This is a genomic window from Pseudomonas sp. 2822-17, assembly GCF_002742485.1.
GTDB lineage: Bacteria > Pseudomonadota > Gammaproteobacteria > Pseudomonadales > Pseudomonadaceae > Aquipseudomonas > Aquipseudomonas cyclaminis.
In genome coordinates, this window is sequence record NZ_LJRZ01000057.1 from 1 (window position 1) to 55,148 (window position 55,148).

Sequence of the window (55,148 nt, forward strand, 5' to 3'; positions counted from 1 at the left end):
GCCCACCACCCCGCGAACCGCCACCGCCTTATAGCGATCCACGGCCTGCATAAACCGGGTCAGAATCTTCAGCAGAGCCTCAACAAAACCCAGCGCCGCCTTCAGCATCTGCGCGCCGTACTTGACCAGCCGGACACTCAAATACGCCACACCCGCTGCGGGCAGGGCGATGGTCAGCACTGCGCCAATCACCAGGTCAATCAACAACGCCACTACAAAACCTGCGCCCACCTGTGCGATCTGGCCGGGCGGTAAGGCGTCCAGCCACAGCATCGCCGTGCGCACCAACAGAAACAGTGCCGCTTCGTCACTGGCGAGCAACATCGCCTGTTCCATGACCTTGGGCGCATCGGTAGCGATTTGCGCCAATTTGGCGGCTTCTGCTCCCAGCTGTTCAGCATATTTCAGCGGGTCTTCAAGGATCGCCTGAACCAGCTTGATGCTGCCCCACACGTCCATGATTGCGGCCCAACTGCCCGCCAACAGGCCATTGCCAATCGCACTGGCGGTGGACACCTCCCAATGGGGTTTAAAACCGGTCCATTGCGACCTAAGCCACTGCTCAAGGTCCGCCGTCAGCCCTGCGTAGGAGGCAAACAGCGCCTCCACCTGCTGTTCCGAAACACCGCCCTGCACCCGCACCTGATAGCGTCCACCGGCAGTGCAGTAGTGGGAACCTCTGCCGTGCTCATCAAGCATGACTACCGTGGAACTACCGTCATCCAGCCCAACCACCTCGACCGGGATGCCACCGATCGGCACGTCATACGCCGACTCGAACTTGCTCTCGATCTTCAGCTCGCCGCCCAACTGGCAGATGGCAACGCTGCCCATGAAATCCGGGTCGGCCATGCTCGCTGTGGCGTGCGAATCACCCATCCGCACCACCCGATCCATCCCCAGCAACGACGGCATATCCGCCGCATGGCTCACTGAGTCCAGCGCCCGCGAATACCAGGCCCCCATCTGCTGGCGATACACCGCCAGGCTCTGATGAAAGCCATCCAGCTCATGTTCGATAGAGGCAATGTGGGCAGCGTGGGTCATCCGTGACGTCTCGGCAGAGGGCAAGGCGTCGGAGTCTGCTGCAGGAAAAAGCGGCGGGATGAACGGTTTGGAAAATCAGAATGGGCTGACAAATGCTGGAGAAAAACCGCGTAAACCCACCTCAAAGGGCTACACAAAAAAGCGAGCCGACTGATTGCAGCAAGGCCTGGATAAACCACCTCAAATAAAAACTGCTCTCATCCTTGCCCGATTTGCGGACATGGCCGTCATGGTTAATAGAACCTCCATGACCCAGGATTTCCCATGTCGCGCCTCGCTCGTCCCTTGCATCCACTGGCCCTGTCAGCGGCGGTGGCTTTTGCCGCCGTGCCGTTGCTGAATGTCCAATCCGCCTATGCCCAAGCAAGCAGCAGCGCCGTGCGCAGCTTCCAGATCCGGGCCGGTGACTTGAGCCAGGCCCTCAATAGCCTGGCCGAGCAGGCGGGGTTGGTGCTGGCGTTTGATGCAAGCTTGACCCGAGGCAAGGTCAGCAATGGCTTGAGCGGGCAATACGACACCGATGTGGCACTGAGCCAGCTGCTGGTCGGCAGCGGCTTGCAAGCCCTGAAGATTTCCGCCGACCGTTACCGCTTGGAAGCCATCCCGGATAACGGCGGCGCCATGGAGTTGCAGGCCACCACGATCAGCGGCGCCTACCAGGCCGAAAGTCCCACCGGGCCGGTGTCCGGTTATGTGGCCACGCGCAGCATGTCCGGGACCAAGACCGACACCGCGCTGATCGAAACGCCGCAGTCGATCTCCATCGTCACCAAGGACCAGATGCGTGCGCAGAACGCCGAGAGCCTTAACCAGATCCTGCGCTACAGCGCCGCCGTGGTCCCGGAAACCCGTGGCGCTACCGCCTCGCGTCTGGACCAGCTGACCATCCGCGGCTTCGCGCCGGCCACTTATCTTGATGGCCTGCGCATGCCGTCGAGCCGTGACGCCTTGCCGCAAAAAGACGCCTTCGACCTGGAGCGCGTCGAAGTGCTGCGCGGCCCGGCGTCGGTGCTGTACGGCCAGGGCACGCCGAGCGGGGTGATCAACATGGTCACCAAGCGCCCGCTGGACACGCCGTTTCATGAAGTGGGCGTGGAATACGGCACCTTCAACAAGAAGCGCACCACCTTCGATTTGAGCGGGCCGATTGACGATCAGGGCGTGTATTCCTACCGCGTCGCCGGACTGTTCGACGACGCCGACGGCCAGGTCGAACACACCGAGACCCGTCGCCAGTCGCTGTCCAGCGCGTTCACCTGGCGCCCGGACGACGCCACGTCGCTGACCCTGCTTGGGCATTTCCAGAAGGACCCTAAAGGCGCGTCCTACGGCTCGGTGCCGGCCTGGGGCTCGGTGTTGCACAGCCCGACCGGGCGCAGCATCGATGTGGATTTGTATGATGGGGAAAAGAGTTTCGAGGAGAGCGACCGCGAGTACTATTCCATCGGCTACGCCTTCGAACATCACTTCGATGATGTGTGGACCGTGCGCCAGAACGCGCGTTACCTGCGCAGCGAAGGCCAGTACCGCAGCCTCTACAGCAACTACCTGATGACGGATTACCGGACCATCCGCCGTTCGACCATCGCCACCGATGTGGACATGGATGCGTATACCCTCGACAACCAGGTACAAGCCAGATTCGACACCGGCCCGTTGCAGCACACCTTGCTGATGGGGCTCGACTATCAGAACACCAGCACCGATACCCTGTCCGGTTCAGGCATCTACACTGCCGGGCCGACCCTGGATATTTTCAACCCGGTCTACGGCGCCGCCGTTGCGGTACCGGCGTACACCACCGACGGCACGTCGCGCAGCGAACAGACCGGCGTCTACCTGCAAGAACAGATGAAGTGGGACAAGTGGGTGTTGCTGCTGGGCGGTCGCTATGACTGGGCCAGCACTGACAGCACCACGAAGACCCTGCGCACGGCGACCAAGAGCCAGTCCTCGCTGGACAGCAAAGCCTTCACCGGGCGCGTCGGTCTGGTTTATCTGTTCGATAATGGCCTGGCGCCGTATGCCAGTTACTCGGAGTCTTTCAACCCCCAATCAGGCACTGGGTATGGTGGCTCGGTGTTCAAGCCGACCGAAGGCAAGCAGTATGAAATCGGCATCAAGTACCAGCCGCCGGGCAGCAATAGCTTTATCACCGCGGCAATCTTTGACCTGCGCCAGAGCAACGTCCTGACAACCGATCCGGACCCTACGCACCTGTGCGGCACCGGACGCTGCCAGAGCCAGGATGGCGAAGTGCAATCCCGTGGGTTTGAACTGGAAGGCAAGGCCAGCCTCAATGACAACCTGGACATCACTGCGGCCTACGCGTACCTGGACAATCGCATCAGCAAGTCCAACAACACCGTGCGTTATGCGCCCATCAGCGACATCGGCGTAGGCCCGGCGATCAATGCCGAGGGCACCACCACCTACGCGGTTCCGCGCCACACGGCCTCGGCGTGGGCGGATTACACCTTCCATGACGGCAACCTCAAGGGGTTTGGGGCAGGGGCGGGGGCGCGTTATGTCGGTTCCTCGTGGGGCGATACGGCTAACACTCTGAAAGTACCGGGCTACACCTTGTTCGATGCGGCGGTGCACTACGACATCAAGAACATCGTCAACCTCAAGGACAACCTGCGCCTGGCGCTGAACGCCACTAACCTGGCGAATAAAGAGTATGTCGCGTCGTGCTATTCGTACTCGTGGTGCTGGTATGGCTCGCAGCGTACGGTGCAGGCGAGTGCGACTTATCAGTGGTAAACGCCTGAACTTCCTGGGTGAGGGGCTTAATTGTGGCCATAAAGTTTTGTCGATAAGGCAATTTAATGGCCCCTTTGTAACAAAATCCTCGCCAGAATCGCTTTTATTTTCAGGCGGTTAGGTGGGGATGCAAATGCGCAATGTTGGAATCATGCTGATCGCCTGCTCCCTGGCCGGCGGCGCGGCTGCCGTGCAGGCTCGGGAACTGCGCGAGGGTGACAAGTACATGTGCAGTTGGGGCGCCGGCACCGCCGCCAGGGCCCAGGAACTCAAGCTGTCAGGGGTATCGCTGTACGCTGCGCGGCAGAAGATCCAGACGATCAAGTTCAACAAGTCGTGGATGCGCATGATGGCCATGGGCATCACCGAGCAGACCTACGACAGCCGTTCACGCCTCAAGCCCGAGGCGATCCGCCAAAGCTTCTATCAGGACTGTGTTCGCTACAAAGTCGCACGCAAGTGATCATCGCGACAGCGGCGAGCCGGCATCTTCCTGAAAGAACAACTTGGCCGTTTCAATAAACCGTCGATTGGCCTGGGACAGGTACTCACTGGCGCGCCAGCACAGGTTGAAGTGCATGAACTGGGCGGGCTCGAAAGACACGCCGGCGATTGCCGGTTCTTGCTCCTGGACCGAGCGCAGCAGGGTGGAGACGCCCATTCCGCTGCGGGTAGCGGCAATCACCAGCGGCACGAAGTTACTCTCCAGGGCGATATTGAAACGCACGCGGGCATTGCTGCAAAAGGTGTCCAGCAGGTGGCGTTGCAGGAAGGTGTTGTCGAACACCAGCATTGCTTCGTCCTGCAACTGGGGCGCCGAAATCGACGCCGCTCGCGCCAGCCGGTGCTGCTCAGCCATGCACAACACCATTTCATCGCTGCCAAGCAACACCGACTCCCAGCCCGGATCGACGCGCCGCGACTCCAGCAGCGCGACATCAATGTCCCGTGTGGCCAGGCGCTCGCTGATGTCATCGGCGCTGCCTTCCACGACATGCATCGCGATGCCGGGGTAGCGGGCACGGAACTGCATCAGCAACTCGGGAATATGGCGGATGCCATACATGGGCGGCACGCCGACGCGGATCTCGCCGCTGTGCAATTGGGTCAAGTCTTGCAGTTCGCGCCGCGCGCCTTGCAACCCCTGCAGGCAGGCTTCAGCACGCGCCAGAAACAACTGGCCTTCTGCCGTGACACTGATCTGTCGCGTGGCCCGGTTGAACAGGGCCACCCCCAACTCATCCTCCAGCCGACCCACCGCCATGCTCAACGCCGGTTGCGCCACATGCAGGGCCTGAGCAGCTTTGGTGAAGCTGCCTTGACGGGCGATTTCGACGCAATATTCCAAGGCTTTCAAGTTCATACAAGCTCGCATAACAAAGAGTGATGAGTTGCTTAACAAATGGATATTTTCTGTGATGAGGTCGAGTCTATAACCTGTCGGCACTCTTCTCCATGCCGGATTTATCATGTTCCTCACTCTTCGCCCGTATTGGCTTATCACCCTGATCATTGGCGCCTTGGGCGCCAGCCTCGCCAGTTGGGCGGGATGGCCGTTGCCATGGGTCATTGGCTCGCTGCTTGCGGTGCTGATAACCCGTTGCACCGGCGGCCCAGCCCCTGAAATCCCCCACGGCCGCCAAGCCGGGCAATTGATCGTGGCGGTCGCCATCGGTTGCCATTTCACCTTGCCGGTGATGCAGCAAGTGGCGGCCCATCTTGGATTGATCGTCACGGCGGTGTTGCTGACCCTGGTGTTGGCACTGTGTTCGGTGTTGATCCTTAATCGCTGGGGTGTGCCGTTCGGCACGGCGTTCTTCGCACTGATGCCGGCCAATTCCAGCGAGATGGTCCACTTGGGCCGTCAACGCCAGGCGGACACCGGTTTTATCGCGGCTGCCCACAGTGTCCGCTTGTTGCTGATCCTGCTGGCCGTGCCCGCTATTGCGACCTTTGGCCTATCGCCTGGGGTTGCACAGGCCCCTTTGCCGGTGATTTGGCCCTGGCTGGTTTTCATCCTGGCCATGGGCTGGTTGGCGGCGCTGGGTTTCAAACACTGCAACGTGCCTAACCCGTGGACATTCGGGCCGTTCGTGATCTGTGCGGTGGGGGTGGGCTGCAATAACTTGTCGATGAGCATGCCGGGATGGCTGAGCGGCGCGGGCCAGCTATTGATTGGCTGCGCTCTGGGCGCTGCGTTTGACAGAGGTTTTTTCCGTCGTGCGCCGGGCTTTCTACTGAAGGTAGTGGTGTTGATGGCAGGTTCGGTGATTGCCACCGGGTTGGCCGCTTGGGGGCTGGGGACGTGGCTGGGCCTGTCGTGGCTGTCGCTGGCCCTGGGCATGATGCCGGGCAGCGCCCCGGAAATGAGCCTGACTGCCGAGGCGCTGGGGCTGGCGGTCACGTTGGTGACGGCGATGCAAGTGATCCGCATGCTATTGATCCAGGCCGCGTGCCTGCCGTTGTATCGTCTATTGAACCAAGTGCCTGATGAACGAACTTCAAAGCGTGCAGCGTTATGGTAGTCAATAACCCCTTTTTATAAGTGGAAATATACCCGATAGTTGCACCAAAAAGTGGCACTGGAATTTCTCACCACCTTAAAAAACATGTGGTTATTGAAGGACTTACGCAACTTTTAATCCGACGAATGGATTGAAATAGTCTTGTTACACGTTTTTACAGTCGTTACTATAGCCGGGCGTTCACCTCCCACGGTTTATGCATTTTTAAATCCCAAGTTTCCATCAGCTACTTGGGATTTTTTTTGCCTGGAATTTGACCGCCAGCGTCAAACTTCACCCTCTGCAAACTCCGCGCGCATCCGTCCATTGCGTTTGGCTTGATAAAGCAATTTGTCGACATCCTCGACAAAACCCAGCATCGGGCTGTCGGGTGTGACGATACGTGTACCGACGCCCAGGCTCAGGGTCAGCAGGTTCGACACTGCCGAAAAGCCATGCTCGATCTGCTGCTGGCAGATCAGGTGCAGGCAACGCCGCGCCACCTGTTTGGCTGATGCCGCGTCGGTCTCCGGTAGCAGCCATACAAACTCTTCACCGCCTATACGCGCAATGAAATCCCTGGGTCGATTGGCCGCCTGGGACAGCGTGCGTGCGACCTGACGCAGGCATTCATCACCCTTGATATGGCCGTAGTGATCGTTGTACTGCTTGAAGAAATCGATATCCAGGATGAGCAACGATAGTGGCAACTGGCTGCGCAGGGCGCTGGCCCATTCGCGCTCAAGCACGGTGTCGAACATGCGCCGGTTGGCGATGCCGGTGAGACCGTCCTGATAGGAATATTCCTCAAGTTGTTTTTGCAGGCGTATCAAGTGCTCTTCGGTTTTCTTGCGTTCGCTGATATCGAACATAAAGCCGATCAGGGCTTCGACCTCGCCATCCTTGCGCACCACGTGCACCACATCACGAATCCACACATAGTCGCCGTTGACCGTGAGCGCTCGGTAATCCGCCTCGTGGTCCACGCCGGCGCGGGACTGCGACACACAGAAATTCACCACGTATTCCCGGTCATCCGGGTGCATGCGCTCGACCCAGTCGTCCACGCTGACCCAGCTTTGCGGGGTCCAGCCCAGCAATGTCTCGATCTGCGGGCCGATATAGCTGAAGGTCATGGTCTGCCAGTCGATGCGCCAGGGGATGGCTTTGGTCGACTCCAGCAGCGTTCGGTACACGTCACTGTCGGGCTGGCTCGGGGGATCGATGCTCATGGGCGTGCTCGGGGATGGTGGCGAATAGCCAAGAGCCTCTTTTGATTGACACCTTGAGTCAAGCGTAAGCCGGGGCAGCAGACGAGAGGTCGTGACAGGCGCTTTTTGGCGCCAAGATGTCGGCCAGCCACTGGGGGTTACAGGCGACGCAGAAAGGATTTGACGATGTGTCTGGTGGCATCGGTGGTGTCCAACTGGTCCAGTGCGCCATAGGCGTACCACTGGCAATCGGCGATCTCGTTGCACGGCCGCGCCTGCGCAATATTCACCACTGACGCTTCGAACACGTGATGCAGCGTGTCGCGGGCCTTCAGTTCCTGCAGGTACAGCAGGCCATCCACGTTCAACCCGGTTTCTTCTTCCAACTCGCGTTCGGCGGCGCCCACCGGGCGTTCGTCACGCTCGACCTTGCCGCCGGGCAAGGCCCATTTTGATCTGGCCTTGCGCACGAAGAGGATATGCCCGTCGTGTTCGCAAATGACCGTTGCCCTGATTTTCATCGTCTGTGCCCCCGCCCCGGGATGATTGTCATAAAAGTGTAATGCAATTGTCATGCTAACTGTTTATGGCGTGTCGGCGCAGCTATGTGGATACTGCCCGACTGAACAAAACGCACGAGGGAAAGAGATGAGCACCGTACGTTGGGGCATGATCGGTTGTGGCAGTGTCACTGAATTGAAGAGTGGACCCGCTTTCTACAAAGCGCCAGGTTCGGCCCTGGTGGCCGTGATGGGGCGCCGCGAAGCCGCCGTGCGCGATTATGCGACACGCCATGGGATTGCCCGGTTTTATACCGACGCCCAGGCGCTGATCAACGACCCCGAAGTGGACGCGGTGTACATCGCCACTCCGCCCGACAGCCACCTCGAATACAGCCTGATGGTGGCTGCGGCCGGCAAGCACTGTTGCGTCGAAAAACCTATGGCACTGAATGCCGAGCAAAGTGCGTTGATGCAACGCACCTTCGAGCGCGCCGGGCTGCATCTGTTTGTCTCCTACTACCGCCGTTCGCTGCCGCGCTTTGTGCAAGTACGCGACTGGTTGCGCGACGGTCGCATCGGCGAACTGCGCCAGCTCACCTGGACCCTGTGCAAACCTCCTGCTGCCGAGGACGCCAGCGCCGCCAATTGGCGTACCGACCCGCTGGTCGCTGGTGGCGGTTACTTTGCCGACCTGGCCAGCCATGGGTTTGACCTGTTCCAGTACCTGGCCGGCGATATCGTCGAGGTGTCGGGCTTTAGCGCACGTCAGGCCGGGCGCTATGTGGCCGAGGACGCGGTTACCGCCTGCTGGACCTTCAGCTCGGGCGCATTGGGCATGGGGTGCTGGAACTTTGTTGCCGACCGCCGGGAAGACAAAGTCGAGCTGATCGGCAGCAGGGGCCGCATCACGTTTGCGGTCTTCGAAGACCAACCGCTGCATCTCGAAGGTGAGATCAACCAAGTGCTGGACGTGCCGTGCCACACGCATATCCAGTGGCACCACGTGTTGGCCATGAACGCGCATATACGTGATGAAGCCGAGCATCCGTCGCTGGCCATCGAGGCGTTGAAGACCGACCGGATCCTGGACAAGGTGCTACAACGTAACCCCCATCATCCCGGCTAGGCGCGATATACCTGCTTTTTCAAGGAAATAGACGGATGAAATACTGGATAACGTTGTGCCTCGTGTTCGCTACAGGTGCTATGGCGGCCCCACGGAGTCAGGGGACGCCTGGAGAGTTTGATTTTTATGTGTTGTCGCTGTCATGGTCGCCGACGTTTTGCCTGACGCACCCGGACAATGAGCAGTGTTCGGGCAAAGGCTACGGATTTGTGCTGCACGGCCTGTGGCCGCAATACGCCAAGGGCGGGTGGCCGGCGTCCTGTAACCCGCAGTCGTCCTTGTCCCGCGAAGAGCTGGACAAGGGCGCCGCACTGTTCCCCACCCGTTCGCTGCTCAAGCACGAGTGGGCCAAGCACGGCACTTGCAGCGGGCTTGAACCGCTGGCCTACCTGGAGAAAACCGACGCGGCACTGGGCGTTGTTGCCGTTCCAACGCAGCTGCAGCCGTTCAATACACCGCCATCGTTGCCTGCCTCTGAGATCGAGGCGTTGTTTCGCGAGAGCAACCCGCGCATGGGCAATCATGGGGTGGCCGTGATTTGCAAAGGCAAGGTGCTGTCGGAAGTGCGCGTGTGCCTGACCAAGGACCTGGCGTTCGCCGGCTGCCCGCGCAGTGTGAAAACCCAATGCCGCGAGGGCGATATCCGCATTCCTGCGCAGCGCTAGGGCAGCATTGCCAGTCGATAACGCTCGTCAAAGTCTTCGGCCAATTGTGCCAGTGTCACCTTGCCCAGACGCTTCAAGAGCAGCGCCTGGGCCTGTTCGAAAGCGTCGGTAAGGGCAGCATTCACTGCTTGTTCCACCAGGCACTCCGGGTGATCGGTCGAGAGGCCGATCGCGAAGATCGATGGCGTGCCCAGCGCGCTGTGAATATCCAGCAGGGTGATCTCACTCAGGGGTTTACCCAAGCTCCAGCCGCCCTGGTGGCCCTTTTCCGAGCGCACATAGCCTTTCTCCTTGAGCCGGCCAAGGGTGCGCCGCACCACCACCGGGTTGGTGCCGAGCATTTGCGCAATCGTCTGCGACGTGGCGCGTTCCTCGTGGCGCCCCATGTGGATCAACACGTGCAGCATGCGCGAAAGCCGGGTGTCATTTCTCATCGATAAACCTCAGGTTGAGCTGGCGCAAAGTATCGTTCGTAACCCGATAAGTTGCGAGACACTTGACGGCGTATTTTTACGTAACTTATGGTGTGTCGTGAAAGCGCGCGGATAACCGCGTGCGTATCACATGAGGTCACCTTCCATGATGCATGACGTCATTATCATAGGCGGCAGCTATTCCGGCCTGTCTGCGGGCCTGCAACTGGCGCGGGCGCGGCGCAAGGTGCTGGTGATTGATGCGGGGCAACGGCGTAACCGGTTTGCAGCCACCTCCCATGGCTTTCTTGGCCAGGACGGCCAACCGCCGCAGGTCATCGCCGCCGAAGGGCGCAGCCAGTTGATGGAGTACCCTACGGTCACATGGGTGCAGGACAGTGTGGTTCAGGCCAGCGGGCACTTGGACGGATTCAGCGTGCGCACCCCATGCAACGGAGCGTTCAAGGCCAGGCACCTGATCCTGGCTACCGGCGTGGTCGATGAGTTGCCAGCGATCCCGGGCTTGAAAGAACGCTGGGGCAAACGGGTGTTCCATTGCCCGTACTGCCATGGCTACGAGCTTGAGCAGGGCCGCATCGGCGTCCTGGCGACTTCGCCCTTGGCGATGCACCACGCGCTGATGTTGCCCGATTGGGGCGCCACCACCTTGTTCACCAATGGCGTATTCACGCCGGATGCCGAGCAAAAGCTCCAGCTGGATCGGCGCGCAGTCCGTGTGGAAAGCACCGCCGTCAGCGCTATCAGCGGTGAACGTGCAGACCTGGAGTTGGTTGACGGTCGCGTCATTGCGTTGGATGGCGTGTTCACGATGTCTCGCACACAGATCAGTCCGCTGGTGGAACACCTGGGCTGTGAGTTGGCCGACGGCCCCACGGGCCCTTATGTGCACACCAACGAAACCCGCCAAACCTCGGTGCCCGGTGTGTTTGCCTGTGGTGATACGTCCCTTGCCGCCGGTTCGGTAGCGCTGGCGGTGGGCGAGGGCGTACGTGCTGGCGTGGGCGCGCATTTTTCCTTGATCATGTGAAGGCCAGGGACCGTGAGCTGTTTGTGAAGCAGTGCCGTGCGTTGCCAGGGTGATTTTGTTCAATACCGTTTCGGCGCGGCCTTATACCGTGGAACCCTCTTTATGCAACACCATAAAAAGGGAACCGCAATGAGCTTGATTATTTCCATGGCTGCCTTCGCCCTGGCCACTTCCATCACACCGGGACCGGTCAACGTCGTGGCGCTGAGTTCTGGTGCGCGCTTCGGCTTCGTCGCCAGTCAGAAACACGTGTTTGGCGCTGCCGTCGGCTTCACTTTGCTGCTGGTGCTGATCGGTCTGGGCTTGCATGAAGTGCTGCTGCGCTGGCCGGTCCTGACCCAGTTGATCCAATGGGGCGGCGTGGCCTTTTTGCTGTACATGGCCTGGAAACTTGCCGTCGATGATGGTCGCCTGGACGCCGTTGGCACGGCCACTGCACCGTCGATGCTCTACGGCGCGATCATGCAATGGCTCAACCCCAAGGCCTGGTTGGCCTGCGTGGCGGGGATGGGGCTGTTTGTGGCCGATGGCGACGCCGGGCAAGTGTGGCTGTTTGCGAGCCTCTACCTGGTGATCTGCTATCTGTCGGTGGCGTGCTGGGCTTACGCGGGCACCTTTCTGCGCCGCTACCTGAGCAACCCTCAGGGCGTGCGTGTGTTCAACCGCTCAATGGCCGCGTTGCTGGTGGCCAGTGTGGGTTATTTGCTGATGGCTTGAGCCGGTCGCGGTACTGCCCCGGCGTGGCGGCAAAATGCAGTTTGAAGGCACGCTGAAAATGCGCCTGGTCGGCAAAGCCTGCGGCAAGCGCTACATCAGCGATCAGACCGCCCTCACGCAGTTGGCTGCGGGCAAACTGGATACGCTGGTTGACCAAAAACGCATGGGGCGTCAGCCCGTAATACTGCTTGAATGCTCGGATCAGGTACGACGGCGACAACTCGGCCGCCAGGCAGATGTCTTCCAGTTTCAATGCCAGCGTGCAGTGCGCTCGGATGTACTGGGCAGCGCGCTCCAGCTTGTAGTTGACCTCGCGCAAAGGCGTATCGGACGGGTTCAGGCGTTGCTGTACATCGCTGAAGTAACTGACCAGCGCGCTTTGCTTGTGCAGGTGCTCGGCCTGTTCATCGACGACGATGCGGTACAGCTCCAGCAAACCCTCGTAGAGCACCGGATCACGGCTGTACGGCGTACTGAACGGGCGAAAACCCTGATCGGCGCTGAAGCCCAACTGGTGCTGCAGATCGGTCAGCCAAGGCGTGTCGATGTACAGCATCTGGTACGACCACGGCTCGTTTTCGATCGGATTGCAGGCGTGGACATCGCCGGGGTTCATCAGCACCAGCGTGCCGGCGCTGATTTCGAAAGTCTGCGCGCCGTAGTGGTAATAACTGCGGCCTGCCGTGACCGCACCGATGGAGAAATGTTCGTGGGCATGCCGCGTGTAAGTGACCTTGCGCCCGTCGGCGATGCTACGCGCTTCGAGAAACGCGAGCGCCGGATCACGCCAGAACAGCGGAGCGGTAGAGGCGGGCATGGAGGCAACTCCCTGACGTGAACGAATAAGCAAGCCTGCAGCCTTATACAAACGCGGCGATTGTTCAAGCCTCAGCCGGACTTCAGCGCCATGCTGCGCAGGAAGTCAGCCCAGGGATCGTGCTCGCTCACGGCTGCTTCCAGCGTGATCGGCAGCCTGGCCTTTTCGCTCAAAGCCTGACTGTCTTCCAACTGATGGGCGAGGATCGCGTCTGCCACGGCGTGGGAGCGCGCTGAATCAAGGGTGCGCGGCACACGGCGGCCCAGCATGTCCGGTGGCGCAATCTCATCCGGTTCGGGTAGCTCGTTACCCAGCGCCTGGATGACCACATCGGTGTTCTCCGGCAGCAGGGCAGGTTCCACCGGCCAACTGCCCTTTGCATAGGCCGTCCAGTCAAAACGCATCCACGGCTGCCGGGTGGCCGTATCGACGGCACGCTTGAGTTGCTCGTCGTCAATGTCGCGACGCGTCATTATCACTAGCTGACAGGGGAAGCACTCATAAAAATCCAGCTGGCTCAGATAGGCGACACGCATTAGAACACCAAAGCGACCGACGCTGAGTGGCGTGCCTTGCGCGGTGGCTGGCCGAACCAGACGGAAGAACCGCACTCGGCCATTTTCCAGGGCCTCACGCTGAGGCAGCGTGAGTTGCGACAGCCAATAGCAAATGGACTCCCGGTAAGCGGCCTTGAGCTGCTGGAGTTTCTGGTCGAACGCCTGGGAAAATACGTTGAAAATGCGTCCCAGCAGATGAAAACGCCTGGTCATCTGCTGGTATTTGATCTCGGCTTGTGACGAGTGCCATTTGGTTTCGGTGACGTCGAGGCGGTCGGCCATGTGCAGGTCGATGAACGAGTATTTGGGGCCGTTATACACATTCTCGAAGCGACCGCTTTCGGAGAACGGGGAGTTTTCCGGCAGCCACATCAGAATCCGCGCGTCGAGCCAGGGATTGTCCGGGTAGACCCTGCGCAGATCATTGCGCGCAGTCTCGCGCAGGCTCACCACGGGTTCGGCGAATGCTTCGAGGGTGGAACGCAAGCGCGCGCATTGCGTGTTGAGGGCGTCTACTGCCGTATTCACCGCAAACGTGCCGTAGCGTGACTGGGGCTGCAGAATGCCATTGACCACTGCCCAGTCGATGATCGGCACGGCCGCGTGGGCGCTTGCGAGGAAAGTTTTCCAGGCACCCTCTGGTGGCAGATTGGCAAGAGACATGATCTGGGCGTAGGTCAGTTGGCGCGAGGCACCCGGCAGCAGCCGTTCTAGGTACATCACGTATTGGCGAAACAACACCCACGTATGGGAACTCAGGTGTGCGGCGGCGTCGTGAATCTCGCGCACCAGCAGATGTGGACCTTTCCCACTGAGAATCAAGTGCGCCGCCAGTGCAGCAACCGGCTTGTCCAAACTGGGCAGGACGCTTTCGAGGTAGTCCCGCACGAACGTGATGGGTTCCCCCCAAAAATAGTCATCCTGCCAGTCGAGGTAGACGAGGCGCGTGGGGTGCGCGTCGAAGTGTGGGTCGATGCTCAGGATCAAGGCTGCTGCTATCAGCGCTGTCCGGCTGCCACGCTCCGAGCTGTCGCGGGCATGGCTGTCGTGCCAGTGCAGGGTGTCCGACAATGTTTCGCCCAACGCCTGGGCCAGCGGCGAATCGAGCACGCGCACCAGCAGGTAATCGGCCTCTGCGCGCACCTCGGCCGTCGACTTGCCGGCCAGCCAGGGTTGGCACAGGCAGGTGAACAGTGCGTCGCTGCGGCCTGCGATGAAAGCGTTACTCAATTCCACGATCTGTTGGCGTTGCCGCGGCGTCAGGACCCCGGCCGATGGTTGCGTGCCGACGGGCGTCAGTGCGCGCCAGTAAGAGCCATGGCTGGCGGGCAAGGGCAGTGGAGTTTCCAGGCGCTGTACCAGCGTGCGTACCTGGGCCAGCGTTTCCGGCAAGCCAAACTGATAAAGCCGCAACCCTTGTGCAAGGCTCACCGCACCGTTGGTGCGCAACTGTCCACCGGTTTTGGCGGCCAGTTTCATCAACACCAGTTTCAGCGCAAACAGGTGGTCGTTGGCAGTGACGGCGCGCTCCAGGGATTTCCAGCTGCCATCCATGGCGTACGCACCGATCTCACCGGAAACCGACAGCAACACGTGGCTGGCCGGGTCAATCCCTTCGCGTGTGCGCAGGCTCACGAAGGCCGGGTCGTCGGTCAACTGGCGCAGGTGAACATAGGCCTTGTTGACGAACGGCTGCAGGCCGTCTGGGTCGACGGCGATGATGCGGTCAAGGCCTTCAGGTCCATGCAGCTTGCCGTCGGCGATCACCTCTGAGAGCACGGTGCAAAGCGTGTAGCGATCATTCAACTGACCGACCAGGCGCCGATAGCGCAGCAACTGCTTGTACGAGTGCTTCGTGTGCAGGATCGACGGTGCAGCGGGGACTTCCCAATCGCGCAGGCGTTGAATCAGGGCACGGATCTCTGCCCGCCTCGATGGGCGCTCAAAGCCGTAAGCCTTCAACACGGCCGCGAGGCTCACGCTGTGGCCGGGATAAAGGTGTGCGCGCAGTTGCGTACCCAGCAAAGTCAGGCGCTCCCAGCGCGTATCAGGTGACTCGGGGGCCCAGGTGCTTTGCTCCTGCTCACTGCCGTGGGCCAGCATGCAGATGCGATTGCGCTGCACGTCGAAATGCGCACGGGTTGGCGCATCGGCCGGACCGGCGAGATCGTTCTCGTTGATAACCGCCTGCAACAGCATGGCCGCTTCGCGCAGGCTTCTGGCCAATTTGGAGTCTGAGTTCAGTTGCAGGCTGGTTAGGTAGATATCCCGTGTAAACAGCAACCTTCCACCGCTGATCAGCGATTCCAGGGCCTCGGCCAACTGTTGGAAGTCGCGCTGTTGGTGAGTCAGTTCCGCCTCGATGATCGACGTGCTGCGTCCGTTGTCGTCGAATACCGGGAACCCTCGCAGGGCTTGCAGCTCCTCGACCATGGTCCACGCGGTAAAGCGATTGGCTGGCAGCGGATAACCATGGAAGGCCAGAACCAGGTTCAGCGGCAACGTGAATGCATCGTCACCGGCGAGGGGGGCGAGGTAGTGAACGCCCAGGTCCGAGGGGTCGACCATATGGCTGATGGCAATAATGGGGTTGGCCACTGACCACCACGCTGACGTATCGCCCAGGGTGTAGACCTTGGGCTGTCCGCGAGCGCTGACGCGGAGTGTGCTGGTACACACGCTCAGGGTCTTGAGGTCAACGTTCCGATCGGCGGCCCAGGCCTTGAAGTGGCTGGCATGGATCGCCTTGCTGAACAGCCCGGTCCACTGTCCCAACAATGAAGATGCGGCAACCCGCACAGGTTGCGCGGGCGTTGGCAACGGCGCCTCTGCCCCGTCGGAGAACAGGCCGATCAATTGCCTGATCAAGGCGTTGTCGCCCACGGCGTGCAACGCCTGGGGCTCACTCAAAGACGCATGCATCGGGCCGGGGGTGATTGACTCTGCGGTATCGTGCGGCAACGTGTCCCACATCAGGCCGAAGCTAGTGGAGTCTTCCATGAACGTATGTCCGAGTTAAGGGGAACCCGGATCATCGACGCCCATGGCGCTGGCGCAGTAGCAGGCGCTTCCTGGAATGCCGTGGCGTGTGTCGATCACGGCGGCAGGCCATTGGCCTGCGGTCAGAAGTCCCAGCGGGTGGCCAGCATGCATTCAGGCCGGTACGAGGAACGCAGCCTCAAGCAACTGCCGGGTATACGCATGCTGCGGGTCGGCAAAAATCGCCTGTGCATCGCCCTGTTCCACTACCTGCCCATGCTTGACCACCATCAGTTGATGACTCAGTGCTTTCACCACCGCCAAGTCATGGCTGATAAACAGGTAAGTCAGGTTGTACTTGGCCTGCAGGCTGCGCAGCAGTTCGACCACCTGGCGTTGCACCGTGCGGTCCAGGGCCGAAGTGGGTTCGTCGAGTAAAATCAGGCGCGGTTTGAGCACCAGTGCACGGGCAATGGCGATGCGCTGACGTTGGCCGCCGGAGAACTCATGGGGGTAGCGATGCCGGGATTCCGGGTCCAGGCCCACTTCCTTGAGCGCGGCGATAATCGCTGCTTCCTGCTCGGCCGGTGTACCCATTTTGTGAATGCGCAAACCTTCGCCAACGATCTCACTGACGCACATGCGCGGGCTCAGGCTGCCGAACGGGTCCTGGAACACCACCTGCATTTCCCGGCGCAGCGGGCGTACCTGTTGCTGCGTCAGGCGGTCAAGCTGTTGGCCTTCGAAGCAGATGTCGCCCTTGCTGCCGATCAAGCGCAGGATCGCCAAACCGAGGGTGGATTTGCCCGAGCCGCTTTCGCCAACGATGCCCAGGGTTTGCCCTTGGGGCAGGCTGAAGTTGATGCCATCCACCGCTTTGACGTAATCGACGGTGTTGCGCAAAAAGCCTTTCTTGATCGGGAACCACACCTTGAGATCATCGACCACCAGCAGCGGCGGCCCCACTACGTTATTGGCCGGACCTCCGCTGGGCTCGGCCGCCAGCAGTTCCTGGGTGTAAGGGTGTTGCGGCGACTGGAACAGCGTCTCGCACTCGGCCTGCTCGACGATGCAACCTTTCTGCATCACGCACACACGATGGGCAATGCGCCGCACCAGGTTCAGGTCGTGGCTGATCAGCAGCAAGGCCATGCCCAAGCGCGCCTGCAATTCCTTGAGCAGTTCGAGAATCTTCAACTGCACCGTCACGTCGAGCGCCGTGGTCGGCTCGTCGGCGATCAACAACTCCGGCTCGTTGGCCAATGCCATGGCGATCATCACCCGCTGGCGCTGGCCGCCGGACAATTCATGGGGCAGGGCCTTGAGGCGTTTGTGCGGTTCGGGAATGCCGACCAATTCCAGCAATTCCAGGGTGCGCTGGGTGGCAACCTTGCCGGTCAGCCCCTTATGCAGGCCGAGCACTTCGTTGATCTGTTTCTCGATATTGTGCAGCGGGTTCAACGAGGTCATCGGCTCCTGGAAGATCATCGCGATCCGGTTGCCGCGAATGTGCCGCAGGGTCTTTTCCTTGAGGGTCAGCAGGTCTTGCCCGGCGTATTCGATGGTGCCGCTCGGATGCCGCGCCAGCGGGTAGGGCAGCAGGCGCAGGATCGAATGGGCGGTCACCGATTTGCCGGAGCCGCTTTCGCCGACCAGTGCGATGGTTTCGCCACGCTTGATGTCGAAGCTGACGTTGTTGACCACGCGGTGGTGATGCTCGCCAGTGACGAACTCGACGCTGAGGTCGCGGATTTCGATCAGATTGTCCTGATTCATCTCATTTCCTCGGGTCGAAGGCATCGCGAGCGGACTCGCCGATAAACACCAGCAGGCTCAACATGATCGCGAGCACGGCGAACGCACTCATGCCCAGCCACGGCGCTTGCAGGTTGGATTTGCCCTGGGCCACCAGTTCGCCCAGGGACGGCGAGCCGGCGGGTAAACCAAAGCCGAGGAAGTCCAGGGCGGTAAGGGTGCCGATGGCGCCGGTGAGGATGAACGGCATGAAGGTCATGGTCGAGACCATGGCGTTGGGCAGGATATGGCGGAACATGATCGCGCCGTTCTGCATGCCCAAGGCGCGGGCTGCACGCACGTATTCAAGGTTGCGCCCGCGCAGGAACTCGGCGCGCACCACGTCCACCAGGCTCATCCACGAAAACAGCAACATGATGCCCAGCAGCCACCAGAAGTTGGGCTGCACAAAACTCGCGAGGATGATCAACAGATACAACACCGGCAGCCCGGACCAGATTTCCAGGAAACGCTGCCCGGCCAGGTCGACCCAGCCGCCGTAGAATCCCTGCAAGGCCCCGGCGATCACGCCAATGATCGAGCTGAGGATGGTCAGGGTCAGGGCAAACAGCACCGACACCCGAAAACCGTAGATCACCCGCGCCAGTACATCGCGGCCCTGGTCATCGGTGCCCAGCAAGTTCACGGATGACGGCGGCGCCGGGGCTGGCACTTTGAGGTCGTAGTTGATGCTCTGGTAGCTGAACGGGATCGGCGCCCACAAGGTCCAGGCGTCCTTGGCCTTGAGCAGCTCCTGGATATACGGGCTCTTGTAGTTGGCTTCCAGCGGGAACTCGCCGCCGAAGGTGGTCTCCGGGTAGCGCTTGAGCGCCGGGAAATACCAGTCGCCGTCGTAGTGCACAGCCAGCGGTTTGTCGTTGGCGATCAGCTCCGCGCCCAGGCTCAGCCCGAACAGGATCAGGAACAGCCACAGCGACCACCAGCCACGTTTGTTGGCTTTGAAACGCTCGAACCGGCGACGATTGAGGGGGGACAGATTCATCTCAATGCTCCCGGCTGGCGAAGTCGATACGCGGATCGACCAGGGTGTAGGTGAGGTCACCGATCAGTTTCACGATCAGCCCCAGCAGGGTGAAGATAAACAGCGTGCCGAACACCACCGGGTAGTCACGGTTGATCGCCGCTTCAAAGCTCATCAGGCCCAGGCCGTCGAGGGAGAAGATCACTTCCACCAGCAATGAGCCAGTGAAGAAGATGCCGATAAACGCCGAGGGGAAACCGGCGATCACCAGTAGCATCGCGTTACGGAACACATGGCCGTAAAGCACGCGGTGGTTGGTCAGGCCCTTGGCCTTGGCGGTGACCACGTACTGCTTGTTGATCTCGTCGAGAAAGCTGTTTTTGGTGAGCAGCGTCATGGTCGCGAAGTTGCCGATGACCAGCGCGGTGATCGGCAACGCCAAGTGCCAGAAGTAGTCGAGGATCTTGCCGCCCCAGCTCAGCTCGTCAAAGTTGTTGGAGGTGAGCCCGCGCAACGGGAACCAGTCCAAGTAACTGCCGCCGGCGAATACCACGATCAACAGGATCGCGAACAGGAACGCCGGGATCGCATAGCCGACGATGATCGCCGAACTGGTCCACACGTCGAAATGGCTGCCATGGCGCGTAGCCTTGGCGATCCCCAGGGGGATCGACACCAGGTACATGATCAGCGTGCTCCATAACCCGAGGGAGATGGACACCGGCATCTTTTCCTTGATCAGGTCGATGACCTTGGCGTCACGGAAGAAGCTGTCGCCAAAATCCAGCTGGGCGTAGTTCTTGACCATGATCCACAAGCGTTCCGGCGCCGACTTGTCGAAGCCGTACATCTTTTCGATTTCCTTGATCAGCGCCGGGTCCAGGCCCTGGGCGCCGCGATAGCTGCTGGAGCCGGCCACCGAGACTTCGGCGCCGCCGCCGGCAATGCGGCTGGTGGCGCCTTCAAAGCCCTCAAGCTTGGCGATCATCTGTTCCACCGGGCCACCGGGGGCGGCCTGGATGATGATGAAGTTGATCAGCAGGATCCCGAACAATGTGGGGATGATGAGTAACAGGCGGCGAACAATATAGGCCAGCATTCAATCGCCTCCGCTCGCCGGATCGGCGTTCGTGTCTGTGTTCAGGGGGACGGCAGGTTTGACATTGGGTTTGCTCCACCAGGTGGCGGTGCCCACGTCGTAGCGCGGCGGTACCTTGGGGTGGCCCAGGTGATCCCAATACGCCACGCGGAACGTCTTGATGTGCCAGTTGGGAATCACGTAGTAGCCAAACTGCAACACGCGATCCAGGGCTTTGGCATGGGCCACCAGGCTTTTGCGCGAATCGGAGTCGATCAGTTCCTCTACCAATTGGTCAACCGCCGGGTCCTTGAGGCCCATGTAGTTGCGGCTGCCGGGTTTATCGGCGCTGGAGGATTTCCAGAATTCGCGCTGTTCGTTACCGGGCGAGGTGGACTGCGGGAAGCTGCCCACCAGCATGTCGAAGTCCCGCGAGCGGATACGATTGACGAACTGCGAGACGTCGACGCGGCGGATCACCAGGTCGATGCCCAGGTCGGCCAGGTTACGCTTGAAGGGCAGCAGGATACGTTCGAATTCAGTCTGGGCGAGCAGGAATTCGATCTTCACCGGTTTGCCGGTGGGGTCGACCATCTTGTCATCGACGATACGCCAACCGGCTTCCTGCAGCAGTTGGTAGGCTTCGCGTTGCTGGGTGCGGATCATGCCGCTGCCGTCGGTCTTGGCCGGTTCGAAAGCCTGGGTGAAGACTTCGGGTGGGATCTTGTCGCGCAGCGGTTCGAGGATTTTCAGCTCATCAGGGCCGGGCAGGCCAGTGGCCGCCATCTCCGAGTTTTCGAAGTAGCTGCGGGTACGGGTGTAGGCGCCGTTGAACAGCTGCTTGTTGCTCCATTCGAAATCCAGCAACAGACTGATGGCCTTGCGCACGCGCACGTCTTCGAACATGGGTTTGCGCATGTTGAACACAAAACCTTGCATCCCGGTGGGGTTACCGTTGGGAATCTCTTCCTTGATCAAGCGGCCTTCGGTCACGGCCGGGATGTTGTAGGCGTTGGCCCAGTTCTTGGCGCTGAATTCCAGCCAATAGTCGAACTGCCCAGCCTTCAAGGCTTCCAGGGAGACGGTGCTGTCGCGATAGTAGTCGGTGATGCGGTTATCGAAATTGTAGAAACCCTTGGTGACCGGCAAGTCCTTGGCCCAGTAGTCCTTGACCCGCTCGTAGCGGATCATGCGCCCGGCCTTGACCTCGGCGACCTTGTACGGCCCGCTGCCCAACGGCACTTCAAGGTTGCCCTTGGCGAAGTCGCGGGTCGCCCACCAATGCTTGGGCAACACCGGCAGTTGCCCGAGGATCAGCGGTAATTCGCGGTTGTTGGTGCGCTTGAACTTGAACAGCACTTTCAGCGGATCTTCGGCAATGACTTCGTCGACGTCGGCGTAATAGGTGCGGTAGATCGGCGAACCTTCCTTGATCAGTTCCTGGAAGGTAAACACCACGTCTTCGGCACGGATCGGGTGGCCATCATGGAAGCGCGCTTCGGGGCGCAGGTAGAAACGCACCCAACTGTTGTCCGGGGCTTTTTCGATCTTGCCGGCGACCAGGCCGTATTCGGTGATGGGTTCATCCAGGCTTTGCATGGCCAGGGTGTCGTAGATCAGGCCGAGGTTGTCCGCCGGCACGCCTTTGGCAATGTAGGGGTTGAGGCTGTCGAAGCCGCCCATGGCCGACTCGCGGAACGTGCCGCCCTTGGGGGCATCCGGGTTCACATAGTCGAAGTGCTTGAAGTCGGCCGGGTATTTCGGCGGCTCGTTGTACAGCGTCAGCGCATGCTGCGGCGCCGCGTGGGCCGCGCAGCTCAGCAACAAGCCGGCAAACAGTGAAGAACGCAAAGACATCATTGGGCTTTCTCCGACGCTTTGAGCCACCACGCGCTCAGGCCCAGGCTGTAGGGCGGCGTGGCGACAAAGGCGAACCGGTTGCGGTACGCCAGGCGATGATAGTTGAGGTACCAGTTTGGAATGCTGTAGTGCTGCCACAGCAGCACCCGGTCGAGGGCGCGGCCGGCGGCCAGTTGTTCTTCGCGAGTCTGGGCGGCCAGCAGTTGTTCCAGCAGATGATCGACGATCGGGTTGGCGATGCCTGCGTAGTTCTTGCTGCCCTTGATCGCGGCCTGGCTGGAGTGGAAGTACTGCCACTGCTCAAGGCCGGGGCTCAGGGTCTGGTTGAGGGTGATCAGGATCATGTCGAAGTCGAATTGATCCAGGCGCTGCTTGTACTGCGCGCGGTCGACGGTGCGCAGGCGCGCGTCGATGCCGATGCTGATCAGGTTCTCCACATAGGGTTGCAGGATGCGCTCCAGGTTCGGGTTGACCAGCAGCATCTCAAAGCGCAGCGGCTGCCCATCTTTGTTGAGCAAGCGCTGGCCCGAGAGTTTCCAGCCAGCCTCGCCCAGCAGTGCCAGGGCGCGGCGCATGTTCTCGCGGGGGATACCGCGCCCGTCGGTCTGCGGCAGGCTGAAGGCTTGGGTAAACAGGTTCGCCGGCAATTGCTCGCGGTACGGCGAGAGCATCAGCCATTCGTGGCCCACGGGTACGCCGCTCGCGGCGAACTCGCTGTTGGGGTAGTAGCTCAAGGTGCGTTTGTAGGCGTTGCTGAACAGGGTGCGGTTGGTCCACTCGAAGTCGAACATCAGCCCCAGGGCTTCACGCACCTTGGCCTGGCTGAAGGTCGGTCGGCGGGTGTTCATGAACAGGCCCTGGCTTTGGGTGGGGATCTGGTGGGCGATCTGCGCCTTGATCACCTCACCCCGGTTCACCGCAGGGAAGTTGTAGCCATTGGCCCAGTTCTTGGCCTGGTGCTCTATATAGATGTCGAATTCGCCGGCCTTGAAGGCCTCGAAGGCCACGTCGCTGTCGCGGTAGAACTCCACTTCGACCTTGTCGTAATTGTAAAAGCCCCGGTTGACCGGCAGGTCCTTGCCCCAGTAATCCTTGACCCGCTCAAACACCAGCTGGCGTCCCGGGGTGACCTTGCTGATACGGTACGGTCCGCTGCCCAGCGGCGGTTCGAAGGTGGTGGCCTTGAAGTCGCGGTTTTTCCAATAATGCTGGGGCAATACCGGCAGCTCACCCAGGCGCAGAATCAGCAGCGGGTTGCCGGCGCGCTTGAACACAAACCGGATGCGGTGAGGATTGAGGATGTCCACCCGCGCCACTTCCTGCAGGTTGGTGCGGTATTGCGGATGGCCCTCGGTCAGCAGGGTGCGATAGGAAAAGGCCACGTCATCGGCGGTGATCGGCTTGCCATCATGAAAGCGCGCTTCCGGGCGCAAATTGAACACCACCCAGCTGCGGTCCTCGCTGTACTCGACCGATTGGGCAATCAATCCGTAGCTAGAGGTGGGCTCATCACCGGACGGCGCGTACTGGCCGGTGCCGACCATCAACGGCTCATTGAGCTCGTTGACGCCGTATTGCAGGAAATTGGGGGTGGAAACCGGGCTGGAGCCCTTGAAGGTATAGGGGTTGAGCGTATCGAAGGTGCCAAATGCCATGACCCGCAAAGTCCCGCCTTTCGGCGCTGCAGGGTTGACCCAGTCGAAGTGGGTGAATTTGGCCGGGTACTTGAGCCTGCCGAACTGCGTATAACCGTGGCTCTCGGTAATCGTCGCGTTCGCACCAAAGCTCAAGGCCAGACTTATTAGTAGAAGGAGGGGACGCTTCAAGTCAGAGATCCGATCCAGGCGGCTTGGGCTTTATGGTCGGTACAGTAACAGCTTGTTCCGGTTGGAAAAAGCCAGTCCCAGACACTCGAGAACCAATGTGGGAGGGGGCTTGCCCCCGATAGCAGGCTGTCAGCTACCAGATTCACTGGTTGACACACCGCTATCGGGGGCAAGCCCCCTCCCACAATTAGATCCGTAGTGTTCCCGAGTTATCAGCGCGGCCCTGAAACCACCAGCATCTGCCCCGGCTTCAATGCCTGGCCAGTACGCGGGTTCCAACGCTTGAGATGTTGCATCTCGACGTTGAATCGCTTGGCGACGATGTACAGCGAGTCGCCTTTCTTGACCTTGTACTGCACCGGCTTCTTGCTGCTGGCCACCGCGCGGCGGGTGTCCTGCATCACCAACGTCTGACCGACCTTCAGTGCCTGGCCATTAAGCTGGTTCCAGCGCTGCAGGTCATGCACATCGACCTTGTTGGCCTTGGCGATCAGCGTGAGGTTGTCGCCGCTGCGCACCTTGTAGCTGCGGCTGCGGCCGGCCACGCGTGCGGTCTCGACTTCGTCGAACACCTGTTTTTTCGGGCGCATCGCCAGCAATTCTTCCGGCTTCATCGTCGAAAGGGTGCTGGTCAGCAACTGCGCCTTGGAGCTCGGTACCAACAGATGTTGCGGGCCGTCCAGGGTGGTGCGTTGTTTCAGGGCCGGGTTGAGCTGGAACAGTTCGTCTTCGTCGATTTCAGCCAGCGCGGCGACCCGTGACAGGTCCATGCTTTGCTTGACTTCAACCACTTCGAAGTACGGCGTGTTCGCAATCGGGTTCAGGTTGACGCCGTAGGCCTCGGGGGCCAGCACCACTTGGGAGAGCGCCAGGAACTTGGGCACGTAGTCCTTGGTTTCCTGGGGCAGGGGCAGGTTCCAGTAGTCGGTCGGCAGGCCGAGCTTTTCGTTGCGCTCGATGGCGCGGCTCACGGTGCCTTCGCCGGCATTGTAGGCGGCCAGCGCCAACAGCCAGTCGCCGTTGAACATGTCATGCAGGCGTGTCAGGTAGTCGAGGGCGGCGGTGGTGGAGGCGGTGATGTCGCGTCGGCCGTCGTAGGCGCGGGTCTGGCGCAGGTTGAAGTAGCGCCCGGTGGAGGGGATGAACTGCCACAGGCCCACCGCATCGCTGCGTGAATAGGCCATCGGGTTGTAGGCACTTTCGATCACCGGCAGTAGCGCCAGCTCCAGGGGCATGTTGCGTTCTTCAAGGCGTTCGACGATGTAATGAATGTAGAGACTGCCGCGTTCGCCGGCGTTCTCCAGGAAGGACGGGTTACTCGCGAACCACAGGCGCTGTTGCTCGATGCGCGGGTTGACGCCAACGTTGTCCTGCAATTGAAAGCCCCGGCGCATGCGTTCCCAGACGTCCTGGGGTACTTCGGGGCTGGGCTTCTCTGTGAGCCAGATAGGTTTTTGCTTGATCTTGGCAGCAAGATTGGGTTTGGGTTGCACGGTGGTTTGTGCAGCGTAATTTGTCGATTGGCAGCCCGCCAGAGTTGCGGAGACAGCCACCGCCACAGCTTGAGCCAGGCGGGTCAATGCGTCTGAATGGTTGGATTTACGAATAGATGACGACATTGGCTGGAAGTAAGTTCCGGGCAAAAATGTCGGGCGATTCTAGAAAGCGCTTTGGTTCCGGTCAACCATTCAGAAATTACGTATCAGATTGCATCGTCTTAGAACTTATCTTTCCACGCCCTCAAGCTAGCAAAAACCTCGGCCCCAGAGCGGTTGTCGCGGCCGTTCCGTTCGTCCGCTTTTTGTTTAACGGATGTTTCAGAGGTGCGCAAAAAAGGGTTGGTGCGTTTTTCCAGGGCCAGGTTGGAGGGCAGTGTTATCTCGCCACGGGCCCGCAGTTGGCGGACGCTTTCCACCCGTTCGGCGATATCGGCGTTGTCTGGTTCCACCGCTTGGGCAAACTTGAGGTTACTTTGTGTGTATTCGTGGGTGCAGTACACCAAGGTGTCGGCGGGCAGGGCAGCCAAACGCTCCAGCGAAGTGTGCATCTGTTCAGGCGTGCCCTCGAACAGGCGCCCGCAACCGGCGGCGAACAGGGTGTCGCCACACAACAGCACGCCCGGGTGATAAAAAGCGATATGGCCTAGGGTGTGGCCGGGCACGGCATAAATGTCGAAGTCCCAGCCGAGCACCGTGATGCGGTCGTTATCATTTAACGCCACGTCCCGCGCCGGGATCTGTTCGTTGGCCGGGCCGTAGACCTTGGCGTTGGTCGCGCGCTTGAGTTGTTCGACGCCACCCACGTGGTCATGGTGATGGTGGGTGATCAGGATATCGCTCAAAGTCCACTCGGGATTTTGCGTGAGCCAGGCCAGTACCGGCGCGGCATCGCCGGGGTCGACCACCGCGCAGCGCTTTTTAGGCGGGTCCTGTAACAACCAGATGTAGTTATCGGTGAAGGCGGGCAGGGCACTGATCTGTATCATTCTTCGATTCGCCAAGCTAAACACATTGGTGCATCTTAGAACGTCTAGGCGAGTTGGAGAATGCAATGACTGATAAAGCGTTCGCCCAGGCCGATCCTGAGTGGCTGGCCCTGATCGGCGCGGCCCGTGAATGGCTGTCCGGGCCCATCGGGCAATTTCTGCTGGATGAAGAACGGCGCATGCTCGAAGACGAGCTGGGCCGCTTCTTTGGTGGCTATCTGGTGCATTACGGTCCCTCCGCACAGACGCCGCCGTCTGCGCCGCAGGTGCAACGCAATGTGCGCCTGGGCGCACCGTTGCCGGGCGTCGAGATCGTTTGCGAGGAGCAGGCCTGGCCGTTGAGCGAGCACGCCGCCGATGTGGTGGTGTTGCAGCATGGCCTGGATTTCTGCCTGTCGCCCCACGGTTTGCTGCGCGAGGCGGCGAGCAGCGTGCGCCCTGGTGGCCATTTGCTGATTGTCGGCATCAACCCTTGGAGCAGTTGGGGGCTGCGCCATGTGTTCGCCCATGATGGCCTGCGCCAGGCGCGCTGCATCGCGCCGTCGCGGGTTGCGGACTGGCTGAACCTGCTGGGCTTCGCGCTGGAGAAACGCCGCTTCGGGTGCTATCGTCCGCCGCTTGCCTCGACCAAGTGGCAGGCGCGCCTCAGCGGCTGGGAACGCCGGGCGGGTATCTGGCAGCTCTCGGGCGGCGGCTTCTATCTATTAGTGGCGCGCAAGATTGTGGTCGGGCTACGGCCGGTGCGCCAGGTAGCGCGCCAGCCCATCGGCAAACTGGTGCCGATGCCGATGGCCAAGGTCAACCGCAAGCAAAGTGAAACGTAAAACCCCTTTTTGATTTAAGACCGAGTAACTGATGACTGACAGCGTAGAACTCTTCACCGATGGCGCCTGCAAGGGCAACCCAGGCCCTGGCGGCTGGGGCGCCTTGCTGGTGTGCAAGGGCGTCGAGAAGGAACTGTGGGGCGGCGAAGCCAACACCACCAACAACCGCATGGAACTGATGGGCGCGATTCGCGGCCTGGAAGAACTCAAGCGTCGCTGCAACGTGCTGCTGGTCACCGACTCGCAGTACGTGATGAAGGGCATCAACGAATGGATGGTCAATTGGAAGAAGCGCGGCTGGAAGACCGCCGCCAAGGAACCGGTAAAAAATGCCGACCTGTGGCAATTGCTCGACGAGCAATGCAATCGCCATGACATCACTTGGAAGTGGGTTCGCGGGCACATCGGCCACCCCGGCAACGAGCGGGCAGACCAGCTCGCCAACCGTGGTGTAGACGAGGTGCGAGGCTACAAGCAGAGCTGACGTGCTAACATCGCGCCCTTTGACGCACACCACAGTGCACACCACCGTTGAGAGCTGAACCCTGATGGCCATCCGATCTGTTGTACTCGATACCGAAACCACCGGCATGCCGGTGACTGACGGCCACCGGATCATTGAAATCGGCTGTGTCGAACTCATGGGTCGGCGTCTCACCGGGCGTCACTTCCACGTCTACCTGCAACCGGACCGCGACAGTGACGAAGGCGCCATCGGCGTTCACGGTATCACCGACGAGTTCCTCAAGGGCAAGCCACGCTTCGCTGAAGTGGCCGATGAGTTCTTCGAATTCATCAAGGGCGCCCAACTGATCATCCATAACGCGGCGTTCGACGTCGGTTTCATCAATAACGAATTTGCCCTGATGGGGCAGACTGATCGTGCAGACATTTCCCAGCACTGCTCGATCCTCGATACCTTGATGATGGCCCGTGAACGTCACCCCGGCCAGCGCAACAGCCTCGATGCGTTGTGCAAGCGGTATGGTGTCGACAACTCCGGCCGCGAACTCCACGGCGCTCTGCTCGACTCCGAGATTCTCGCCGACGTCTACCTGACCATGACCGGCGGGCAGACCAGCCTTTCGTTGGCGGGTAATGCGTCCGATGGCAGTGGCTCGGCAGAAGGCTCGGGCAACCGTCCTTCGGAAATCCGCCGCCTGCCGGCAGATCGCAAGCCGACCACGATTCTTCGCGCCAGCGAACAGGACATGGTCGAGCATGCGCAACGCCTGGAAGCAATTGCCAAGTCGGCTGGTGCTCCTGCGTTGTGGACTCAGCTGACACAACAATAGCCATCAAAATGTCGGAGGGGGCTTGCCCCCCCTACAGTTGATCTCCATAGCTTTCAAAATCTTCATTCGCGTCATCGCAGCCTAGCTTCTACCCTGAGTGCATAGCCCTCAGGACTCTACGCCCTCATGTACAAAGACCTGAAGTTCCCTGTTCTTATCGTGCACCGCGACATCAAGGCCGACACCGTTGCTGGCGACCGGGTCCGCGGCATTGCCCGGGAGCTGGAACAGGAGGGCTTCAGTGTTTTTTCCGCCGTGGACTACGCCGAAGGTCGGCTGGTGGCGTCTACCCATCACGGCCTGGCCTGCATGTTGATCGCCGCCGAGGGCGCTGGCGAAAATACCCACCTGCTGCAAAACATGGTCGAGCTGATTCGCCTGGCGCGGGTGCGGGCACCCAACCTGCCGATCTTTGCCCTGGGCGAGCAAGTCACCCTGGAAAACGCCCCGGCCGATGCCATGAGCGAACTCAACCAGCTGCGCGGCATCCTTTATCTGTTCGAAGACACCGTGCCATTCCTGGCCCGGCAAGTGGCCCGCGCCGCACGCACCTATCTTGATGGCCTGCTGCCGCCATTCTTCAAGGCCTTGGTACAACACACCGCCGACTCCAATTATTCCTGGCACACCCCCGGTCATGGCGGCGGCGTGGCGTATCGCAAAAGCCCGGTGGGGCAGGCGTTTCATCAGTTCTTCGGGGAAAACACCCTGCGTTCGGATTTGTCGGTTTCAGTGCCCGAACTGGGCTCGCTGCTGGACCACACCGGCCCGCTGGCCGAAGCCGAGGCTCGTGCTGCGCGCAACTTCGGCGCCGACCACACCTTCTTTGTGATCAATGGCACATCCACCGCCAACAAGATCGTTTGGCATTCCATGGTCGGCCGCGATGACCTGGTGCTGGTGGACCGCAACTGCCACAAATCCGTCCTGCACTCGATCATCATGACCGGCGCGATCCCGCTGTACCTGTGCCCGGAACGCAATGAACTGGGGATCATCGGCCCCATTCCCCTGAGCGAATTCAGCCCCGAGTCGATCCGCGCCAAGATCGACGCCAGCCCCCTGACCTGTGGGCGGCCCGCGAAAGTGAAGATGGCCGTGGTCACCAACTCCACCTATGACGGCCTGTGCTACAACGCCGAGCTGATCAAGCAGCAACTGGGCAACAGCGTCGAGGTGCTGCACTTTGACGAAGCCTGGTATGCCTACGCAGCGTTCCATGAGTTTTTCGCCGGGCGCTATGGCATGGGCACCTCGCGTACCCCGGACAGCCCGCTGGTGTTTACCACCCATTCCACCCACAAACTGCTGGCGGCCTTCAGCCAGGCCTCGATGATCCATGTCCAGGACGGCGGTGCGCGGCAGCTGGACCGCGACCGTTTCAACGAAGCGTTCATGATGCACATCTCCACCTCGCCGCAATACAGCATCATCGCCTCGCTGGACGTGGCGTCGGCGATGATGGAAGGCCCGGCCGGGCGTTCGTTGCTCCAGGAAATGTTCGATGAGGCCCTGAGTTTTCGCCGCGCCCTGGCTAATCTGCGCCAGCATATCGCCGCCGAGGACTGGTGGTTCTCCATCTGGCAACCGCCGTCGGTGGCCGGCATCGACCGCGTCGCCACGGCGGATTGGCTGTTGCAGCCGCAGGATGAGTGGCATGGCTTTGGTGATGTGGCCGAAGACTATGTGTTGCTGGACCCGATCAAAGTCACGCTGGTGATGCCCGGCCTCAATGCAGGCGGTGCCTTGAGCGATTGCGGGATTCCCGCGGCGGTGGTCAGTAAATTCCTCTGGGAGCGCGGGCTGGTGGTAGAAAAGACCGGGCTGTATTCCTTTCTGGTGCTGTTTTCCATGGGCATCACCAAAGGCAAATGGAGCACGTTGCTCACCGAGTTGCTGGAGTTCAAGCGCAGTTATGACGCGAATAGCAGCCTGGCCAGTTGTTTGCCGTCAGTATTTGCCCAGGGCCCGGCGCGTTATCAGGGCCTGGGTTTGCGCGACCTGTGCGACCAACTGCACAGTTGCTACCGCAGCAACGCCACCGCCAAACACCTCAAGCGCATGTACACCGTATTACCGGACGTCGCGATGAAACCGGCGGACGCCTACGACCAATTGGTAAGAGGAGAAGTGGAGGCCGTGTCGATTGATGCCTTGCCAGGACGCGTCGCAGCCGTGATGCTGGTGCCTTATCCGCCGGGCATTCCGTTGATCATGCCTGGCGAGCGCTTTACCGAGTCAACCCGCTCGATCATCGACTACCTGGCATTTGCCCGGACGTTCGATAGCAGTTTCCCCGGTTTTGTTGCCGATGTTCACGGGTTACAACACGAAGATGACGGCAGTGGTCGTTGTTACACCGTAGATTGCATCAAGGGTTAAGGATGTTTATGCAAGCCGTAATGAACCCGAAGTATCCAGGGCTCAGTGTGCGAGTCGCCGACGAAGGCTTCGATGCCTACGTGTGGGGCAATGACTTCAGTTTCGAGGTCAGCGCCTATAGCGTGCCGGAGATGGGCAAGCGCGTCGATCAGTGGCCGCTGGAGCGCATCCTGCCGTACCGCAAATGTTATGGAATTGATCCTGAGGAGTTCGCCAGTTTCCGCGATGCGCCAGACAGCGCGATTTTCATGGCCTACCTGGACGATCGAGCGGTGGGGCATATCGTGGTCAGTACCAACTGGAATGGTTTTGCCCATGTGGATGAACTGGCGGTGGTCCTGCCGGCACGGCGGCACGGCGTGGCCAAGGCGTTGCTGGATGTGGCGCAGTTCTGGAGCCGCAAGAAAAACCTGCCGGGCATGATGCTCGAAACCCAAAACAACAACCTCGGCGCGTGCCGTCTTTATGAGCGCTGCGGTTATGTGATGGGGGGGATCGACCACCTGCGTTATCGCGGCATCGACCCGCAAACGCGCGAAGTGGCGATTTTCTGGTATCGGTTGTTCAAATCCGAAGTCGACAAGACTTAACCCAACAGCAGGCTTTCAGCCTTCTGCGTGACAATCTCCAGCAATGCATTCAAGGCTGCAGAAGCCATCCCATCCTTGAGGGTCAGCGCGTACAGATGGATCGTGATCGGCGGCGACACCGGGCATGCATCCAGCCCGGCCTCCCGTGCGCCGAACGCGGTGAACGGGTCGACAATCGCCAGGCCTTCTCCCGCTTCCACCATGCTGCGCATCATCTGGTAGGTCTGCACGCGCGTTTGCACCACCGGCAGTGGCCGAAGGGCTTGCAGCTTGGCGTCCAGCAGGCGGCTGAGTGGGTCTTGCCCCTCCAGCCCGATCATCGACTGCCCGGCCAGGTCCTGCAGCGCAATGTACTTTTGCTTGGGCTTGAGCCAACCGTGGGGTGCGAGTAGCTGCAGTTTGCCCTGGGCGAGCACGGTTCTGAGGATTTGCGGGTGCTCCGGGTCATGCAGGCTCAGGCCGACGTCGGCCTCGTGCAGCAACAGGCTCCTGACGATTTCTCGTGTGGGCTGGCTCGACAGGTTGCAGGGGGTGTCCTGGAACCGTCGGCGCAGCACCGCGATGCTGTGCGGCAACAGTTGATTGGCCAGGGGCGGGGTGCAGAGCGCTCGCAGGGGTGGGGCGTGATGGTGTTTCAGGCGGCTGGCCAGCCGTTGCACCGGCTCCAACGCTTCGTACACATGGGCGATTTCTGCCTGCAACGCCAGGGTTTCCCGCGTTGCCTGCAAGCGCCCGCGTACGCTGGCGAACAGCATAAAACCCAGTTGCTGCTCGGCTTCCTTGAGCGACGCCTCCACATCGCCCACGGGGAGCTGCAACCATTCGGCGGCCGTGCCGAGGTGTCCGGTCTGCAAGATGGCCTGAATCACTTCGAGATGACGTAAACGCATGGCCGGAGTCTATGTGCAGTGCAGTGGGGTTTCAATGGTACAAGTGGTCGTGCGTAAAAAAGACGGTGCAGGTCGCCTGTGCCACTGGCGTTCAATCACGACCTCACTAGAATGGCTTGTCTGATCATCAACGACCAAAGCCGGATACCGGCACTTACAACAAAAACAGGTCTGGTCTCAAATGCCTATTCCCTCGACGTTCTTCGGGGTAACGGCCAAGCAACTCCTGGTCCTGGTGACCGTAGGGTGCGCGGCGGCTTATCTCTTCAGCAATCACGACGACACACCGCAGAGCCTCGCGCTCGAAGCGTTTATCCGTGCCCAGGAACAGGTGGGCGAGCAGGTGGGGGCGGTGTTGGGGGTTACTCTGGTCAGGCAGGTGGAGGCATATCCCGCCTACAACACGTCAGGCTACACGCGCACGGTGTACGCCGTTGAAGGGGAGCGGGGGCACTTGCTGGTGACGCTCAAGCAGAGCGAGCAGGGTCTTGAAGTCACGGAGATCCGCAGCCCTTGATCACCCCGGCCCAGTCGATGCCATCAATGGCCAGGACTGAGCAGGTCATCAAGGCGAGATCTTATGACGCGAGGGTGGTTTGCGATTCGCGGACAATAATGATGCCCGACTGGATCAGTTTGAACTCATCGCCTTCCAGTTTTTCTACACGGTCGCCAATGGCCAGCTTGTAGGTCGTGGTGGGCGTCGAGCCAGCCAAGTCGGCTTGCGCCGGGTTGGATTCCTGGAACTCATGCACGGAATACACGCGGCCTTCCGCGTCTCTGGCATGGAACTGTCCGACAAGTACTGCTGCCATCTGTTTAGAACCTCTGGAGATAAACACTCGATTTACGGTTCTGTAGACCGCCATAAAGAGAGGTAGTTTGCCTACACAAAAAAAATACTATTCATTGAGATTTTCAGACACTTCCTACGCAGCAGCGTGCGACGCAAACGCCTGGAGGAATCTCAAAACCTTCTGGTGAACCCGTCGTGAAGTCTCTATAACTACAAGCTCCATTAGTCAGACATCGGGAAAACCTCCATGAGCAAGGTCTACACGATTGCCGTCCTGGTTGGCAGCTTGAGAAAACAGTCGATCAACCGCAAGGTCGCGTTGGCATTGGCCGAACTGGCTCCGGCCAATCTGAAGTTGAGCATTGTCGAAATCGGCGATCTGCCGCTCTACAACGAAGACATCGACGCTGATTCACCGCCGGCAGCCTACAGTACTTTCCGCAAACAGGTGAGTTCATCCGACGCGGTGCTGTTCGTGACACCGGAATACAACCGCTCGGTGCCGGCCCCATTGAAGAATGCGATTGACGTGGGTTCCCGCCCTTATGGACAAAGCGCCTGGAGTGGCAAACCGGGAGCGATCATCAGCGTGTCGCCGGGCGCCATTGGCGGCTTTGGCGCCAACCACCATCTGCGCCAGTCCCTGGTGTTCCTGGATGTGTGGTGCATGCAGCAGCCGGAAGCCTACCTGGGTGGGGCGGGCAGTGTGTTTGATGAGTCGGGCAAGGTGTCAGAAAAGACCAAGCCGTTTTTGCAGACCTTCATTGATGCCTACGCACAATGGGTAGAAAAACAGACCGCATAGGTATCTACGCAAGTTCCACAGGATAATGCGAAGCGGCTGCCAAGTATCCCCGTCACCCGTAGCAGCTGCCGAGCGCAAGCGAGGCTGCGTTGGGCGCCCCGCAGATCGCGGGGTGTCAATACGTCCGCCACGCAGCCTCGCCAGGCAAGCCCCTCTTCACCTGTTCAGATCAGCGCAGCCAGTTGGTCCGCGCTAATTCGATCACCTCATCGCCACGCCCACTCATCACCGCCTTGAGCATATACAGGCTGAACCCCTTGGCCTGTTCCAGCTTGATGCTCGGCGGCATCACCAGTTCCTGAGTGGCGGTTACCACATCCACCAGCACCGGGCCATCGTGGGCCAGGGCGCGGCGCAGGGCGGGTTCCAGATCTGCGGATTGCTCCACGCGAATGCCGAGGATTCCCATGGCGTTGGACATCGCCGCGAAATCCGGATTCTTCAGCTCGGTGCCCGTGTCCAGATAACCCGCGGCCTTCATCTCCATGGCGACAAATCCCAGTGACGAGTTATCAAATACGATGACTTTGACCGGCAACTTCAGCTGCGCCAGCGAGATGAAATCCCCCATCAGCATGGCGAAACCGCCGTCGCCGGACATGGAAATCACTTGCCGACCCGCAAATGCGGCCTGCGCGCCAATCGCCTGGGGCATCGCGTTGGCCATGGAACCATGGTTGAACGAGCCGATCAGGCGGCGCTTGCCGTTCATCTTCAGGTAGCGCGCCGCCCAGACCGTGGGTGAGCCGACATCGGCGGTAAAGATCGCGTCATCGTCGGCCAACTCACTGAGCAGTCGCGCAACGTATTGCGGGTGGATCGGTCGATTGGCCTTGGACGGTTGCGCAAGGTCGTCCAGCCCCTGACGGGCTTTTACGTAATGCTTCAACGAGGTTTCAAGGAAGCTGCGATCCGTCTTGCGGGTCAAGCGCGGCAGCAGGGCATCGATGGTTTCGCTGACATCCGCGGCGATACCCAGGTCCAAGGTGGCGCGACGGCCCAGTGCCTGCGGATTGCGGTCGACCTGGATGATTTTTGCGTCGGTGGGGTAGAACTGGCGATACGGGAAGTCGGTGCCGAGCATGATCAGCGTGTCGCAGTCGAGCATGGCGTGGTACCCGGAGCTGAAACCGATCAGGCCGGTCATGCCCACATCAAAGGGGTTATCCCATTCCACATGTTCCTTGCCGCGCAAGGCGTGCACCACCGGCGCGCCCAACATGTCCGCCAGGGCCACCACTTGCGCATGGGCGCCGGCACAGCCGCTGCCACACAGCAGCGTGACTTTTTCACTGCGCGAGAGGATCTCGCTCAATTGCAGCAGATCGGCCTCTGCCGGCAAGGTGCGTGGCGCGTGCAGGGCCGGCCACGGCTTGAGGGTGTCTTCGACTTCCAGCAGCGACACATCCCCCGGAATCACCACCACCGCCACGCCGCGATTGAGGATCGCCGAGCGCATGGCGCGATGCAGCACCTGGGGCATCTGCGCGGGGTTGGTGACCAGCTCTATAAAGTGGCTGCACTCCTTGAACAGTTCCTGGGGATGGGTCTCCTGGAAGTAGTTCAGGCCGATTTCCGAGGACGGAATCTGTGCGGCAATCGCCAGCACCGGCACATGGTTGCGATGGCAGTCGAACAGACCATTGATCAAGTGCAGATTTCCCGGCCCGCAACTGCCGGCGCACACCGACAACTCGCCGGTGGCGGCGGCCTCTGCGCCGGCGGCAAAGGCGGCGACTTCTTCGTGGCGCACGTGCATCCACTCGATACTGTCCATGGTGCGCAGCGCATCGGTGAGACCGTTGAGGCTGTCGCCGGTCAGGCCCCAGATGCGCTTGATGCCCGCCTGTTCAAGGGTGGTCGCCAGTTGCTGGGCCAGGTTGATTTTCGCCATGAAGCACTCCAATCGTCAGTGAGGTTAAAAGCTGCTGATCAATAGGGGACAGTTCGATCACGACGAATGCTCCTTCTTTAATGTGAAGATTGCGTCATGGCAGCGCGGTATTGCCGTGTGCGGCGGGCGATAAACCATTGGTCACACGCCAGTGCCAACCAGGGCATCACCTTGGGGTTGGGCCGCCGACCACGGCTGAGGCGGCGCATCTGGTTGCGCACCACGGCGAGCGTGGCGAGCGAGGCCAGGGGCTTGCGCTTCCAGTCGATCGGCTTGAGTTGCGGGTTGAGGTCGCGACCTTCGCGCCAGTGTTTGATCAACTGCGGTTCCAGCGTCAGGGCGGTGGCGATACCGGCCATGGCGATGCCGCTGTCCAGCACTTGCTGCACGATAGGCAGGCGGCGAATGCCCCCGGTGACCATCACGGGCATGCTGGCGACGCTGGCCATTTGGGCGGCAAATTCAAGGAAGTACGCTTCACGGGCGAGCGTGCGACCGTCCCGTGCTTCGCCTTGCATGGCGGGCGCTTCATAGCTGCCGCCGGACAGTTCCAGCAGGTCGATGGGCAATGGGTTGAGCATTTCCACCACTGCCCGCGCATCGGTTTCGTCAAAGCCGCCGCGCTGGAAATCCGCCGAATTGAGTTTGACCGCCACGCAAAACGACGGGCTGACGCTGGCGCGCACGGCGTGAATCACTTCCAGCAGCAGGCGCGCACGGTTTTCCAGCGAGCCGCCCCAGCGGTCAGTGCGGTGGTTGCTCAAGGGCGAGAGAAACTGACTCAGCAAATAGCCGTGGGCGCCGTGGATCTGCACGCCGGTAAAGCCGGCTTTCTCGGCCAGGCGTGCGCTGGTGGCGAAGCGCTGGATCACGTCCTGGATTTCGTCTTCGCTCATGGCTTTGGGCTTGGCGAACATCTTGGAAAAACTGCCCAGGTCGAGGGCAATGGCGGACGGCGCCAACGCTTGCTGGCCGAGATTGGCCATGGTCTGGCGCCCTGGATGACTGAGCTGCACCCAGAAGTGCACGCCCTTGTTGCGCGCCACATCGGCCCATTCGCGAAAGCTGTCCAGGTGTTGCTCGTTTTCCAGGGCCACGCCGCCGGGGCCGGTCATGGCGTGGCGGTCGATCATCACATTGCCGGTCAACAGCAGGCCGGGTTCGCCGTCTGCCCAGGCCTTGTACAACTGCTTCAATTCGCGGGACGGCGCCTGGTTGATATCGGCCATGTTTTCTTCCATCGCCGCCTTGGCGATGCGGTTGGCGATGACTTGGCCGTTGGGCAGTTGCAAGGCTTCAAAAGGTGACATGCGTTGACTCCTGAGTAGGGGAGGCCTCAGGCTAAGCTTAAAGTTAACTTTAATGTCAAGCAGGCGTTGTGATGAATATTGGTGAGCTGGCAAAACAGAGCGGCCTGGCGGCTTCGCGCATCCGCTTTTACGAGAGCGAAGGCTTGATCAGTCAGGTGGGACGCCAAGCCAATGGCTATCGGCGCTATTCAGAAGACGCGTTGCAAACCTTGCAGTTGATCCAGAGCGCGCAACAGGCCGGGTTTACCTTGCAGGAACTCAAGGCGTTGATGCCCGCGCCGGGGGAGCACAAGCGCGACGAACTCATCCTGGCCTTGGAGAGCAAGGTGGCGCAGATCGAAGTGATGCAGGCGCAACTGGTCCACAGCAAAGCCCAGTTGCTGGGAGTGATTGAGGCCGTACGTGCGCAGCCGGAAGGCGTCCCATGCTCCATGGGACAGAAACAGGTGCTGGCGTCGATCAAACTCCAGCCATGAAAAAGCCCTGGCATGCCAGGGCTTTTTCATGTCCGCAAACTTACCGGCGACGAAACAGCGGCAGCGGCTCATCCGTTGCAGCCTGGTACGTCACCGAGAAGTCCTTGAGGCTTTCCAGCGCTTCGTACGGGTCTTTGTCTGCGCGCAGGGCGAAGGCATCGAACCCGCAGCGGCGCAGGTAGAACAACTGGTCGCGCAGCACGTCGCCAATCGCCCGCAGTTCGCCCTTGTAACCGTAGCGGTCACGCAGCAGGCGGGCGTTGGAGTAGTTGCGACCGTCGGTGAAGGCCGGGAAATTCAGCGCGATGACCTGGAAGTGTTCCACGTCGGCGCCGATCTCTTCGGCTTCTTCATCGGCGTCCAGCCACACACCCAGGCCGCCGTCGCGGGCCTTGAGGGCGTGGCCGTGTTCGCGCCACAGCGCCAACGGCACGATCAGGTCGTCGCAGTTGGAGATGCCGTCGAAGCTCGCGTCCTTGGGCAGCAGGTGCCAGGTTTCGTCGAGGACTTCGTTGTTCTTAATGATTCGCTGCATAGACGCGCTCCTTGAACAGGTCAATGCCGATGCGCTGGTAGGTGTCGATGAAACGCTCATCTTCGGTGCGCTGTTCGATGTACACATCGATCAGTTTGCCGATCACCTCGGGCATGGCTTCCTGGGCGAAGGACGGGCCGAGGATCTTGCCCAGGCTCGCATCGCGGCTGGCGCTGCCACCCAGGGACACTTGGTAGAATTCTTCGCCTTTCTTGTCCACGCCCAGGATGCCGATGTGGCCGACGTGGTGGTGACCACAGGCGTTCATGCAACCGGAAATGTTCAGGTCCAGCTCGCCGATGTCGAACAGGTAGTCCAGGTCGTCGAAACGGCGCTGGATCGATTCGGCAATCGGGATCGACTTGGCGTTGGCCAGGGAGCAGAAGTCGCCACCCGGGCAGCAGATGATGTCGGTCAAAAGGCCGATGTTCGGCGTGGCGAAACCGCCTTCGCGCAGCTCGCCCCACAGGGTGAACAGTTGGCTCTGCTCAACGTCCGCAAGGATGATGTTCTGCTCGTGAGAGGTACGCAGTTGGCCGAAGCTGTAGCGGTCAGCCAGGTCGGCGACGGCGTCCAGCTGCTTGTCGGTGATGTCGCCCGGTGCAACACCGGTCGGTTTCAGCGACAGGGTCACCGCCACATAGCCCGGCTTTTTGTGCGCCAGGGTGTTGCGGCCACGCCAGCGGGCAAAGCCTGGATGCTGGCGTTCCAGCTCGGCGATTTCGGCGTCCTGGTTGGCCAGGGCCTTGTACTCGGGATCGACGAAATGCTTGGCAACGCGATGCACTTCGGCTTCGGTCAGGGTGGTCTGGCCGCCGCGCAGGTGTTCCATCTCGGCGTCGACTTTCTGGGCGAACACCTCGGGGGTCAGCGCCTTGACCAGGATCTTGATCCGGGCCTTGTACTTGTTGTCACGACGGCCGTAGCGGTTGTAGACCCGCAGGATGGCGTCGAGGTAGCTCAACAGATCCTGCCACGGCAGGAACTCGTTGATGAATGCGCCCACCACCGGCGTACGGCCCAGGCCGCCACCGACCAGCACACGGAAGCCCAACTCGCCAGCGGCGTTGTACACCGGCTCCAGGCCGATGTCGTGGACTTCGATGGCTGCGCGGTCCGAGGTCGAGCCGTTGACGGCGATCTTGAACTTGCGCGGCAGGTAGGCGAATTCCGGGTGGAAGGTGGTCCATTGACGGATGATTTCACACCATGGGCGAGGGTCGATCAGTTCGTCGGCAGCAACGCCGGCGAATTGGTCGGTGGTCACGTTGCGCAGGCAGTTACCGCTGGTCTGAATGGCGTGCATCTGCACGGTGGCCAGTTCAGCCAGGATGTCCGGCACATCTTCCAGGGCCGGCCAGTTGAACTGCACGTTCTGGCGGGTACTGATGTGGGCATAGCCTTTGTCGAAGTCGCGGGCAATCCTGGCCATCATGCGCATCTGGCGCGAAGTCAGTTGGCCGTAGGGCACGGCCACCCGCAGCATCGGCGCAAAGCGCTGAACATAAAGGCCATTTTGCAGGCGCAGAGGGCGGAACTCTTCTTCGCTCAGTTCACCTGCTAAGTAGCGTCGGGTCTGATCACGGAACTGCTTGACGCGGTCCTCGATGATGCGCTGATCGTATTCGTCGTATACGTACATATAGGTCCTGTTCTCGGCAAATCTGCGCGCACGGCCGCGCACTCCCAACGGAGCCGGCGCACGATACCAGTTTGCGTTTATGCGCAAAAGTGATGTTTGGGTATATGGAAATAACCAAAATGACTAATGAGAACGGTTATCGGGATATCCACATTTGTCATGCGGGCAATCGTCGACTTTACTGTGAGCGAGTCTTAGTGCAATCACCTATAAAACCGACAAGAGGCGATGCGATGAGCAATCCGACAAAAGCCCGTAAACCCGACAGTACCGTGGATGCCTGGGCCATTCTGTTCTTGATCATTCTGGTGGTGGGAACCGCCGTTTTCTGGGTCAGCCACCAATAAAGGACGTTGATTGAGCCTCGATTGGTTTAGGCATTGCCACTATCATGGCGGCCTAATTTCGAGGCTCAAGCGTCCATGTTGAAGGTGTTGATTACGTGTGTCTGGTTGCTGGGATCGACGTACGGGGCGATGGCCCATGCCACGTCGGTGGTGTTTCTCAATCCGGGCATGTCGACCGAAACCTTCTGGGTCAGCTACACGCAATTCATGCAGGCCGCCGCCAAGGACCTCGGCCTCGATTTGCGTGTGCGTTATGGCGAGCGCGATGTCGCCAACACGCTGCTCCAGGCGCGTGAGGTGCTGCAAGGCAGCCAGCGTCCGGATTACCTGGTGCTGGTCAATGAGCAGTACGTCGCCCCGCAGATCCTGCGCATGGCCGAGGGCAGTGGCATCAAGTTGCTGATGGTGAACAGCGCACTGACCGTCGATCAAGAGCAACTGTTGGGCACCCGCAGTGGTATCCGTTTGATCGGCAGCCTGGTCGCTGACGATGAAGAGGCGGGCTACCTGATGCTGCGTGATCTGTTGCGCCAGCACGGGCCGGTTGCGCCGGGCCAATCCCTCGACCTGTTGGCCTTTTCCGGCGCCAAGACCACCCCGGGAGCGCAGTTGCGCGAGCGGGGCCTGCGTCGAGCACTGGCCGAGCATCCCGAGGCGCGCCTTCGCCAGTTGGTCTACGGCGAGTGGAACCGCGAGCGCGCCTTCGAGCAAGCGACGCAACTGTTCAAGCGCTACCCGCAGACGGCACTGGTGTGGTCGGCCAACGATCAGATGGCCCTGGGCGCCATGCAGGCGTTGCAGGCCAGTGGGCGGTTACCGGGTAAGGACGTGCTGTTCAGCGCGGTCAACAGTTCACCCGAGATCCTGCAGGCGCGCCTGGACGGTCGCTTGTCGAGCCTGGTCGCAGGGCATTTCACCGTAGGCGGGTGGGCCATGGTGCTGATCAATGATGATGCCAAGGGCGTGGATATCAGCGCCCACGGTGGGCGCGACCGCCAGTTGGCGTTGTTCCAATTGATCGACATTCCCCAGGCGCGGCGCTTGTTGGGGCACACGGCACCGGTGAATTTTCGTGCGCTGTCCGCCCAGGGCAAGCCAGCATCCTACCGTTACCCGTTCAGCCTGCAGTTGCTGCTGCGCTAGGCACCGGCCAGGTGCAGCACCAGCTTGACGATGCCAAACAAGGTCAGCGCAAACACGGCTGTGAACACAATCCCCAGGACCACGAAGTGGCTGGGTTTGCCGTGGGTGAAGTCGCGCGTGCGGTTCTTGCCGCTTTGCACGCCAATGGCCGCAGCCATGACGCTCTGCAGCATCTGCCATAAGGTCGGCGGTTTATTGTCCGGGGTGTCCATGAAGCCTCCGCAGGTCGGGTGGTATCGGCGCGGTGCCACCCACAGGATAGTTCAGGAAACGTCATAGCTAAGTACTTCGGATGCGCCCGCGCGCGGTGATCAACTGGTCTCTTCATTATCAGGAGAGTCAGTATGTCGGTAGTTCCCCAGACAAACGTGCCTGCACGGGCGGCAGGCGCATCCGCGAGCATTCATGCCAAGTCATTGATAGCGGCTGTCCCACCGTGGCTGATCGATGCCACACCGCAGCGTCGTGAGGCACTCAGTAAAGCCGATACAACGCTGGCGCAGGCGTATTGGCGCGCAGCCCCACAGCGGCGTCAGCGAGTGCACGATTGCGTACTTGAGAGCTTCACCGAACAAACGGTGCTGGATAAGACGATGTCAGCCTTGCAGGACATCGAGACGTTCGGCCGCCCGTTACTGGTAAAGGCACTCAAGGATCAGTATGGCGTTGAGCTTGCCGGCGGGCTGTCCACCTGGATAAGTCTCAGAAAGTCGCTGCAAGTGAGCTATCTGAATATCGAAGCGCGCACCTATGATTATTTGAAGCTTGAGCTGTTTCAGGCCGCGCTCCACAACTTCGAGGCGAGCGAGTGTGAAGAGGGTTTTTTTCATTCGTCCTCCGGCTTCAGATGGCAAACAGGATCGCTTTCTGAGCCGTTGTTACCGGTGCGCCTGGGGGGGCTGAAAGTCCATCAATTTCTGACACTGTGCCGGCAGTTGAATATTGGCGGGCAGTATCAGGCCTATCTCAAGCGGTTTTTTCACCCCACCGAAGCTTCTGTCGAGGCCTCCTTAAGGTTGCAATTCGCCCTCAGCCAAAAGGCCGCGATGCGGGCCGCCGCCGAATTGGCTTTGTTGCAGCAGGATATCGACGACGATGTCTACGCCATGCTGCTTCGCGTCATTGAAGGCGAGCGCTCACCCCGTATCGGGGCGCAAACCGTGCTGGTTCGCGACGTTGGCCTGATGAATCTGCGAATCACCGGCTGCGTGATGTTTCAGGTCATGGCGGGTGAGAAGGTTGATTACCCCATTCTTTACATACCCCATGACCCGTACCACCCGCTGAAGCGCTATCGCGATTACGACCACATGCTTGCGACGTTGAACGACCGGTTTATCACGCCAGGCGCCCCCACGCAGCGGGTGACAGGCCCCACGGCTTACCAGCGTTTTTTCAGTCAGTTCGTGAGCCATGCCGATTGGCCGCGTTACTTCAGTGAGTTCACGCAGGATGCCGCAGACGCGACTTTTCGCGAGAAAATCGGTTCCACTTTTCCCGGCATAGGCGATATGTATGAGTTGGTCAGTCGCATGACGCCTTTTCGACTCAAAAATTTCCCACCCTTGCCTCGATCTCCCCAGGTGCCAAACCCGACGCCCTATCTGGCGCCCGCAGCCTTGGTGTTCAAGGACAGTCCGGCGGGCGCTGACGCCATTGATCTTTGGACGTATCTCTACAATCAAAACCGAGACAAGGTTGTGTCGGACGCCGCCAGTTATGCCGTCCCCACCGCGGACGTCGATGCCAGGGTGCGTCAGCGAAAACTGGCGATGTTTCTCAATGTGGGGGTGTTCGTACTGGGTTTCGTTGCCGGCTTCGTGCCTGTGTTGGGTGCAATCATGCTGGGGGTCATGGTCGCACAGCTGTTGTACGAGACATTTGAGGCGGTGTCAGAGTGGAGTGAAGGCGATCGCAAAGCGGCCAAGGTGCACCTGATCGACCTGGCAGAAAACCTCGCCTTGATCGGGGTGACCGCCGGCGTGGGTAAAGCCCTGAGTAGACCAAGGGTCGAACCGGTCATTGAAGGCACGGTAAGGGTCAGCCTGCCTGACGGTAAGGCGCGTCTGTGGAAGCCTGACCTGGCACCCTACAGGAGCGACGTGGTGTTTGATTCCGCAGTCCGGCCAGATGCGACGGGTCAGTACATGCGTGGAGGCAAGACTTACATCCGTATCGATGGATCATTCTACGAAACGAGCTTTGACGCCGATCTGCGCAAATGGCGAATCAGACATCCGCACGACGACATGGCTTACCAGCCAATCCTTGAGCATAACGGCGAAGGTGCCTGGCGACATATTCATGAGTATCCGCTGTCGTGGGAGCGCCTGAAGCTGCTGCGTCGCCTGGGGCATTGCGCGGAGGGTTTTTCTGATGAAACCCTGAGCGCCGTGGGTGAAATAAGCGGTGTCAGCGACGACCAGTTGCGAAAAGTGCATATGGACGGCTTGCCTGTGCCGGCGGTGCTGGCCGATACCCTGGAGGATTTCAAGGTCGACCAGCAGGTTGATGAGCTGATCGGCCAGATTCGTCGGGGAACACCGAGGGACGCTGGCTATGAGTACGCGTTGGGTCTCGTGGTCGAAATGCCAGGCTGGCCGCAGGCAAAGGTATTGGAGGTGTTTGCAGGTTCTGAACCCGTGGGGCACCCGCGTGTCGATGTCGGCAAGACGCCCATCGAGCAACTGGTGGGTAGCACTGGCCCGCTAGGCGAGGAAGCGGCTAACTGCGCGTTGGGCCAATTGGGCAGCCGTTTCGAACCGGTTACCCCGCTGATCGATGAATGGTCTGGTGCACCCTTGAAAGAGCCACTTCAGGTCCAGGAAACGACGATTTTCAGCGGGCGCTCCGTGCGCCATGGTCGGCCTCTTTCACCGGGCGCTAACCAGGCCACTCTCAAAATCAGTATTGACGATGTATTCCAAGGCAAGCTCGCATCGACTGTCTTGGCTGGCCTGAGCGAAGACGAAGCCGCCCAGCTGTTGGGCAGCGAGTCAACCTGGGGAGGGGCCACCAGAACGCAGGTCTTCAATCAGAGGCTTGCAGACGTGGCGCTGCAAAGACAGCAGGCCTTGTTCAGCGCTCTGTTGCGCGCAAGAAACCCGCACCACGCCGCCACCGGTTCGCTGCACCGGCGGTTCCCCACGTTGTCAAGACGAGCACACTCGCAACTGCTCGACCTGGATACCGGCAACGCCGCAGAGCGCCTTGATCTCGCCGCGCGTATCGCTGTGCAACAGGGGCGCCTTGGACGGGCACTCAGCGGGCTGCATCGGGACAGGCTAGCCGGCGTCGACAGCGACTGGCTGGCCCTGCATACCCTTGCGCGCCTGCCAGGGTGGCCTGAGGGGCTGCGCCTGGAAATACGCGAAGGCCATATCAACGGACCATTGAAGGCCGGCATAGGCGAAGAAAGCGCGGCAATGCGCAGATACCTGATCAAGATCGACGAGCGTTTTCAAGCCGTTGACGCGGCCGGCAATGCGCTGAATGAATTGCCCCCCCATGGTCGTAACTTCTATGCGTCAATCATGCATGCCTTGCCGGACGAAACCCGTCAAGCGCTGGCGCTGCCGTCGACCAGCCAGGGCGCCGATTTACAACAGGCGTTGGCCGCGTATGCCAGGTCGCACCGAGACGTTGTGGCCAATCAAGTGTTCAAGCTGCGCATCCCGAGGTCAAAGCCCTCATGGCGTCTGCCGAGCGGGCGTTTGGGCTATGAGTTGTCGGGCAGGAGCAAGGCTTTTTTCCTGAGTGAACAGTTGATTCCTCAGTTACGCAGTGTCTATCCGAATATCCCTGAAGAGGAGGCTGAGGCATTTTTGTGGTCTCGAAGGCGCGACGGTGAAAGCGATGCGCAGGTTTCGCAGATGCTTTCCTCGCGTCAACGCGAACTGGCGGCATTACAGCTCAGGCTCGCGCAATGGGCCGGGCAGGACGGTTATCGCTCACGTGTTGCCGACGATGTGATCGGCTGTTGGCGCCAGGGCCTGGACCGGGATCGCGCGCCCAGTGCGGTTCTGAACATTCGCGGGGCGCAGCCGCTGCCGACGCTGGAGGCAGACTTTTCCCATGTGCGTACAGTGTCGTTATCAGGCGCCAGATTGCTTGCCGAGGGGAGCGAGGCTTTGCACCGGTTGTTACCCCGTTTACAGCGTCTTGAACTCTACGTTAACCCCATGGACCTGGACGCGGTGGCCGCTCGGTTGCCAAGCCTGCCCGGTATTACCGAACTGTCGATTCAAGGGCCTTCACTCACGTATTCCAGTGAGGCGTTGCAGGCTATCAACCGAATGGCGGGGCTGGAGCAGCTGGTTCTCGGGGGGGCTCTTCAAACGCTGGACGTCAGCGAGTTGACATCATTGCGTCGCTTGACCGTGTCGGGGGCCCTGGGGGCTTGGCCGCGTGGCGTCACTGCGCTTGAGCACCTTGAGTCCCTCGATCTCTCGGGTACCCGATTGCATTCGGTGCCGCCTGAGATGTTCAGCGGGCATGAGCGCGTGTGGCGCGGTTTGCAGATGAATTGGGCAGGGTTTGAATCCCAGGACTTCAAAGCGGTGTTTGATCACTTGCAGGGCAACCCCGCGCATCTGATGGATGAGGCCCGGCTGGTGCGGGGCTATTGCGAGGGGGTGCTGAGAGGTCTCTGGAACGGTGATCCGGTTTTTGTTTCGAGTGCCATGGCCGAATTCAGCGAGCAGGGGTTGTCGCCGCTGATGCGTGTGGCGCGTGTGAACACGGTCCGTGAAGAATATCAGCGACTGGCCGCAGAGCTTGAACAATGGCGGCAGCAAGATGCGTCCCGGGAAATGGCCGCCGAAAAGCTGCTGGAGTGTTGGCGTGCGGGTTTAGCGCAGCGCTTTATCACCCCTGGTCAGCCCGGCCATTTCGAGGGCGATGCGCCGGCAGGCTCGCGGCTCGATCTGTCAGGAAGTCGGCTGGGTGCTTTGCCGCCGTTGCCGACGGCCGGTTTTGCCCATGTTCGCGACCTCAACTTGAGCGGTGCAGGTGTCCCCCTCGAAGCCATCAACCCGTGGCTCGACCATTTTACCGGGCTCCAGGCCGTCAGCCTTGCAGGGAACAACCTGACGGAACTGCCGTCGACACTCACTCGATTTGAAACCCTCAGGCAGTTGGACCTTTCGCGCAACAGGTTGGTCATTACTGCGCCCACACAAGCCCGGTTGAACACGTTCGCGCAGCTTTCATCCTTGCAATTGCAGTACAACCCAATCGGCAGTCTGGATGCGCGCAGTCTCGAACAACTGCGTAGCCTGGACCTGAGTCACAGTGCAATTAACGCCTGGCCGCAAGGCTGGCAACACCTGGAACGTCTGGACCTGAGCCACAGTGCGGTGACCGCTATCCCCGAGGCGGCCTTGGAGGGGCATGATCCCTTGCTGCTCGGCACCAGCCTGCGGGGCTGCCGCCTTACCACTCATGCACGTGCGCAAGCGCGGTTGTTTGCGCGACGCTACACCCAGGATCACCCAATGGACACGTTGGAAAACCCATTGGGCATACCCCACGACCTGCTGTTTCAGGGGTTGACCGGAGGCGACCCTGAGTATTTCCCGGATGACCTTCACCAGCGTCCCGAGTGGCTCACTGCGCTGCCCGGTATCTCAGACCCCGCGCGTGTCAGGCCAACCCCAGCCGAGCGGCTGCAACGGCTGAACCCTTCGCTGGACGACGCCCAGGCGCAGGCATGGATGGATGAGTTGGGTGTCAGCGGTCACGACGCGTTTAAGGTCGAGGCCAAATTGGTCGAGTGGGAGAGGCAATACGACGAGTGGGTATCGCTGTTGAATCAGTGGATCGGTGCTGAGGATTATCAGAGTGAAAGCGGGATCAGTGCGCTGGACCGGCGCAGGGCGGCGGATCGATTGCTGCAGGGTTGGCGTTTCACGTTGCGGGCAGAACCCTCGGCGTTTGTGCCAGAGAGCGCTCAACAATTGAGCTTGTCGGGCCTGACGTTGGGGGATCTACCTGCCGTGCCGGCTTATTTCGCGCATGTAAACGAGCTTGACCTGAGCGGCGTCGCCCTGACGGCAGAGGGCTCCAGCGGGTTTCTGCGCAGTTTCGCCCATGTAAAAAACTTGACGCTCAGTCATAACGCGCTGCCCGTCTTGCCGAACGTGCTCAACGAATTTCATTCGTTAAGCCGGCTGGACTTCAGCGGTAACCGACTGCGTAACTCGATCGTATTACAGCCGCTCCTGGGCAATATGCCTGAACTGGCATGGTTGGACCTGAGCGGCAATATCCTTAGACGGGTGGATGCCACGGGCTTGAACAGGCTTGAAACACTGAACCTGCAGCACAACCTCCTGGAGGATTGGCCGAGCGCTGCGCTTGAGCTGCCACGGCTGCGTCAGATGGACCTGGGCAACAACTGGATCGAGACTATCCCTGCCGCCGCCCTGGAGCCGCGGCATCAACAATTGATGGCCGGCACCACGCTCTCGGGAAATGAGCTTGGGCTGCATGAGCTTGAAGATTTACGCACCTATCTGCTCCAGACCGGCAATGGTCTGGGGTATTCCGCCCAGGAGCTGGAAGGCCTTATCAACCCCTCTCGCTCGTCCAGTGAAGCCGAGTTTTCCGGGGCGGAGCACGTCTTTCAAAATCACCCGGACATTGAGCCTGTGCACGTCCAGAAAAACCGTTGGTTTGCCACGCTGGAGGCTGACTCCACCAGGCATGCCGCGTGGGATGTACTCGTGGCTGAAGAGGGCAGCGCGGACTTTTTCTTTGTGCTTTCCCGGTTGGCGGACACCGTAGACTTTCTTCAGTTTCCTGCCGAGTTGAGGCGGCGAGTATGGGCGGTGCTGGACGCGATGGGCGATAGCCTGCAACTGAGGCGGTACATATTCGCCAGGGCGACGGCCCTTATACCGGGTGCTACGTGCGGTGACGGTCGAATCCTGATTTTCAACGAGCTTGAAACGAGCGTCCTGGAGTTCGATGCGCTTAGAGAGTCTGAGCTGGCGCAAGACGGCGCTGCGCTGTTGGCACTGGCCAGGAGCATGATCCGTCTGGAGGCGGTGGAGGACATTGCCCGGGCCGCTATCGAGCGCAGCCCCCATATCGATCCCGCCGAAGTACGGCTGGCTTACCGTATCGGCCTTGCCGAGCGTCTACAGTTGCCCACGCAACCCTCGGGCATGTTGTATGCCGACCTGGCACAGGTCAGCCAGGCCGATATCGACGATGCCTACGTTGATGTCCTGGCGCGTGAACGCGAACCAGGTTTCGATGAAAAACTGATCACCCGTGAATATTGGCTTAATTACTTGAAAAACAAATACGCCGACGAGTTCTCGGCGCTGGCCCACGCGCTCGATAAGCAGATTGATGCACTTGAGGAGCGTTTTCCGGAGGTAGGCCCCGCGTATTTGAAGGAGTACGCAGAACTGGGTGCCAGGCGCAGCGAGCAACAAACCGCGCTGGCTATCCGGCTGACGCGGCAGGAGCGAGAGCGACTCCAGCGTTAGGGGCGGGCCGATGCAGGCGTTCGATAACGCCTGCATCGGCTGCGTGCCTTAGTTGTCGTAACCCAGGTTCGGCGCCAGCCAGCGTTCGGTCACGGCCAGGTCCTGGCCCTTGCGTGCGGTGTAGCTGGTTACCTGGTCCTTGTCGACCTTGCCCACGGCAAAGTACTGCGCCTGCGGGTGGGCGAAGTACCAGCCGCTGACCGCCGCCGCCGGGAACATCGCGTAGTGCTCGGTGAGGAACACGCCGCTGCGCCCGGCCTGCATCTCGCGGGCTTCAGGGTCCAGCAGTTGGAACAACTGGGCTTTCTCGGTGTGATCCGGGCACGCCGGGTAGCCCGGGGCAGGGCGGATACCGCTGTACTGCTCCTTGATCAGCGCTTCGTTATCCAGCTGTTCGTCCTTGGCGTAACCCCAGTGTTCTTTACGTACCTGCTGGTGCAGCCACTCGGCACAGGCCTCGGCCAGGCGGTCGGCCAGGGCCTTGACCATGATCGAGTTGTAGTCGTCGCCCGCGTCCTGATAGGCCTTTGCCACCTCTTCGGCGCCGATGCCGGCGGTGGTGATAAAACCGCCGATGTAGTCGGTCACGCCGCTGTCCTTGGGCGCGACGAAGTCGGCCAGGGAGAAGTTCGGCTTGCCGTCGGTCTTGATGATCTGCTGGCGCAGGTGGTGCAGTTTGGCAATCGGCTGGCCATCTTCGCCGTAGACTTCGAGGTCATCGTCCTGCACCTGGTTCGTCGGCCAGAAACCGAATACTGCACGGGCGCTGATGAGTTTTTCGTCGATCAGCTTCTTGAGCATTTCCTGGGCATCGGCGTACAGCGCGGTGGCGGCTTCACCCACCACTTCATCGGTAAGGATGCGTGGGAACTTGCCGGCCAGGTCCCAGGAGATAAAGAACGGGGTCCAGTCGATGTACTCGGCCAACACGTTGAGGTCGATATTGTCCAGCACCCTGGAGCCGGTGAAGGTCGGCTTGACCGGCGTGTAGCTGCTCCAGTCGAACTGCGGCTTCTTGGCGATTGCCACCGGGTAGCTCAGGCGCTCGGTGCGCGCACTGCGGTTGGAGGTGCGCTCACGTACATCGATGTATTCCAGGCGAGTCTTCTCGACGAAGCCAGCCTTCAATTCCTTGGACAGCAACTGCGTAGCCACGCCCACCGCACGGGAGGCGTCGGTGACGTAGATCACCGCGTCGTTGCTGTACTTGGGCTCGATCTTCACCGCTGTGTGCGCCTTGGACGTCGTCGCACCGCCGATCATCAGCGGCAGGTGGAAGTCCTGGCGCTGCATCTCGCGCGCCACGTGCACCATCTCGTCCAGGGACGGGGTGATCAGGCCGGACAGCCCGATGATGTCGCACTTCTGTTCCTTGGCCACCTGCAGGATTTTCTCGGCCGGCACCATCACGCCGAGGTCGACGATGTCATAGCCGTTGCAACCGAGCACCACGCCGACGATGTTCTTGCCGATGTCATGCACGTCGCCCTTGACCGTGGCCATCAGGATCTTGCCCTTGGCTTCGGGCTTGTCGCCTTTTTCCAGCTCGATGAACGGAATCAAGTGGGCCACGGCCTGCTTCATCACGCGGGCGGATTTGACCACCTGGGGCAGGAACATTTTGCCCGCGCCGAACAGGTCGCCGACGATGTTCATGCCGGACATCAGCGGGCCTTCGATCACTTCGATCGGGCGTGCGAACGACTGTCGGGATTCCTCGGTGTCTTCAACAATGTGCGTGGTGATGCCCTTGACCAGCGCATGTTCCAGGCGCTTGTTCACCGGCCAGCCGCGCCATTCCTCGGTCTCGGCTTCTTTGACGCTGCCGTCGCCCTTGTACTTGTCGGCGATGGCGAGGAGGGCGTCGGTGCCTTCCGGGGTGCGGTTGAGCACCACGTCTTCCACGGCGTCACGCAGCTCGGCCGGGATCTGGTCGTAGATCTCCAACTGGCCGGCGTTGACGATGCCCATGGTCAGGCCGTTGCGGATCGCATACAGCAGGAACACCGAGTGGATCGCCTCGCGCACCGGGTTGTTGCCACGGAACGAGAACGACACGTTGGACACGCCGCCGGAGGTCAGCGCGTACGGCAGCTCGTCGCGGATGTAGGCGCAGGCGTTGATAAAGTCGACGGCGTAGTTGTTGTGCTCTTCGATACCGGTGGCGACCGCGAAGATGTTCGGGTCGAAGATGATGTCTTCCGGCGGGAAGCCGACTTCATTGACCAGGATGTCGTAGGAGCGCTTGCAGATTTCTTTCTTGCGCGCCTCGGTGTCGGCCTGGCCGGCTTCGTCGAAGGCCATTACCACCACGGCGGCACCGTAGCGCTTGCACAGCTTGGCGTGATGAATGAACTGCTCGACGCCTTCCTTCATGCTGATGGAATTGACGATGCCCTTGCCCTGGATGCACTTGAGGCCGGCTTCGATCACTTCCCACTTGGAGGAGTCGATCATGATCGGTACGCGGGAGATGTCCGGCTCGCCGGCAATCAGATTGAGGAAGGTCACCATGGCCTTCTTCGAATCGAGCATGCCCTCGTCCATGTTGATGTCGATCACCTGGGCACCGGCTTCCACCTGTTGCAGGGCGACTTCCAGGGCTTCGGTGTAGTTGTCTTCGCGGATCAGACGGGCGAAACGCGCGGAACCGGTGATGTTGGTACGCTCGCCGACGTTGACGAACAGCGAGCTGCGATCAATCGTGAACGGCTCCAGACCCGACAGGCGACAGGCCTTGGGAATGTCCGGGATCGGGCGCGGCGCGTAACCGGCCACGGCCTTGGCGATGGCTTCGATATGGCCCGGTGTGGTGCCGCAGCAACCGCCGACGATGTTGAGAAAGCCGCTCTGAGCGAACTCTTCGATGACCTTGGCGGTTTCCGATGGCAGCTCGTCGTATTCGCCGAATTCGTTGGGCAGGCCGGCGTTGGGGTGCGCCGACACATGGGTGTTGGCCTTGTTCGACAACTCTTCCAGGTACGGGCGCAGCTCGCTGGCGCCGAGGGCGCAATTGAGGCCCACGGAAATCGGCTTGGCATGGGCGACCGAGTTCCAGAATGCTTCGGTGGTCTGGCCCGAGAGGGTACGGCCAGAAGCGTCGGTGATGGTGCCGGAGATCATGATCGGCAATTCGATATCCAGCGCTTCAAACACGCCCTGCACGGCGAAGATCGCGGCCTTGGCGTTGAGGGTGTCGAAGATGGTCTCGATCAGGATCAGGTCCGCGCCGCCTTCGATCAGGCCTTTGGTGGCCTCGGTGTAGTTTTCCACCAGTTCATCGAAGGTGACGTTGCGGTAGCCGGGGTTGTTCACATCGGGCGACAGCGAGCAGGTGCGGCTGGTCGGGCCCAGGACGCCGGCAACGAAGCGTGGCTTGTCCGGGTTCTCGGCGGTCTTGGCATCGGCGATCCTGCGCGCCAGGCGTGCGCCTTCGACGTTCAGCTCGTAGGCCAGCTCTTCCATGCCGTAGTCGGCCATGGAAATGCGCGTGGCGTTGAAGGTGTTGGTTTCGAGGATATCGGCGCCGGCATCCAGGTAGGCCTTCTCGATTCCGCCGATCACGTCAGGGCGGGTAATCACCAACAGGTCATTGTTACCCTTGACGTCGCTTGGCCAGTCAGCGAAGCGTTTGCCACGGTAATCGTGCTCTTCCAGCTTATAGCTCTGGATCATCGTGCCCATGCCGCCGTCGAGGATCAGGATACGTTCCTTGAGGGCGTGGTGAAGGGCGTGCAGACGAGCGCTACGATCGGACATGGGACTACTCTGGTCAGGCATTACGGAGGGCGTGGATCATAGCAAACCTGTGCGGATTTGCGGCATGTCAGGCTTTTGCATGAATATCGCTCATGTTGTGAGGGGCGATGGCCCGGTAGAATCATCGCAATTTTTCAGCGCATGCATTGAATCGGGACCGGATACATGTCACTTCGTCTTATCGTCAGCGCCGTCCTGGCCTTGATCGCCAGTACTGCGCAGGCAGCAGGTCCCGCTCCGGCGATTTCCTACACCCGCGACATTCAACCGATTTTCACCGAGAAGTGCGTGGCCTGCCATGCCTGCTACGACTCCGCCTGCCAGCTCAACCTGGGCAGCGCCGAGGGCGCGGCGCGGGGCGCGAGCAAGATGCCGGTGTATGACGGCGAACGCAGCCAGGCCGCGCCGACCACCCGTTTGTTTTACGACGCATTTGGCAAGCAGGCCTGGCAGCAGAAGGGCTTCTATTCGGTGCTGGACGCCCAAGGCAGCCAGGCCGCGCTGATGGCGCGCATGCTGGAACTGGGGCATAACGCGCCTTTGCAACCCAATGCCAAGTTGCCCGATGACATTGTGTTGGGCCTGAACCGCGAAAACATGTGCGCCACCCCTGGCGAGTTCAATGCCTATGCCGGCGCCCATCCCAGAGAAGGCATGCCCCTGGCGGTCACGGGCCTCACCGACCAGCAATACCAGACGCTGCAACGCTGGCTCGCGTCCGGCGCGCCGATTGATCAGCAGGGCCTGGCGCCGAGTGCCAACGAAGCCTTGCAGCTTCTACAGTGGGAAAACCTGCTCAACCAGCCCGGCGCCCGTGAAAGCCTGGTGGCCCGCTGGTTGTTCGAACACTTGTTCCTGGCCCATATCTATTTCGAGAACGGCGAGCCAGGGCATTACTTCCAGTGGGTGCGCTCGCGTACGCCGAGTGGGCGGCCCATCGACCTGATCAACACCCGTCGCCCCAATGACGACCCAGGCACGCGTGTCTACTACCGTCTGTGGCCGGTGCAGGGCGTGATTGTGCACAAGACTCACATCACCTATCCGTTCAGCGCTGCGAAAATGGCGCGCATCAAAGACCTGTTCTACAGCGGCAACTGGCAGGTCAACGCCTTGCCGGGTTATGGCCCGGGCCGCCGCGCCAATCCGTTCGACACCTTCGAGGCGATCCCGGCCAAGGCGCGGTATCAGTTCATGCTGGATAACGCCGAGTACTTTGTACGCACCTTTATTCGCGGGCCGGTGTGCCGTGGGCAGATCGCCACGGACGTGATCCGCGACAACTTCTGGACGCTGTTCCAGGACCCGGACCACGACCTGTACATCACCGATGCGCGGTACCGCGGCCAGGCCACGCCGCTGCTGGCCATGCCGGGGCAGAACGACGACGTGGGCAGTGTGCTCAGCCTGTGGTTAGCCTATCGCGACAAGCGCAACCGGTACGAGGCGCTGCGCCGGGACAGTTATGCCGATTTGCCGCCGCCGAGTTGGTCGAGCCTGTGGGCGGGCAATGACAATGCGTTGCTGAGCATCTTTCGCCACTTCGACAGTGCATCGGTCAACAAAGGCCTGATTGGCGAAGTGCCGCAGACGATGTGGCTGTTCGACTATCCGTTATTGGAGCGCACCTATTATCAGTTGGCGGTGAATTTCGATGTGTTCGGCAACGTCTCGCACCAGGCCCAGACTCGGTTGTACTTCGATTTGATCCGTAACGGTGCAGAGCAGAACTTCCTGCGCTTGATGCCGGCGGACGCTCGTGAAGGCTTTATGGATGATTGGTATCAGAACAGCGGCAAGATCAAGCTGTGGCTGGATTACGAAGCGATTGATGACGATAAACCTACAGGCTTGCACTTGAATGAACAGGACCCCAAGCGGGACTTCGCCAACCAGTTGATTGCCCGTTACGGTGATCTGAATGCGAGCCCGGACCCGATTAATCGGTGTTCTGGCGCGTATTGTTCGCGTGACGGGATTGACCCGGCCTTGCAGGATGCTGAGCAGGCGCTTAGCCGGTTGACGTCGCGTCCGGCGGCGGGGCTCAAGGTGATTGATCAGTTGCCTGAGGCGACGATGCTGCGGGTTGAGACTGCCAGCGGGCAGCGTGTGGTCTATAGCCTGCTGCGCAACCGTGCCCACAGCAATGTGGCGTTTTTGCTGGGCGAGGCGTATCGCTATCAGCCGGGGCTGGATACCTTGACCCTTTATCCGGGGGTGCTCAGTAGCTATCCGAATTTCATCTTCAATATTCCGGCAGGGGACGTGCCGGCGTTTGTGGCGCAGATGGAGCAGGCCAAGGACGCCCAGCAGTTTGAGAGGATCGTTGATCGTTGGGGGGTACGCCGGAGCCATCCGCTGTTCTGGCAGTATTTCCACGATTTGTCGGAGTATGTTCGGGAGACTACGCCGGTTGAGGCGGGGGTCCTGGATATGAATCGGTATGAGAATTTGTGAGTGGTGGGTTGGGGGAGCGCTCTCAGATCAAAAGCAAGCGCGCGGCGGCCTTAGAGCAGACCGGGTTGTTAAGTCGAGCCCCCTCCCACATGTTGATCTCCATATATCAGGTAGGTGTCACCCACG

39 protein-coding genes and 1 pseudogene are annotated in these 55,148 nt (G+C 60.5%); 18 read left to right on the top strand and 22 right to left on the bottom strand.

Features of this window, described 5'->3' with window-relative positions:
* Nucleotides 1–1,047: pseudogene (locus AOA60_RS00805) on the bottom strand (type IV secretion protein Rhs); the annotation flags it as partial.
* 264 nt (nt 1,048–1,311) lie between these two features.
* Here AOA60_RS00805 and AOA60_RS00810 point away from each other — a divergent pair.
* Together AOA60_RS00810 and AOA60_RS00815 are read left to right on the top strand one after the other, a co-directional pair.
* A complete protein-coding gene (locus AOA60_RS00810) occupies nt 1,312–3,813 on the top strand; it encodes a TonB-dependent siderophore receptor (protein WP_099582763.1) in 2,502 nt (833 codons plus the stop codon).
* 133 nt (nt 3,814–3,946) lie between these two features.
* On the top strand, nt 3,947–4,276 hold the full coding sequence (locus tag AOA60_RS00815; RefSeq protein WP_026139966.1) for a hypothetical protein: 330 nt from the start codon (nt 3,947–3,949) through the stop codon (nt 4,274–4,276).
* On the opposite strand, the gene AOA60_RS00820 is transcribed toward AOA60_RS00815, so the two are convergent.
* A complete protein-coding gene (locus AOA60_RS00820) occupies nt 4,277–5,176 on the bottom strand; it encodes a LysR family transcriptional regulator (protein ID WP_099582764.1) in 900 nt (299 codons plus the stop codon).
* Between the two features lie 106 nt (nt 5,177–5,282).
* Between AOA60_RS00820 and AOA60_RS00825 the strand changes: the two genes are divergently transcribed.
* A complete protein-coding gene (locus AOA60_RS00825; RefSeq protein ID WP_099582765.1) occupies nt 5,283–6,338 on the top strand; it encodes an AbrB family transcriptional regulator in 1,056 nt (351 codons plus the stop codon).
* Between the two features lie 266 nt (nt 6,339–6,604).
* Here AOA60_RS00825 and AOA60_RS00830 read toward each other — a convergent pair whose 3' ends face one another.
* Together AOA60_RS00830 and AOA60_RS00835 are read right to left on the bottom strand one after the other, a co-directional pair.
* Nucleotides 6,605–7,549 carry a sensor domain-containing diguanylate cyclase gene (locus tag AOA60_RS00830; protein ID WP_099582766.1) on the bottom strand — a complete coding sequence of 315 codons (945 nt, stop codon included), beginning with the start codon at nt 7,547–7,549 and terminating at the stop codon, nt 6,605–6,607.
* A 137-nt stretch (nt 7,550–7,686) separates the two neighbouring features.
* Nucleotides 7,687–8,049: an NUDIX hydrolase gene (locus tag AOA60_RS00835; RefSeq protein WP_099582767.1), complete on the bottom strand. Its 363-nt coding sequence runs from the start codon at nt 8,047–8,049 to the stop codon at nt 7,687–7,689.
* 127 nt (nt 8,050–8,176) lie between these two features.
* On the opposite strand from AOA60_RS00835, the gene AOA60_RS00840 reads away from it, so the two are divergent.
* Entirely contained in the window at nt 8,177–9,157 is a 981-nt protein-coding gene (locus AOA60_RS00840; protein ID WP_099582768.1) for a Gfo/Idh/MocA family protein, read from the top strand.
* A gap of 35 nt (nt 9,158–9,192) precedes the next feature.
* Entirely contained in the window at nt 9,193–9,822 is a 630-nt protein-coding gene (locus tag AOA60_RS00845) for a ribonuclease T2 (protein WP_099582769.1), read from the top strand.
* Here the strand turns inward: AOA60_RS00845 and AOA60_RS00850 are convergent.
* A complete protein-coding gene (locus AOA60_RS00850; protein WP_099582770.1) occupies nt 9,819–10,256 on the bottom strand; it encodes an Rrf2 family transcriptional regulator in 438 nt (145 codons plus the stop codon). The two genes, AOA60_RS00845 and AOA60_RS00850, sit on opposite strands and share 4 nt — an antisense overlap.
* 145 nt (nt 10,257–10,401) lie before the next feature.
* On the opposite strand from AOA60_RS00850, the gene AOA60_RS00855 reads away from it, so the two are divergent.
* Both AOA60_RS00855 and AOA60_RS00860 read left to right on the top strand, forming a co-directional pair.
* Nucleotides 10,402–11,283 carry an NAD(P)/FAD-dependent oxidoreductase gene (locus AOA60_RS00855; protein ID WP_099582771.1) on the top strand — a complete coding sequence of 294 codons (882 nt, stop codon included), beginning with the start codon at nt 10,402–10,404 and terminating at the stop codon, nt 11,281–11,283.
* Nucleotides 11,284–11,412: 129 nt separating this feature from the next.
* On the top strand, nt 11,413–12,000 hold the full coding sequence (locus AOA60_RS00860; protein ID WP_099582772.1) for a LysE family translocator: 588 nt from the start codon (nt 11,413–11,415) through the stop codon (nt 11,998–12,000).
* On the opposite strand, the gene AOA60_RS00865 is transcribed toward AOA60_RS00860, so the two are convergent.
* The 9 genes from AOA60_RS00865 to gloB form a co-directional block, all read right to left on the bottom strand.
* The gene (locus tag AOA60_RS00865; protein ID WP_099582773.1) at nt 11,942–12,817 is read right to left on the bottom strand and encodes an AraC family transcriptional regulator; all 876 of its coding nucleotides are present in this window, start codon (nt 12,815–12,817) and stop codon (nt 11,942–11,944) included. The genes AOA60_RS00860 and AOA60_RS00865 overlap by 59 nt on opposite strands.
* A 71-nt stretch (nt 12,818–12,888) precedes the next feature.
* On the bottom strand, nt 12,889–16,374 hold the full coding sequence (locus AOA60_RS00870; protein ID WP_099582774.1) for a hypothetical protein: 3,486 nt from the start codon (nt 16,372–16,374) through the stop codon (nt 12,889–12,891).
* Nucleotides 16,375–16,527: 153 nt separating this feature from the next.
* Nucleotides 16,528–18,129 carry an ABC transporter ATP-binding protein gene (locus tag AOA60_RS00875; protein WP_099582775.1) on the bottom strand — a complete coding sequence of 534 codons (1,602 nt, stop codon included), beginning with the start codon at nt 18,127–18,129 and terminating at the stop codon, nt 16,528–16,530.
* 1 nt (nt 18,130) lies between these two features.
* A complete protein-coding gene (locus tag AOA60_RS00880; RefSeq protein ID WP_032885814.1) occupies nt 18,131–19,150 on the bottom strand; it encodes an ABC transporter permease in 1,020 nt (339 codons plus the stop codon).
* Nucleotide 19,151: 1 nt separating this feature from the next.
* The gene (locus tag AOA60_RS00885) at nt 19,152–20,228 is read right to left on the bottom strand and encodes a microcin C ABC transporter permease YejB (protein ID WP_099582776.1); all 1,077 of its coding nucleotides are present in this window, start codon (nt 20,226–20,228) and stop codon (nt 19,152–19,154) included.
* Nucleotides 20,229–22,067 (bottom strand): extracellular solute-binding protein, encoded by a 1,839-nt coding sequence (locus tag AOA60_RS00890; protein WP_099582777.1) that lies wholly within the window; start codon nt 22,065–22,067, stop codon nt 20,229–20,231. It lies immediately after the preceding gene.
* Nucleotides 22,064–23,893: an extracellular solute-binding protein gene (locus AOA60_RS00895; RefSeq protein ID WP_099582778.1), complete on the bottom strand. Its 1,830-nt coding sequence runs from the start codon at nt 23,891–23,893 to the stop codon at nt 22,064–22,066. Before AOA60_RS00895 ends, AOA60_RS00890 begins: the two co-directional genes overlap by 4 nt.
* Before the next feature lie 212 nt (nt 23,894–24,105).
* The gene (locus AOA60_RS00900; RefSeq protein WP_099582779.1) at nt 24,106–25,512 is read right to left on the bottom strand and encodes a lytic transglycosylase domain-containing protein; all 1,407 of its coding nucleotides are present in this window, start codon (nt 25,510–25,512) and stop codon (nt 24,106–24,108) included.
* A gap of 98 nt (nt 25,513–25,610) precedes the next feature.
* On the bottom strand, nt 25,611–26,378 hold the full coding sequence (gene gloB / locus AOA60_RS00905) for a hydroxyacylglutathione hydrolase (protein WP_099582780.1): 768 nt from the start codon (nt 26,376–26,378) through the stop codon (nt 25,611–25,613).
* Between the two features lie 65 nt (nt 26,379–26,443).
* Between gloB and AOA60_RS00910 the strand changes: the two genes are divergently transcribed.
* The 5 genes from AOA60_RS00910 (at nt 26,444) to AOA60_RS00930 (ending at nt 31,469) form a co-directional block, all read left to right on the top strand.
* Nucleotides 26,444–27,202 (top strand): class I SAM-dependent methyltransferase, encoded by a 759-nt coding sequence (locus tag AOA60_RS00910; protein ID WP_099582781.1) that lies wholly within the window; start codon nt 26,444–26,446, stop codon nt 27,200–27,202.
* A 31-nt stretch (nt 27,203–27,233) separates the two neighbouring features.
* Entirely contained in the window at nt 27,234–27,686 is a 453-nt protein-coding gene (gene rnhA / locus AOA60_RS00915; protein ID WP_003173571.1) for a ribonuclease HI, read from the top strand.
* A gap of 70 nt (nt 27,687–27,756) precedes the next feature.
* A complete protein-coding gene (gene dnaQ, locus AOA60_RS00920; protein ID WP_177411613.1) occupies nt 27,757–28,497 on the top strand; it encodes a DNA polymerase III subunit epsilon in 741 nt (246 codons plus the stop codon).
* A gap of 126 nt (nt 28,498–28,623) precedes the next feature.
* Entirely contained in the window at nt 28,624–30,879 is a 2,256-nt protein-coding gene (locus AOA60_RS00925; RefSeq protein ID WP_099582783.1) for an Orn/Lys/Arg decarboxylase N-terminal domain-containing protein, read from the top strand.
* An 8-nt stretch (nt 30,880–30,887) separates the two neighbouring features.
* Nucleotides 30,888–31,469 (top strand): GNAT family N-acetyltransferase, encoded by a 582-nt coding sequence (locus AOA60_RS00930; RefSeq protein ID WP_099582784.1) that lies wholly within the window; start codon nt 30,888–30,890, stop codon nt 31,467–31,469.
* Here the strand turns inward: AOA60_RS00930 and AOA60_RS00935 are convergent.
* Nucleotides 31,466–32,359 (bottom strand): LysR substrate-binding domain-containing protein, encoded by an 894-nt coding sequence (locus AOA60_RS00935; RefSeq protein ID WP_099582785.1) that lies wholly within the window; start codon nt 32,357–32,359, stop codon nt 31,466–31,468. The two genes, AOA60_RS00930 and AOA60_RS00935, sit on opposite strands and share 4 nt — an antisense overlap.
* Before the next feature lie 181 nt (nt 32,360–32,540).
* Here AOA60_RS00935 and AOA60_RS00940 point away from each other — a divergent pair, with 181 nt between their 5' ends.
* A complete protein-coding gene (locus tag AOA60_RS00940) occupies nt 32,541–32,876 on the top strand; it encodes a hypothetical protein (RefSeq protein ID WP_099582786.1) in 336 nt (111 codons plus the stop codon).
* Between the two features lie 61 nt (nt 32,877–32,937).
* On the opposite strand, the gene AOA60_RS00945 is transcribed toward AOA60_RS00940, so the two are convergent.
* On the bottom strand, nt 32,938–33,174 hold the full coding sequence (locus tag AOA60_RS00945; RefSeq protein ID WP_099582787.1) for a hypothetical protein: 237 nt from the start codon (nt 33,172–33,174) through the stop codon (nt 32,938–32,940).
* Between the two features lie 228 nt (nt 33,175–33,402).
* Here AOA60_RS00945 and AOA60_RS00950 point away from each other — a divergent pair, with 228 nt between their 5' ends.
* Nucleotides 33,403–33,960 carry an NADPH-dependent FMN reductase gene (locus AOA60_RS00950; RefSeq protein ID WP_099582788.1) on the top strand — a complete coding sequence of 186 codons (558 nt, stop codon included), beginning with the start codon at nt 33,403–33,405 and terminating at the stop codon, nt 33,958–33,960.
* Between the two features lie 169 nt (nt 33,961–34,129).
* On the opposite strand, the gene poxB is transcribed toward AOA60_RS00950, so the two are convergent.
* Together poxB and AOA60_RS00960 are read right to left on the bottom strand one after the other, a co-directional pair.
* Nucleotides 34,130–35,854 (bottom strand): ubiquinone-dependent pyruvate dehydrogenase, encoded by a 1,725-nt coding sequence (gene poxB, locus AOA60_RS00955; RefSeq protein WP_099582789.1) that lies wholly within the window; start codon nt 35,852–35,854, stop codon nt 34,130–34,132.
* A 77-nt stretch (nt 35,855–35,931) separates the two neighbouring features.
* The gene (locus AOA60_RS00960; protein ID WP_099582790.1) at nt 35,932–37,164 is read right to left on the bottom strand and encodes an NADH:flavin oxidoreductase/NADH oxidase family protein; all 1,233 of its coding nucleotides are present in this window, start codon (nt 37,162–37,164) and stop codon (nt 35,932–35,934) included.
* Nucleotides 37,165–37,235: 71 nt separating this feature from the next.
* On the opposite strand from AOA60_RS00960, the gene AOA60_RS00965 reads away from it, so the two are divergent.
* Nucleotides 37,236–37,640 (top strand): MerR family transcriptional regulator, encoded by a 405-nt coding sequence (locus AOA60_RS00965; RefSeq protein ID WP_099582791.1) that lies wholly within the window; start codon nt 37,236–37,238, stop codon nt 37,638–37,640.
* Between the two features lie 40 nt (nt 37,641–37,680).
* Here AOA60_RS00965 and AOA60_RS00970 read toward each other — a convergent pair whose 3' ends face one another.
* Both AOA60_RS00970 and AOA60_RS00975 read right to left on the bottom strand, forming a co-directional pair.
* Nucleotides 37,681–38,175: a DUF934 domain-containing protein gene (locus tag AOA60_RS00970; RefSeq protein ID WP_003235539.1), complete on the bottom strand. Its 495-nt coding sequence runs from the start codon at nt 38,173–38,175 to the stop codon at nt 37,681–37,683.
* A complete protein-coding gene (locus AOA60_RS00975; RefSeq protein ID WP_099582792.1) occupies nt 38,159–39,817 on the bottom strand; it encodes a nitrite/sulfite reductase in 1,659 nt (552 codons plus the stop codon). Before AOA60_RS00975 ends, AOA60_RS00970 begins: the two co-directional genes overlap by 17 nt.
* Nucleotides 39,818–40,239: 422 nt before the next feature.
* Between AOA60_RS00975 and AOA60_RS00980 the strand changes: the two genes are divergently transcribed.
* Nucleotides 40,240–41,307: an ABC transporter substrate-binding protein gene (locus AOA60_RS00980; RefSeq protein WP_099582793.1), complete on the top strand. Its 1,068-nt coding sequence runs from the start codon at nt 40,240–40,242 to the stop codon at nt 41,305–41,307.
* Here the strand turns inward: AOA60_RS00980 and AOA60_RS00985 are convergent.
* The gene (locus AOA60_RS00985; protein WP_099582794.1) at nt 41,304–41,519 is read right to left on the bottom strand and encodes a DUF2970 domain-containing protein; all 216 of its coding nucleotides are present in this window, start codon (nt 41,517–41,519) and stop codon (nt 41,304–41,306) included. The genes AOA60_RS00980 and AOA60_RS00985 overlap by 4 nt on opposite strands.
* 132 nt (nt 41,520–41,651) lie before the next feature.
* Here AOA60_RS00985 and AOA60_RS00990 point away from each other — a divergent pair, with 132 nt between their 5' ends.
* Nucleotides 41,652–48,806 (top strand): NEL-type E3 ubiquitin ligase domain-containing protein, encoded by a 7,155-nt coding sequence (locus AOA60_RS00990; protein WP_099582795.1) that lies wholly within the window; start codon nt 41,652–41,654, stop codon nt 48,804–48,806.
* Between the two features lie 48 nt (nt 48,807–48,854).
* On the opposite strand, the gene metH is transcribed toward AOA60_RS00990, so the two are convergent.
* Nucleotides 48,855–52,565, bottom strand: coding sequence for a methionine synthase (metH, locus tag AOA60_RS00995; RefSeq protein WP_099582796.1), 3,711 nt, complete (start codon nt 52,563–52,565; stop codon nt 48,855–48,857).
* Between the two features lie 165 nt (nt 52,566–52,730).
* Here metH and AOA60_RS01000 point away from each other — a divergent pair, with 165 nt between their 5' ends.
* On the top strand, nt 52,731–55,022 hold the full coding sequence (locus AOA60_RS01000; RefSeq protein WP_099582797.1) for a fatty acid cis/trans isomerase: 2,292 nt from the start codon (nt 52,731–52,733) through the stop codon (nt 55,020–55,022).
* Nucleotides 55,023–55,148: the final 126 nt, after the last annotated feature.

Coding starts and splice junctions, on each gene's coding strand:
- poxB (WP_099582789.1), bottom strand. CDS start 35,854: ATGGCGAAAATCAACCTGGCCCAGCAACTGGCGACCACCCTTGAACAG.
- AOA60_RS00980 (WP_099582793.1), top strand. CDS start 40,240: ATGTTGAAGGTGTTGATTACGTGTGTCTGGTTGCTGGGATCGACGTAC.
- AOA60_RS00960 (WP_099582790.1), bottom strand. CDS start 37,164: ATGTCACCTTTTGAAGCCTTGCAACTGCCCAACGGCCAAGTCATCGCC.
- AOA60_RS00810 (WP_099582763.1), top strand. CDS start 1,312: ATGTCGCGCCTCGCTCGTCCCTTGCATCCACTGGCCCTGTCAGCGGCG.
- AOA60_RS00985 (WP_099582794.1), bottom strand. CDS start 41,519: ATGGACACCCCGGACAATAAACCGCCGACCTTATGGCAGATGCTGCAG.
- AOA60_RS00885 (WP_099582776.1), bottom strand. CDS start 20,228: ATGCTGGCCTATATTGTTCGCCGCCTGTTACTCATCATCCCCACATTG.
- AOA60_RS00925 (WP_099582783.1), top strand. CDS start 28,624: ATGTACAAAGACCTGAAGTTCCCTGTTCTTATCGTGCACCGCGACATC.
- AOA60_RS00900 (WP_099582779.1), bottom strand. CDS start 25,512: ATGTCGTCATCTATTCGTAAATCCAACCATTCAGACGCATTGACCCGC.
- AOA60_RS00825 (WP_099582765.1), top strand. CDS start 5,283: ATGTTCCTCACTCTTCGCCCGTATTGGCTTATCACCCTGATCATTGGC.
- AOA60_RS00870 (WP_099582774.1), bottom strand. CDS start 16,374: ATGGAAGACTCCACTAGCTTCGGCCTGATGTGGGACACGTTGCCGCAC.
- AOA60_RS00820 (WP_099582764.1), bottom strand. CDS start 5,176: ATGAACTTGAAAGCCTTGGAATATTGCGTCGAAATCGCCCGTCAAGGC.
- AOA60_RS00840 (WP_099582768.1), top strand. CDS start 8,177: ATGAGCACCGTACGTTGGGGCATGATCGGTTGTGGCAGTGTCACTGAA.
- AOA60_RS00845 (WP_099582769.1), top strand. CDS start 9,193: ATGAAATACTGGATAACGTTGTGCCTCGTGTTCGCTACAGGTGCTATG.
- AOA60_RS00875 (WP_099582775.1), bottom strand. CDS start 18,129: ATGAATCAGGACAATCTGATCGAAATCCGCGACCTCAGCGTCGAGTTC.
- metH (WP_099582796.1), bottom strand. CDS start 52,565: ATGTCCGATCGTAGCGCTCGTCTGCACGCCCTTCACCACGCCCTCAAG.
- AOA60_RS00930 (WP_099582784.1), top strand. CDS start 30,888: ATGCAAGCCGTAATGAACCCGAAGTATCCAGGGCTCAGTGTGCGAGTC.
- AOA60_RS00940 (WP_099582786.1), top strand. CDS start 32,541: ATGCCTATTCCCTCGACGTTCTTCGGGGTAACGGCCAAGCAACTCCTG.
- AOA60_RS00850 (WP_099582770.1), bottom strand. CDS start 10,256: ATGAGAAATGACACCCGGCTTTCGCGCATGCTGCACGTGTTGATCCAC.
- AOA60_RS00910 (WP_099582781.1), top strand. CDS start 26,444: ATGACTGATAAAGCGTTCGCCCAGGCCGATCCTGAGTGGCTGGCCCTG.
- AOA60_RS00890 (WP_099582777.1), bottom strand. CDS start 22,067: ATGATGTCTTTGCGTTCTTCACTGTTTGCCGGCTTGTTGCTGAGCTGC.
- AOA60_RS00975 (WP_099582792.1), bottom strand. CDS start 39,817: ATGTACGTATACGACGAATACGATCAGCGCATCATCGAGGACCGCGTC.
- AOA60_RS00965 (WP_099582791.1), top strand. CDS start 37,236: ATGAATATTGGTGAGCTGGCAAAACAGAGCGGCCTGGCGGCTTCGCGC.
- AOA60_RS00835 (WP_099582767.1), bottom strand. CDS start 8,049: ATGAAAATCAGGGCAACGGTCATTTGCGAACACGACGGGCATATCCTC.
- AOA60_RS00865 (WP_099582773.1), bottom strand. CDS start 12,817: ATGCCCGCCTCTACCGCTCCGCTGTTCTGGCGTGATCCGGCGCTCGCG.
- AOA60_RS01000 (WP_099582797.1), top strand. CDS start 52,731: ATGTCACTTCGTCTTATCGTCAGCGCCGTCCTGGCCTTGATCGCCAGT.
- AOA60_RS00830 (WP_099582766.1), bottom strand. CDS start 7,549: ATGAGCATCGATCCCCCGAGCCAGCCCGACAGTGACGTGTACCGAACG.
- AOA60_RS00945 (WP_099582787.1), bottom strand. CDS start 33,174: ATGGCAGCAGTACTTGTCGGACAGTTCCATGCCAGAGACGCGGAAGGC.
- AOA60_RS00880 (WP_032885814.1), bottom strand. CDS start 19,150: ATGAATCTGTCCCCCCTCAATCGTCGCCGGTTCGAGCGTTTCAAAGCC.
- AOA60_RS00860 (WP_099582772.1), top strand. CDS start 11,413: ATGAGCTTGATTATTTCCATGGCTGCCTTCGCCCTGGCCACTTCCATC.
- rnhA (WP_003173571.1), top strand. CDS start 27,234: ATGACTGACAGCGTAGAACTCTTCACCGATGGCGCCTGCAAGGGCAAC.
- AOA60_RS00815 (WP_026139966.1), top strand. CDS start 3,947: ATGCGCAATGTTGGAATCATGCTGATCGCCTGCTCCCTGGCCGGCGGC.
- AOA60_RS00855 (WP_099582771.1), top strand. CDS start 10,402: ATGATGCATGACGTCATTATCATAGGCGGCAGCTATTCCGGCCTGTCT.
- AOA60_RS00935 (WP_099582785.1), bottom strand. CDS start 32,359: ATGCGTTTACGTCATCTCGAAGTGATTCAGGCCATCTTGCAGACCGGA.
- AOA60_RS00970 (WP_003235539.1), bottom strand. CDS start 38,175: ATGCAGCGAATCATTAAGAACAACGAAGTCCTCGACGAAACCTGGCAC.
- AOA60_RS00990 (WP_099582795.1), top strand. CDS start 41,652: ATGTCGGTAGTTCCCCAGACAAACGTGCCTGCACGGGCGGCAGGCGCA.
- AOA60_RS00950 (WP_099582788.1), top strand. CDS start 33,403: ATGAGCAAGGTCTACACGATTGCCGTCCTGGTTGGCAGCTTGAGAAAA.
- gloB (WP_099582780.1), bottom strand. CDS start 26,378: ATGATACAGATCAGTGCCCTGCCCGCCTTCACCGATAACTACATCTGG.